This is a genomic window from Paractinoplanes brasiliensis, assembly GCF_004362215.1.
GTDB lineage: Bacteria > Actinomycetota > Actinomycetes > Mycobacteriales > Micromonosporaceae > Actinoplanes > Actinoplanes brasiliensis.
On the sequence record NZ_SNWR01000001.1, the window covers coordinates 6,002,243 to 6,059,913 of the forward strand.

Below are 57,671 nucleotides of genomic sequence, written 5' to 3' on the forward strand. Positions count from 1 at the left end.
CGCCTCGCGCGGCTCGCGCGCACCCACCAGGTGCTGGTGGTGACCCACCTGCCGCAGGTGGCCGCGTTCGCCGACCGCCACCTCGTGGTGGCCAAGGACACCGGCGGCGCGATCACCACCAGCGGGGTGCGGGTGGTCGAGGAGACCGAGCGTGCCCGGGAGCTCTCGCGCATGCTGGCGGGATTGCCCGATTCCGATCTCGGCATCGCCCACGCGGAGGAACTGCTGGCGGTGGCCGGGCGTGAGAAGAGGGCCTGAGCAGGCAATTCGGTCATGTCCCCATGACCGGCAGGAACGAGTGGGGCAAATGCCCCTTTAGTGGGTGAGATCGCGCATGTCGCGTGCCAGGCGCGTGATTCGGCATGTCAGGATGGCCGTGATGCGACTTCCCACCTTGCGCCGCGCGCGGAGCACCGATCCCGATGCCCTCGCCGGCACCGCCCGCCTCGACCGCCGGACCAAGCGTCTGACCGGCCGGCTGCGCCCCGGCGACATCGCCGTGATCGACCACGTCGACATCGACCGGGTGGCCGCCGACGCGCTGGTCGCCGTCGGGGTCGCCGCCGTGCTCAACGCGAAGCCGTCGATCTCGGGCCGTTACCCCAATCTCGGCCCCGAGGTGCTGATCAAGAACGGCGTCGTGCTGATCGACGACTTCGGCGAGGAGATCTTCGAGCGGCTGAGCGAGGGCGACTCGGTGGTCATCGAGGGCGACACCGTGCTGCTCGACGGCGAGGCGGTCGGCACCGGTGTCCGGCAGGACGCCGAGACCGTGGCCCGCTCGATGGCCGATGCCCGCGAGGGCCTGTCGGTGCAGCTCGAGGCGTTCGCCGCCAACACCATGGACTACTTGAAGCAGGAGCGTGAGCTGCTGCTCGACGGCGTCGGCGTGCCCGACGTGCGTACCCGGATCGCCGGCCGGCACGTGCTGATCGTCGTGCGGGGCTATGACTACAAGGACGATCTCGACGTCCTGCGGCCCTACATCCACGAGTACAAGCCCGTGCTGATCGGGGTCGACGGCGGCGCCGACGCGCTGGTCGAGTCCGGGTACACCCCCGACATGATCATCGGGGACATGGACTCGGTCACCGACGACGTGCTGCGCTGCGGGGCCGAGGTGGTCGTGCACGCCTATCCCGACGGCCGGGCCCCCGGTCTCGAACGGGTGCACAAGCTCGACGTGGCCGCGCTGACCTTCCCGGCCGCCGCCACCAGTGAAGACCTGGCGATGCTGCTGGCCGACGACAAGGGCGCCACCCTGATCGTGGCGGTGGGCACCCACGCCAACCTGGTCGAGTTCCTCGACAAGGGGCGCGGCGGCATGGCCTCGACGTTCCTGACCCGGCTCAAGGTCGGTGGCAAGCTGGTCGACGCCAAAGGGGTGAGCCGGCTCTACAAGCAGAACATCTCCGGCTCGGCCCTGCTGCTGCTCGTGCTCTCGGCGACCGCCGCGATGGCGTCGGCGGTGGCCGTCTCCACGGTCGGCAAGGCGTACCTGACCGTGGTTTCCGAGTGGTGGGACAATCTGGTCTTCCAGCTCGGCCATCTTTTCTGACTACGGGGCTTTCGTCGTGATCAACTTCCGGTACCACGTGGTGTCGCTCACCGCGGTCTTCCTGGCCCTGGCCATCGGCCTGGTCGTGGGCACCGCCGCGCTCAACGGTCCGTTGGCCGACAACCTCAAGAGCCAGATCACCGCCCTCAACAAGGACCTGTCCAACAAGCGCGACGAGATCAACCAGTACCGCGACGAGATCAACCGCAGCCAGGAGTTCGCCACCGAGATCGCGCCGACCGTGCTCAACGGCAAGCTGGCCGGTCGCAAGCTGGCCGTGCTGGCGCTGCCCGGCACCGACCAGTACGCCGACAAGGTGATCTCGATGCTGACCGTCGCAGGCGCCACGATCACGGCGAAGGTCACCGTGCAGGACAAGTTCTTCGACCCGGCCGTCGGGCTCGAACTGCTCGACCTGGCCAGCGAGACGTCGCAGCCGACGATCAGCACCAGCGAGCTGCCGGTCAACAGCGACGGCGTCGAGACGGCCAGCGCCCAGCTCGCCCTCGCGCTGCTGCAGCGGCCCACCCTGGCCGGCGCGCCCCCGGCCACCCAGCCCGCCCCCGGTGACGTGACGGCGGTGCTGACCGCGTACAGCAAGGCCAGCTACATCGAGGTCGACGACAAGGCCACCGGCGGCGCCGAGGCCACCGTGATGATCACCGGGGCGCCCGCCGTCGACAAGGACGCCGCGAAGAAGGCCCAGTCGCTGGTCACCATGGCCACCCAGTTCAGCAACGAACGCCGCCTGGTGATCGCCGGGGTCGGCGTGGGCGACGGCAACGTGATCTCGGCCGTGCGCGGCGACCCGACCCTGGTCAAAAAGATCTCCACGGTGGACAACGCCAGCACCGCCGACGGGCAGGTCGCGGCGGCCATGGCCACCGTCGAGCGGGTGGCCGACGACAAGACCGGCCACTACGGGCTGGCCGCCGGCGCGGCGTCGCTGGTGCCCAAGGCCGCCTCCTGACGCCGGGTCTCTAGACTTCCCAGCCATGGCTACCCTCCGCTCGTTCGGCACCGGCGCGGCCGTCGCCCGGGCCGCGCTCGCCTGGATCCGCCGCGACCAGCACGCGGGTGCGCTCGAGCGCACCAACTTCCACGGACGGACGGTCACCCTGGCCGGTGGGCCGGCGCTGGCCGCCGGCGCGACCACGGCCGCGGCGCTCGGCGCGGGCAGCGGCCGGCTCGCCGCGGCGGCGGTCACCGCCGGGGCGGTCTCGGGTGCGGTCGGGCTCTACGACGACATCGCCGGCAACCGCCCCGAGCAGAAGGCGGCCAAGGGCTTCGCCGGACACCTGGGCGCGCTGCGTGAGGGCCGGGTCACCAGCGGCCTGGTCAAGATCGCCGGGGTGGGCGCGGCGGGGCTGGTGGCGAGCGCGCTGATCGGCAGCGACCGGCCGGGCAGGGGCGGGCGGGCCGCCGACGTGCTGCTCGGCGCCGGCGTCATCGCGGGAATGGCCAACCTGGTCAACCTGCTCGACCTGCGCCCCGGGCGGGCCATCAAGGCCGGTGTGGTCGTCGGCGCGCCGCTGGCCCTGGGCCGCCGCGGCGGGGTCGCGGCGGGCACGCTGGGCGCCTCGGCGGCGCTGCTCCCCGACGACCTGGGCGAAGAGATCATGCTGGGCGACGCGGGCGCCAACGCGCTGGGCGCGCTGCTCGGCGTCGCGCTGGTGGCCCGCAGCGGCCCAGCCGGTCGGCTGGCCGCGCTGACCGTGCTGGGCGCGCTCACCGCGGCCAGCGAAAAGGTCAGCTTCACCCAGGTCATCCAGGACACGCCGTGGCTGCGCCGCCTCGACGAGCTGGGCCGCCGGGGGCCGTCGTGACCGGCCTGAAAGAAGCGGTCGCGGTTTGACCCGGGCTCCCGCGGCGAAGATCGCCGGGGCCGCGGCGCTGATCACCGTCCTGACGGTGCTGGCCCGCATCGCCGGGTTCGGGCGCACCTTCGTCTTCCTGCACACCGTCGGCGACGGCGGCCTGGGCGACATCTACAACGCCGCCAACACGATCCCCAACATCGTCTTCGAGCTGGTCGCCGGAGGAGCCCTGGCCGGCCTGGTGGTGCCGCTGCTGGCCGGGGCGGTCGCGGCCGGTGACCGCGAGCGGGTCAACGCCGTGTCGTCGGCCCTGCTCACCTGGGTGCTGGTGCTGCTCGTGCCGCTGGCTGTGCTGGTCGCGCTGCTGGCCGGCCCGATCGCTGGGCTGTTCGACGTGCCGGCCGCCCACCAGCAGACCGCCGCGAGCATGCTGCGCGTCTTCGCGCCTCAACTTCCCCTGTACGGGGTCGGGATCGTGCTCACCGGCGTGCTGCAGGCCCACCACCGGTTCGCCTGGCCGGTGATCGCCCCGCTGCTGTCCAGCGTGACCGTGATGGGCGCCTACCTGTCGTACGCGGCCGTCGACGGCGCCGGGACCGGGTTCACCGGCCTGACCCGCACAGGCGAGCTGCTGCTGTCGGTCGGCACCACCTGCGGCGTGGTCGTGCTCGCGCTGTGCCTGCTCATCCCGCTGCGCCGGCTGCGGCTGCGGCTGCGCCCGGCCCTGCGCTTCCCCGGCGACGCGGGCCGCCGCGCGGTCCGGCTGGGCTGGGCCGGCGCCGTCACCGTCGGCTCGCAGCAGCTGATGACGATCACGGCGATCGCCCTCGCCACCGGCGACAACGGCGACCTGACCCGCTACAACGCGGCGCAGACGGTCTTCCTGCTGCCGTGGGCGGTGCTGGCCGTGCCGGTGGCGACGGCCGTCTACCCGAGCCTGTCGGCCGCCGCCGCTCAGGGCGACGAACCGGCGTACCGCGAGGCGCTGTCGGCCACCGCCCGTACGGTGATGCTGCTGGCCGGCCTCGGTGCGGCCGCCCTGATCGCGGTGGCCGGGCCGGCCGCCGTCCTGCTCGACGCCGCCCCTGCCTCGTCCGGCATCGTCGGTTTCGCGCCCGGACTGCTCGGCTACGCGTTGTTCGCCCTGCTCTCGCGCGCCCTGTACGCCCGGGGCGCGACGGCCGCCGCGGCGTTCGCGGCCGCCGTGGGCTGGGTGGTCGCGGCCGGCTCGGCGTTGGCCCTGATGACGCTGGGTCCCCACCTGCTGGTGTTCGGGCTGGGCCTGGCCAACAGCATCGGCATGACGGTCATCGGGCTGCTGCTGGTGCTCGCCGTACGCCGGCACGCCGGGGCCGCCGCGCTGGGCGGGCTGGGCCGCACCACGCTGGTCACCGTGCTCGCCGGGGGCCTGGCAGCGTTCGCCGGGTGGGGCGTGGCAGCCGGGCTGGGGAACCTGCTGGGCCCGACCCCGCAGGTTGCCGGCAGCGTTGTGCAAGGCATATTGGGTGGGCTCGCCGTGCTCGTGGTCTTCGTGGGTGTGGTCTACCCACTGGCCCGGCACGACCTGGCGCCGCTGGCCCGCCGGCTGCGGCGCCGCTCGGCCTAGAAGGAGAATCTGTGGGCGACGACTGGCGTGGTTCGGTGGCTCTGGTGCTGGCCTCCAGCACCGGAGGGGTCGGCCAGCACGTCGCCTCACTGGCCCGCGGCCTGGTCGCGGCGGGCTGCGACGTGCTGGTGTGCGGCCCGTCGGCCACCGACGAGCTGTTCGGCTTCACCGCCGCCGGCGCGGCCTTCGCCGCCGTCGAGATCCCGGCCAGTCCCGGCCCGCAGGACGCCGGGGCGGTCCGCCAGCTGCGCAGCGCCCTGGCCGCCGCCCGGCCCGACGTCGTGCACGCCCACGGCTTCCGGGCCGGGTTCGTCGCCCAGCTCGCCCGCTCCGGGGCCCCGCTCGTGGTCACCTGGCACAACGCCGTGCTGTCCCGCAAGGGCCTGCGCGGGCAGGCCTCGGCCCTGGTCGAACGGGTCGTGGCCCGCAGCGCCACCCTCACCCTGGGCGCCTCCGAAGACCTGGTCGAACGGGCCACTGAGCTCGGCGCCCGCAACGCCCGGCTGGGGGCGGTCGCCGCGCCCACCCTGCCCTCGCCCCGGCGCACCCGCTCGGCTGTGCGCGCCGAGTTCCGGCTGCCGCCGCAGACCCCGCTGATCCTCTCAGTCGGCCGGCTGCACCCGCAGAAACGCTACGACCTGCTCATCGAGGCGTCGGCCCGTTGGCGCGAGCTCGACCCGGCCCCGGTGGTCGTCGTGGCCGGCTCCGGTCCCAGCTACATGGCGCTGGCCCAGCTCGCCTCGCGCAAACACGCGCCGTTCCACCTGCTCGGCCGCCGCAACGACGTGGCCGACCTGCTGCTCGGGGCCGACCTGGCCGTGATCACCAGCGACTGGGAGGCGCGGCAGCTGTTCGCCCAGGAGGCCCTGGAATCGGGCGTGCCGCTGATCAGCACGGCCGTGGGCGGGTTGCCCGGGCTGGTCGGCGACGCGGCCGTGCTGATCCCGCCGGACGACGTGGACGCGCTCGACAACGCCGTACGCGCGATGCTGGCCGACCCCGAGCTGCGGGCCGATTACGCCGCCCGGGGGCCCGAGCAGGCCGCCACCTGGCCGGGGGAGGCCGACACGGTGGCTGACGTCCGGGCCGCGTACGGCGAAGTGACAGGTTCTTGAGGTGAAAGCTCTCGACCGGTTGCGCCGCGTCCGCCCGCCGTCGGCTCCCGACGGTCCCCGGGCCGCGCGCTGGGTTCCCCATCTGATGGTGGTGCTGATCGCCGTCGCCGCCCTGGCCGGGCTGACCATCCGGCCGGTCAGCGACACCAACCCGGGCAGCGCCGACTACGTGATCCTGGCCGGGGCGGCCGGGCTGCGCTGGGACGACCTCGACCCGCAGCGCACGCCCACCCTCTGGCAGGAGGCGACCAAGGGCTCGATCGGCTGGCTGTCGGTGCGCTCGGCGATGCGGGTGACGTGCCCGTCCGACGGGTGGCTCACCCTCGGCGCGGGCAACTACGCGGCCTGGCCCCGGCACACCACCGGCCGCGTCTGCGAACCCGTCCAACCGGCGCTGACCCGGCCCGACGACATCGGCGCCAACCTCACCGAACAGCGCTCGGTGGTGCAGAACAATCAAGACCGGCTCCCGTACGGGGCGGTGCCCGGCGCCCTGGCCGAGTCGGTGCGCTGCACGTACGCCTTCGGGCCGGGCGCGGCCATGGCGGCGGCGCGCCCGTTCGGCCGCGTCGACAAATACCAGCCCGAGTTCCCGGCCGACAGCGACGGCCTGCTCTCCGACTGCAACCTGAGCATCGTGGACCTGGGCTCGGTCACCGGCAGCGGCGAGCAGCGCCGCCGGAAGGCTCAGGCGGCCGACGCCACGCTGGCCCGGGTGCTGGCCGCCCGCCCGCCGCGCTCGCTGCTGATCGTGGCGGGCGTCTCGGACACCGAACGCTCCAACCGGCTGCACGTGGCGATCGCCGAGGGGGAGGGCTGGAACGGCGGCCGGCTCACCTCGGCCGGCACCGGCCGCGACGGTTACCTGCAGCTGATCGACCTGGCCCCGACCGTGCTCACCGCGCTCGGCAAACCCCTGCCCGAGCGGCTGTTCGCCGGGCGCAGCGTCACCGTGGTCGAGGACCGCCCGGCCGACGTCGCCGACGCCATGCTGGGCGTGCACAACGCCGACCACCGCTCGACCGCCCAGACCGCGGTCGCCGAGATCTTCTTCACCGTCCTGGCCGGCCTGCAGATCCTGCTGTTCCTGCTGGCCGTGCCGGTGATGGTGCGCGCCCGCCGGCACGCCGGGCCCCGCGGCCCGGCCCTGCCGCCGCCGCGGATCGTGGCCGCGCTCGAGCTCGCGCTGATCGCCGCCTCGCTGGCCATCCCGGCCGCCCTGGTCGCCGACGCCACCCCGTGGTGGCGCAACGCCCACCCGGCGTGGGTGTTCGGCACGGTCACGGCGCTGTTCATCGCGATCGGCACCGCGCTCATCCGGTTCGCCCCCCGCTACCCCCGTACGCTGTGGCCGCTCGGCGCCGCGTCCGGCATCGCCGCCATGGTGGTCGGGCTGGACCTGCTCACCGGGGCCCAGTTGCAGCTCAACGGCGTGGCCGGCTATTCGGCGGTCTACGGCGCGCGTTACGCCGGCGTCGGCGGGGTCGGGCTCGGCGTCTTCGTGGCCGGTCTGCTGGTGCTGGCCGGCTCGCTGTCGCAGTGGATCGTCAAGCGCTGGCGCCCGGTTGTGGTGGTGTTCCTCGGCGGCATCGGCGTGGTCATGGTCGGCAGCCCCTACCTGGGCGCCGACCCGGTGGGGGCGGTCGCCCTGACCGCCGGGGTCTGCGTGGCCGCGGCCATCTCCACCGGGGGCTGGCTGACGTTCCCGCGGTTCGCGTGGGCCGCCGTCGCCGGTCTCGGCGTGACGATCGGGTTCGCGCTGCTCGACGTGCGCCGCCCGGCGCCCGAGCAGAGCATCCTCGGCCGGGTGCTGACCGAGCTGCTCAACGGCACAGCGGGCCCGGCCATGTCGCGCACCGCCGCCGCCAACGGCCAGGCCCTGCTGGACAGCCCGCTGACGCTGCTGGCCGTGGCTGGGGTCCTGATGCTGGCGTTCTGCCAGTTCTCGCCGTGGGGCGGGCTCAACCGGCTCTTCGGGCTGCACCCGGCGCTGCGGGCGGCCGGGGCCGGGGTGACCGTGACGACGCTGATCGCCGGGATGCTCAACGGCTCGGCGCTGAGCGTCGCCGGGGCGGCCGCGGCCACCGCGGTGCCGATCGCCGTGCTGACCGCGCTGCGGGTGCTGCTGCACGCGGCCGACCGCACCCGCCCCGAGGGCGAAACCGACGGTCCCGGTGGGCCTTTGCTGCGCGAAGATCCTGCTTTGACCACCCGGCAGCCCGGCTGACACGCGTCCCGAGCAGCCCGAACCCGGCACACCCGCGCGCAGGTGTTACGGTGGACTCCCGTGGATGGGGCTCTTCGAGACCCGGTTCGCACGTCGGTAAAAGGACGACCTCGGTAAACGGACGACCACGGGAGCAGGGCCTTGGCCTCTACAGCGCGCGAAACGCGGCACATTTTCGTCACCGGGGGCGTCGCCTCCTCGCTGGGCAAAGGCCTCACCGCCTCCAGCCTCGGCAACCTTCTGACCGCGCGCGGGCTCCGGGTCGTCATGCAGAAACTCGACCCGTACCTGAACGTCGACCCTGGAACGATGAACCCGTTCCAGCACGGTGAGGTCTTCGTCACCGAGGACGGCGCCGAGACCGACCTGGACGTCGGCCACTACGAGCGGTTCCTCGACCGGTCGCTGTCCGGCAAGGCCAACGTCACCACCGGCCAGGTCTACTCGGCGGTCATCGCCCGCGAGCGGCGCGGCGAGTACCTGGGCGACACCGTTCAGGTCATCCCGCACATCACCAACGAGATCAAGTCGCGGATCTTCGCGATGGCCGACCCCGACGAGTCCGGCCGCCGGCCCGACGTCGTCATCACCGAGGTCGGCGGCACCGTCGGCGACATGGAGTCGCTGCCCTTCCTCGAGGCGATCCGCCAGGTGCGCCACGAGGTCGGCCGCGACCACGTGTTCTACCTGCACGTCTCGCTGGTGCCCTACCTCGCGCCCTCCGGCGAGCTCAAGACCAAGCCGACCCAGCACTCGGTGGCGGCGCTGCGCAACATCGGCATCCAGCCCGACGCGCTGGTGTGCCGCAGCGACCGCGAGATCCCCGAGAAGCTCAAGCACAAGCTGGCGCTGTACTGCGACGTCGACCGTGAGGCCGTGGTCGCGGCGCCCGACGCGCCCAGCATCTACGACATCCCCAAGGTGCTGCACGACGAAGGGCTCGACGCGTACGTCGTACGGCGTCTGGGTCTGTCCTTCCGGGACGTGAACTGGACGCAGTGGGACGACCTGCTGCACCGGGTCCACCACCCCAAGCGCACGATCACCATCGCGCTGGTCGGCAAGTACGTCGACCTGCCCGATGCGTACCTGTCGGTCAGCGAGGCCATCCGTGCGGCCGGGTTCGCCAACAACGTCAAGGTGCAGCTGCGCTGGGTGCCCAGCGACGACTGCGAGACCACGGCGGGCGCGGCGGCGGCGCTCAAGGGCGTCGACGGCATCGTGATCCCCGGCGGGTTCGGCGTCCGCGGCATCGAAGGCAAGATCAACACTTCCCGGTACGCCCGGGAGAACCAGATCCCGATCCTCGGCATCTGCCTCGGCCTGCAATGCATGACCATCGACGCCGCCCGCCACCTGGCCGGGCTGGCCGGGGCCAACTCGCTGGAGTTCGACGAGCGTGCCCCGTACCCGGTGATCTCCACGATGGCCGACCAGGAGGACATCGTGGCAGGCAAGGGCGACATGGGCGGCACCATGCGGCTGGGCGCCTACCCGGCCGCGCTGACCGAGGGCTCGATCGTGGCCGAGGCGTACGGCTCGACCGACATCTCCGAGCGCCACCGCCACCGCTACGAGGTCAACAACGACTACCGGGACAAGCTGGCCGAGGCCGGGCTGGTCTTCTCGGGCACCTCGCCGGACGGGCGGCTCGTCGAGTTCATCGAGCTCGACCGGTCGGTGCACCCGTACTTCGTGGCGACCCAGGCCCACCCCGAGCTCAAAAGCCGGCCCACCCGCCCGCACCCGCTGTTCGACGGGCTGGCCAAGGCGGCCATCCAGTACGCGGCGGCCGACGAGCTGCCGGTGGACCCGTCGTGAGCTTCGAACACTCGGTCATGTCGCGCGTCGCCCGCTACGAAGGCCCGATCTTCAAGGTCTTCACCGACGAGGTGACGATGTCGTCGGGCAGTACCGCGCATCGCGACGTGGTGAAGAACAAGGGCGCGGTCGGGGTCGTCGCGCTCGACGAGGTCGGACGGGTCGTGCTGATCCGGCAGTACCGCCACGCGGTGGGGCAGCGGCTGTGGGAGTTGCCGGCCGGGTTGCGCGACGTCGAAGGTGAAGATCTGGCCCGTACGGCGGCACGCGAGCTCGCCGAGGAGGCGGATCTGGAGGCGGGGCAGTACCACCTGCTGATCGATTTGTTCACGTCGCCGGGATTTTCCGACGAGACGATCCGGATCTTTTTGGCCCGGGATTTGAGCTCGGTGCCGGACGAGTCGAGGTTCGAGCGTGCGGACGAGGAAGCCGACCTCGAAGTGGCGCGGATCGACCTCGACGAGGCCGTGGCGATGGTTTTCCGCGGGGAGATCACGAACGCCGCTGCCGTGGGTGGCCTGCTCGCCGCGGCTCGCGCCCGCGACGAGGGGTGGGCCACGCTGCGGCCCGCTTCCTGATCCAGCTGGCGGGTCTGCTTGCTGATCCGGCTGGCGCTTCTGCCTGCTGATTGGCCTCGGCGGTTCTGCCTGCTGATCCGGCTGAGCGCTTCTGCCTGCTGATCGGGCTCGGCGGTTCCGCACGATGATGCGGGGCCGCGGGGAGCCGCCTCGGGAATCCGCTTCCCGAGGCGGTGGAAACACGGACCGGCCGCCACCGGCCCGCGTTCATCGCCATTTATCGGCGCCACCCCCAGCCGGACGCCGATAAAGCCCCTCCCGGCCAGTGGTGTTTCCCTTCTGACGGGTCGCGTTTCCGTTGCGCCGCAACGGTTTCGACCCTCACCACTGTGGACTTACGCCGATCATGTTCCCGTGGGTTTCTGCTCCCGGCAATCTACCTTTCGGTGATGGCGGCGCCGTTTTTCAGACGGCTCGAATGCGCCTGGCGTCCGCCGTTTCCGGCCGTTCGGGGGAACCATTTCGCGCTGTTTCCCGCCGCCGATCGGGCGTTTCCCGTTCGCCCTCGCATCGCCCGCTCTCGCGCGTGCATCCCGCATCCCCCTGTCGCCTTCGGTTGTCGCCCACCCGGCGTGGCGACGCCATCGCCCCGATCCGACGGCCCGCTGGATCAGGAACCGGTACGCGGCGGTTGACGGGTCGACGATGGCCTTGGTCACGGTTCGGTGAGGCGCGTTCGGTTCCGGTGGGTCGGGGTGGGCTGTCGGACTCGTCCGGATCGGTGCATTGGGACTAATTTCCAAGATTTTCTAGCAGGGTTCTGACCTGCGGATATGCCGTTGTTACGGGGCGATTTCCGGGCCGGGGGGCGTGGGGCGGTTGAACCGGGCGGCCCTCGGGACCCGTACTGGCCCGCAGCACCGGTGACATCGACGTCCAAACGACGAGGAGTGGTCATGAGGTCCCGCAAGTACCGACGTCCCAGCGAGGGAAACCGGCGGAAGACGATCGGCGCGATCGCAGTGGCCGGCGTGGTCGTTGCCCTGGGCGTGACCGGCGTCCAACTGGCCTCGGCCAGCACCGAGACCAAAGCCGTGGACCTGGTGACCGTCGACGGCCAGCAGTTCGACGTGTCCAACTGCGCCGACGTGCAGGTCAACGCGGGCGCGGTCGTCTGCGACGGCGAAGAGCTGGCGCCGGTCGAGCAGCAGGCCCCCGGCGATGCGGCCGCAGCCTCGGCGGCGGCGCTGGAGGCGGCCTGCGACACGTTCGCGGCCGACGTGGCAGCGGTCGAGAACGGCGCGGGCGAGGAAGCCGGTGCGGGCGAGGAAGCCGGTGCTGGTGAGGAAGCGGGAGCCGGCGAGGAAGCGGCAGCCGGTTCCAAGGCGGCCAAGGCCAAGAACAAGGCGCTGGCCAAGAAGTACGTCAAGGCCCTGAAGGCGCGTGCCGCCGAGAAGGCGGGCGAGGCCGGTAAGGGCAAAGCCGGTGGGAAGGGCGAGGAGGCCGGTAAGGGCAAGGAAGCCGGCCAGGGTGAAGAGGCCGGTGCCGGCGAGGAAGCGGGCGAGGACGCCGGCGCTGGTGACGCCGCTGCCGACGCGGCTGCTCGGGCCGTGACTTCCGCCCAGCAGAGCTTCCTGCAGGCGTGCCTGGCTCTGGCCGACGCCAAGGCGGTCGTGGCCGGCGCCGGTGGCGACGCCGGTCAGGGTGAGGACGCGGGTGCCGGCGAGGACGCGGGTGCCGGTGAGGAAGCCGGTCAAGGCGAGGAAGCCGGCGCCGGCGAAGAGGCCGGGGCGGGCGACGAAGCAGGCGCGGGCAACGAGTCCGGCGCCGAGGGCGCGGCCACCAAGTCCAAGAAGTAGACGAGTCGCGGAAGCGGTCACCTCGTCCGGAAGGTAGGCGAGTCGCGGAAGCGGTCACCACGTCCGAGAGGTAGACGGGGCCGAGGGCGCGGTGACCACGTCCGACAAGTAGACGGCTCGGGGCCCAGGGCGGTCACCCCGTCCAGGAAACAGGCCCGGCAAAGACGGCGGCGGTGTGGGGACGATCCCGGCCCACACCGCCGCTTCTTTGTGTCCGCCGCAGTCTGTCCGTCCCGCACGGCGTCCTTCACACGGGGGAGTTGGTCGCTGCCGGGCTTCAGCGCGAGCGGCCCACTTCCGGGCCCGGTGCGGCGTGCCGGGAAGAGCGGCGTACCGGTCGGTGAGTTTGAGGAGACGGGACGCGGGTGACGGCGTGCGCCGGCACCCGCGTACGGGGTCAGGCCTTGGTGATTTTGACGTTGTCGACGGCCGCCTCCACGAGCGACGCCGTGGACAGGTCGGCGGCCTCCACGCTCAGGCGGATCGTCTGGCCGGCGAACGAGGACAGGTTGACCGAGCCGGTGGCCCAGGCGGCGGCCCGGTTGGAAGCGGCTCCGGCCTGGCTGAACACCGTGGTCGTGGTGCTGCCCGAGATCACCTGGATGCGGAAGTAGTCGGCGCTGGTCGCGTTGTTCAGGTGCGACAGATACCAGTTGAAGCTGAGCGTCAGCGTGCCCGTGGGCAGCGCGATCGTGGGGGAGACGATGGTCGTGGCGCCGCCGTCCACGTCGTTGGCCCCGGCGCTCGAGCCGGCGACGGCCCCGGTGACCAGGTCGTACGTGCCGCCGGCGGCGTCGCCGAGCTGGGTGGCGACGCCGGAGCTGGTGGCGGCCGGGTCGCCGCGCTCGAACCGGCCCGACGTGGCGGTGTCGGAGGCGCCCGCCGTCCAGCCGGTCGCGGTCTCGAAGTCGTCGGAGTAGACGGTCGTTCCGGGCGGCGTGGTGGTGCCGCCGTCGGCGAGCGTCCACACCGCGTACGCGATGGCGTCCGAGTTACGGTCCAGCGCGGTGTCGTTGATGTTCGCGGTGGTGTCGCACGACGCGTGGTAGCAGGGGTCGAACGTGGACGCGGTTCCACCCCACAGCTGCACCTGCGCGGCGGTCTTGCGGCCCTCGGCGCCGGTGAAGATGCCGCCTGCCGGGATGCCGTTGGCGATGAACGGGCCGTAGTCGCTGCGGCCGTCGAAGTCGGTTCCCCGGGTGGGCACGCCGATCGACGTGAAGTAGTCGGCCAGCGTCTGCTCGATCTGCGCGGAACCGGCCGGACCGGGGCCTGCGCCGGTGCCGTCGGAGTTGTCGCCGTCGTACAGGAAATAGCCGGGGTTGGGCGAACCGACCATGTCGAAGTTCAGGTACCCGGTGATTTCACGTTTCTGCGCGGTTGTCAGCGAATTCACGTACGCCGTCGAGCCGCGCAGGCCGAGTTCCTCGGCGCCCCACCAGCCGAAGCGCAGGTGCCGGTCGGGCTGGAAACCGGTGCGCGCGACGGCCAGGGCGACCTCGAGGTTGGCCATCGAGCCGGAGCCGTTGTCGTTGATGCCCGGCCCGGCCGTGACGCTGTCGAGGTGCGCGCCGATCATCAGGGTGTCCGAGGTGTCGCCGCCCGGCCAGTCCGCGATCAGGTTGTAGCCGGTCGCGCCGTTGTAGGTGAACGACTGCTGCCGCGTGGTGTAGCCGGCCGCGTCGAGCAGGTTCTTCACGTACGTGACCGAGGCCAGATAGCCGGGACGGCCGTGCGCGCGGTTGCCACCGTTGGCCGTGGCGATGCTCTGCAACTGCGTGAGGTGCGCCTTGACGTTGGCCGGCGGAATGTCGGGGGCGGCCACGGCAGCGAGAGCGGCGGGGGCGGTGCCGGCGGGCTGGGCTTGGGCCGGGGCGGTGGCCGGCCCCAACGCCAGAGCGGCGACGCCGAGGACAAGGGGTGCTCGCACGAAGGTCCTCCGTGGGCTCGGGGGAACCACCCCCGGACGCGGAGGCGGTGTGCCCGCGAGCATGTCAGCGCGGAGGACTCATGCACTCATCCCAATCAATACATATCAAGGAACGTTCAAGGCCGAACCGCGGATGTACGCCTCTTCGCCGCCACCAACCGTGGGGCATGGCTGGAACGTCAGGCCGGGGGTGTGACGGTTTTCGGGGTGGGGCCGAAGGGGCCGGTCAGAGCGGCCCACTGGAGCAACATGATGGTTTTGGCGTCGGCGATGCGGCCGTCGGCGATGGCGGTCAGGGCGTCGTCGAAGTCGAGTTCGACGGGTTCGATGTCCTCGCCCTCGGAGGCCACGCCCCCGCCGGGGCCGGTGCGGTCGGCGGCGGTGTAGGGCGCGGCGTAGAAGTGCAGGCGTTCGGTGACCGAGCCGGGGCTCATCCAGACGCCGAAGACGTGTTCGAGCTCGCCGACCGTGATGCCGAGTTCTTCCGAGGTCTCGCGGCGGATCGCGCCGGCCGGGTCGTCGTCGTCGAGCAGGCCGGCGGCGGTTTCGATCAGCATGCCGTCGGGGTGGCCGTTCACGTAGGCCGGGTAGCGGAACTGCCGGGTCAGCAGCACCGTGCGGCGGGACACGTCGTACAGCAGGATCGTCGCGCCGTCGCCGCGGTCGTACGTCTCGCGCTGCTCGGTGGTCCAGCGGCCGTCGCGGTGGCGGTAGTCGTACGTCGTACGGCGAAGGACGTGCCACGCCGTCGCGAGCAGCTCGACGTCGCGGATCACCACGTCGGGGTTGCCGGTGAGGTCGCGGCCGGCCTGGTCGAGGCGGGTGCGGCCGCGGTGGTCGGGCAGGTCGAGGCCGGGGGTGCCGAGGTCGGTCATGGCGCGTACGCTAACCCAGGAAACACGCAACAGTCGACAACAATGAGGAGAAACACGCAGTGCTGCCCGCCGAGCGTCGCGACTTCCTGCTCGAGCGGCTGCGGGCCGAGGGCAAGCTCGTGGTCACCGACATCGCCTTCGAGCTGGGCATCGCCGAGGACAACATCCGCCGTGACCTGCGCGATCTCGCCGCCGCCGGGCTGCTGCAGCGGGTGTACGGGGGAGCGTTGCCCCCGGCTCCGGCCGCCGCCGACTACGCGACACGTACGCAGGTCTCGCCCGACAGCAAGCGCCGGGTCGCCGCCGCGGCCGCCGCCCTGATCCGGCCGGGCGCGACGGTTCTGCTCGACGGGGGCACGACCGCGCTGGCCGTGGTCAACGCGCTGCCGCCCGAGCTGGAGGCCACGATCGTCACCCACAGCGTCACCGTCGCCGCCGCGCTGGTCGGCCATCCGAGCGCCGAGGTGATCGTGCTCGGCGGCCGGCTGTTCAAGCACTCGGCCGTGGCCTCGGGCGCGATCACGGCCGAGGCGGCCCGCACGGTGCACGCCGACCTGTTCCTGCTCGGTGTCACCGGGGTGCACCGCAAAGCGGGCCTGACCACCGGCGACCCCGACGAGGCGGCGATGAAACGCACGCTGGCGAGCCGGGCCGCCGAGACCTACGTGATGGCCAGCGCCGAAAAGATCAACACCGCTTCCCCGTACGTGGTGATGCCGCTGACCGAGGTGAGCGGCGTGATCACCGACGCGCCCGGCCTCGACGACCTCGGCGTCCCGATCATCCGCGCGCCCTGAGCCGTGCCCCGGCGCGGGCCGCACGACAGCGGTCGCGCGGCGCTCGGCCGGTCTACCGTTGGGGTCATGAAGCAGTTCCGTCGTGATGCCGGGCCGGGCGTCTCCGCGTACGGGCTGGAAGTGCTGCAGGCGGAGGTCGCGCGCCTCGCCGCGCTCATCGGGGCGGAGCAGCCGGCCGTGCTGGGTTTCGAGCCCGGCGACTCCCACCCGTACGTGGAGATCGACTCCGACGGCGTCTACCACTGGAAACGGGCGGCGCCCGAAACCGACCGCGCCACCCCCGCGCGCGACGACGTCCTGTACTGGTCGTTCGAAGCCGTGACGCGCGCGATCGCGGGGCACGACGACGATCGGCAGCTCGACCTGTTGCGCACGCTCGACCCGCGCTGGGCCGAGCGTCGCGCCCGCGAACAGGCCTGATCAGCTCAACCCGCGCTCGCGGGCCAGACGCTCCACCGCCTCCTTCGCCTCGGCCAGACCTGCCCCCGTACGCTCGCGGTAGATCTTGATCGCGTGGATCTTCTCGCCCTTCATGAGGTGGGACAGCACCTCCGGGTCGGCGGCGTCCACCGGCTCTTCGATGCCGAGGTGCTTCATGACCATGTCGAGTTTGCGTTCGACCGCCGCCAGCCGCGCAGCCTCGCGGCTCGTGCGCTGGGAACGGCTCGCGGTCGCGAACAGGGTCAGGCCCACGGTGGCGAGGGCGATCACGACGACGTAGACAACTTCCATACGATCATCGAATCAGCTGCCCGCCACCGGTGTCTTCAGGGATTCCACGCACGAGCGCAGCAGCCGGCGCATCTGGTCCTGTTCGGCGGCCGACATCCCGGCGAGCATGGTGTCCTCGACCGCCCGGACGGCCCCGCTGGCCGTGGCGAGCTGCCGGCGGCCCTTGGCGGTCAGCGTGGTCGGCAGCACCCGCCCCGAGGGAGCGCGCTCGGGCCTGGCGACCAGGCCGTCGCGTTCGAGCGCCTGCAGCAGCACGTTCATCGACTGCCGGGTGACGAACGTGCCGCGCGCCAGCTCGGAGTTTGACAACCCCGGCCGCTGGGAGAGCAGTTCCAGGCACGAGTAATGCGTGATCGTCATGCCGAGCGGGCGCAGCACCGCCTCCATCGCGGTGTGCAGGGCGCTCGCGGCCATCTTCAGCAGGTAACCCACCGACGTGTCCAGCTCGACTTGACTCATGTCAGCATACTGACATACTCTTGCTCATGTCAGTCAACTGACATATCGACACAGGGAGTCATCATGGCAGTCATCGGACCCGACTTCGTCTCGCTGCAGGTGCGCGACATCGAACGTTCCGCCGCCTTCTACGAGCAGCACCTCGGGTTGACGCGCCGGCCCGGCCCGCCGCACGCCGTCGTCTTCGACACCAAACCCATAGCGTTCGCCGTACGGTCCTACGTCGCCGGCCCGATCACGGAGCCCGGCCGCGGCGTCGCGTTGTGGCTGCACGCGCCCGACGCCCAGCAGATCCACGACGCGCTGGCCGCCGCGGGCGTGCCGATCGTCTCGGCGCCCGTCGACGGCCCGTTCGGCCGCACGTTCACGTTCGCCGACCCCGACGGCTACGAAGTGACACTGCATGACCGGGCCTGAGCGTTTCTGGGTCAGCACGGTCAGCCTCGACCACGTGGAAACGGCCGCCGCCGGCGGTTTCACGCAGGCCGACCACGGCGCGAACACCCGCCTGTCCCGACTGCGCCCCGGCGACTCCCTCGTCTTCTATTCGCCCCGCACGACGATGCTCGGCGGCGATCCCGTACGGCGGTTCACCGCCCTCGCCGTCGTCACGGGTTCGTCGCCGTACCGGGATCCGGTCAGCCACCATTGGCGCCTGAGCTGCACGTTCACGCCGTCCGCGCCGGTTGAGGTCAAGCCGCTGGCCGCCGAGCTGTCGTTCATCCCGGACGCCGCCCACTGGGGCCTGCCGTTTCGCCGCGGCCTGTTCCCCATCCCGGAGGCCGACTACCGCATCATCGCCGGCCACATGACCGGATCATTGAGGGCCACATGACCGGGCGTCCGCCGCACGGGTGAACCGCCCGGACGGCCAGGCGGTTCGGCGGATGATCGCGTCGGCGGTGCGCTCGGTGAGGCCCGGCGCGAAGAACGGGTAGTGGCCTGTCCCGGGCGCGATCTCCGGGCGGGCGCCGGGGATATGGGCCCGCAAGTGCCTCGCCGTGAGCCGGGGGCAGAGGGTCGTCGCTGTTCAGGACTCGCCAGGTTCCGACGTCGGCGTCCGTACGATGCTGTGGCGTCGTACGGGGTGCCTTCGCCGGCCGCCGCCGGGAAGCGGACATTCCAGACATTGAACGGGGTAGTCTTCGTCCGGGGCGGGTCCGGCGAGGGACGGACCGGCCTGGGACGTCACTCAGCGTTGAGAAAGGACGGTGTCGGCTCGATGAAGGTCGGCATTCCCAGCGAGGTCAAGAACAACGAATTCCGGGTGGCCATCACCCCTGCCGGGGTCTACGAGTTCCGCCGGGCCGGGCACGACGTGTTCGTGCAGGCGGGCGCGGGCGCCGGCTCGTCGATAACCGACGGTGACTACGTGGCCGCCGGCGCGACCATCCTGCCCGGCGCGGACGACGTCTGGGGCACGGCCGACCTGATCCTCAAGGTCAAGGAGCCGATCGCCCAGGAATACCCGCACATGCGGCCCGGCCAGGTGCTCTTCACCTATCTGCACCTCGCGGCGTCCAAGGAGTGCACCGACGCGCTGCTGGACCGCAAGGTCACCGGCATCGCGTACGAGACGGTCGAGCTGCCCGACCGCTCGCTGCCGCTGCTCGCCCCGATGAGCGAGGTCGCCGGCCGGCTCGCGCCGCAGGTGGGGGCATACCACATGATGCGTCCCGGCGGCGGGCGCGGCGTGCTCATGGGCGGTGTGCCGGGCGTCTACGCGGCCAAGGTCGTGGTCATCGGCGCCGGGGTGTCCGGCATGAACGCGGCCGCCATCGCGCTCGGCATGCAGGCCGAGATCCTGGTGCTCGACCGCAACATCGCCCGGCTGCGCGCCGCCGACGCCGACTACCGGGGACACCTGCAGACCGTGGCCTCCAACGCGTACGAGATCGAGAAGGCCGTGCTCGACGCCGACCTGGTCATCGGTGCGGTGCTGATCCCCGGCGCGAAGGCCCCCAACCTGGTCTCGAACGAGCTGGTGTCGCGGATGAAACCGGGCAGCGTGCTCGTCGACATCTCGATCGACCAGGGCGGCTGCTTCGAGGACTCGCGGCCCACCACCCACGCCGACCCCGTCTACAAGGTGCACAACTCGCTGTTCTACTGCGTCGCCAACATGCCGGGGGCGGTGCCGCACACGAGCACCTACGCGCTGACCAACGTCACCCTGCCGTACGCTCTGGAACTGGCCAACCGGGGCTGGCGCGACGCGCTCAAGGCCGACCGCGCGCTGGCCCTGGGCCTGAACACCCACGACGGGCACGTCACGTACGGGCCGGTCGCGGAGGCTCACGGCATGACGGCACTCGACCTGGCAGAGGCGCTGAGCTGACCCGGGGCGGAAACCGAGAGAACCGGGGAGACTGACGGTGCAGCGCGCGATCACGGCCTATCTCGACCACCTGACCGTCGAGCGTGGGCTGTCGCGCAACACGCTGACCTCGTACCGGCGTGATCTGGAGCGATACGCGCAGGCGCTCGCCGCGGAGGGGATCGACGATCTCGCCGCGGTGAGCTCCGGCCGGGTCACCGCGCACCTGGCCGGCCTGCGCGCCGACGGGTTGTCCGCCTCGACCGCGGCAAGAGCCATCAGCGCCGTACGGGGCCTGCACAAGTTCGCCGCCCGCGAAGGGCTCGTCGCCGCCGACGTGGCCGCCGAGGTGCGCCCGCCCGCCCCGGCCAAACGCCTGCCCAAGGCCCTCGACGTCGACCAGGTGACCCGGCTGCTCGACGTGCCCGCCGACTCCGCGCTGGGCCTGCGCGACAAGGCGCTGCTGGAGTTCCTGTACGGGACCGGCGCGCGCATCTCCGAGGCGGTCGGCGCGGCTGTGGACGATCTCGAGCTGGGTGACGAGCCCGCGGCGGTGCTGCACGGCAAGGGCGGCCGCACGCGGCTGGTGCCGATCGGCGGGTTCGCGAAGTCGGCGTTGGAGGCTTACCTCGTACGGGGAAGGCCTGGTCTTGCCTCGAACGGGACGGGAACTCCCGCTGTCTTCCTCAACGCGCGCGGCGGACGGTTGTCGCGGCAGAGCGCGTGGGCCATTCTGCGCCGTGCCGCCGAGGCCGCCGGGCTGCCGGTCGAGGGACCGCACGCGGTGAGCCCGCACACGTTGCGACACTCCTATGCGACCCACCTGCTCGACGGCGGGGCCGACGTCCGGGTCGTGCAGGAACTGCTCGGGCACGCGTCGGTCACCACGACGCAGGTGTACACGCTGGTCACCGTGGATCGACTTCGTGAGGTGTACGCGACCGCACACCCCCGGGCTCGTTAGAGACTGGGCACCCATAGATGGCGACACGCCGACAACTCACCCGGGGAACGACGGCGGTCGTGGCGTAGAGTCGGGCATCGGCTCCGGCTGCGCGAGTCGGAAGGGGGCGAGGGTCATGGCGGGCAACGCGGATCGGGCGGAGGCCTGGACCTCTGCGCTCCGGGAGCAGCAGGGTTCCATGGACCTGGGCGCTGACCTGGGACCGGCCGACCCGACGGCGTACACGATGCGCCGTCCCATCCCCGAGCCGATGCCGACCGACCGGCACGGACCGGCGCGCATCATCGCCCTGGCCAACCAGAAGGGCGGGGTCGGCAAGACCACCACCACGATCAACCTGGGCGCCGCCCTGGCCGAGTACGGCCGCAAGGTGCTGCTGGTCGACTTCGACCCTCAGGGCGCCTGCTCGGTCGGGCTGGGCGTCAACCCGCACAACCTCGACCTGAGCATCTACAACCTGCTCATGCAGGACGACGTCACCGCCGAGGACGTCATCATCAAGACCGACGTGGCCGGGCTGCACCTGCTGCCGGCCAACATCGACCTGTCAGCGGCCGAGATCCAGCTGGTCAACGAGGTCGCCCGCGAGATGGCCCTGGCCCGCGTGCTGCGCTCGGTCCGCAAGGAATACGACTTCATCCTGATCGACTGCCAGCCCTCGCTGGGCCTGCTGGCGATCAACGCCCTCACCATCGCGCACGGCGTGCTGATCCCGCTCGAGTGCGAGTTCTTCTCGCTTCGCGGTGTCGCCCTGCTGCTCGACACGATCGACAAGGTGCGCGAGCGGCTCAACTTCGACCTCGAGCTCGAGGGCATCCTCGCCACCATGTACGACTCGCGCACCACCCACTGCCGCCAGGTGCTGCAGCGTGTGGTCGAGGCGTTCGGCGACAAGGTCTACCAGACCGTCATCACCAAGACCGTCAAGTTCCCCGAGTCCACCGTGGCCGGCTCGCCGATCACGACCCTTGACCCGGCTTCCTCGGGCGCCCGCAACTACCGGCAGCTCGCCCGCGAGGTCATCGCCGCCAAGGCTGAGCGCGGCTGACAGCGCAATTCGCGCCTTAGGAGAACAGTGCTGTTCGCTCTTGGCGAGCCGGTGGCGTTCGTTGCGCTGGTGCTCTCGTTCCTGCTCGCGATCGTGCTGCGCGCCGTCGCCATCCGGGTGACCGCGCGTGCCGTCGGGCTGGCCGACCGCCGTGACTCGATCGCCCCGCGCCTGCGCGAAGACGTCGACCCGTTCGGCGGGGTCGCGGCCGCGATCGGCGGCATGGGCTGGGGCAAGATGCTCACCGTCGACGACGTGCCCCGCTACCAGGGCCGCGGAAAGGCCATCGCGGTGTTCGCGGCCGGGCCGATCGTCTGCATCGTCCTGTCGCAACTGCTTCTGCTCGGGTACGCGCTGACGTACCCGAACAATGTGCTGTCGATAATCGGACCGGCCGACGTACTGCTCGGCATCGGCCTGCCGACAGCGCATCAGGTGTGGCTGTCGATCGCGGTCGGGCTGCTCTGCTTCGGCATCCTTGCCCTGATCCCCGTCCCGCCACTGGACGGCTTCGGCATTCTCTACTCCGCCGTCACCAAGCCTGGCCAGGCACTTCAGTGGATGCGGCTGTGGTTCGAGGACAAGAACATCGGCGTCCTCGTGCTGCTGGTCCTGTGCATCTTCCCGCTCGGGATGCCGTTCCTGATGCAGATCCTGAACGCGCTGGGGCTGGTGTTCGTCCGCGTCTGGGGGTGACCCCTAAGCCCCGGATTCGTGCCGTCAGGGAGAAACCTGGAGGCGATCTGTGGCGCGGTAGGCGCACTCTGAACGCATCAGTTCATTCGCTTCGTTCGTTCCGCTACCGGAGATGATCGAGATGCGCAGCCAATTGCTCGCCGCCCGCGCCGCCGCCCTGTTCGCCAGCGACCTCCCGGCCGGGTCCCGGCCCAGCGCCACTGTCGTGGAAGCTGCCATCGCCCGGTCCGTTCGCAGCTGCGGCGGCACCCGGGGGTGTGCGGCCGCTCTCGCCGCCGCGTACGGCGACTACCCGGAGACCGCTGTGGCCCGCATGCGGTGGGCGCGCAGTGTGGTTCAGGGTGTTTATGAACCGTCGCTTTCGCCTTCGCCGGGCATGGCGCTGGCCGCTTGACTTGCCGGGGGTCACGCCCTGGCGGCGCGGCCCCCGGGCCGGTCGACGTGCGCCTCTCGGCGGCGTCTGGTGGTGAGCCGGGCGCTTCTGTGTCAGCAGCGGCTCTCGGTTTGCTGCGCTTTGGCGGTTTGCTGCGCTTTGCCGGTTCGGGGCGCTTTGCCGGCTCGGGACGCTTTGCCGGTCAGCGGCGCTTCTCCGGTCAGCGCGGAGTGATCACGGCGATCGGGAACTTCCGGTCGGTCTTGGTCTCGTAGTCGGCCGCGTCGGGCCAGTAGGCGCGCCAGATGCCGTAGAGCCGCTCCCAGTCGTCGTCGCGGCCCGCGCGTACGACCCGGTGGTCGGCCTTGAGCGTCTCGGCGCCCAGCTCGATGGTCACCGGCCCGTCGAGCGCCTCGAGGTTGGCGACCCACTGCGGCTCGGCCGGCGCGCCGCCCGCGCTGCCACAGAGCAGGTAGGAGTCGCCGTCGGGCGCCGCGACCAGCGGGTTGACCGTGACCTTGCCGGTCTTGCGGCCCGGCGTGTGCAGCAGCAGGGTGGTCTTGCCCTCCCAGTGGCCGCCGAGCACGCCGTTCTTGGCGCGGAAGTCGTCGATGACGGTGTCGTTGAACGAAGCCATGCGCCCAAGATTAGTTGACAACGAAAATTGTCCTCCATGGACTGTGCGCAGTGTCGCTGTGCCAACATCTCAGCATGGCGGACACCGGCAAGGTCGACTTCAAGAAGACGCTTGCGGTCTACCGCGCCCGCCGCGGGTTCCAGGTCGTGGACGTGCCCGACCTGCAATACCTGATGATCGACGGGCACGGGGATCCGAACACCGCGGTGTTCACCGAGGCCGTCGAGGCGCTCTACCCGCTGGCGTACAAGCTCAAATTCGCCAGCAAGAAGACCCTCGGACGCGATTACGTGGTCATGCCGCTCGAAGGCCTGTGGTGGGCCGGCGACATGGACGCCTTCACCGCCGCCCGCGACAAGTCGCGGTGGGACTGGACGCTGATGATCATGGTGCCCGACTGGATCACGCCGCGGATGTTCGCCGAGGTGGCGCCGGCCGGGTCACGGGTCCGCCTCGAGACGCTGGCCGAGGGCCGATGCGTGCAGACGTTGCACGTCGGCTCCTACGACGACGAAGCCGGGGTGCTCGCCGAGATGCACTCGAGCTTCATACCGTCGCGCGGCTTCACGATGGTGGGCAAGCACCACGAGATCTACCTCAGCGATCGCCGCAAAACCGAACCTTCCCGACTTCGTACGATCCTCCGGCAGCCCGTACGCGAATGATCGCCGGCCGGCGGCGGGGATCGTGCCGCTGGATGACCCGCGGCGTCCAGGGTGTTCCCGCCCTGGCGATGCTGACCTCGAGGACACAGCCCCCGGCCGTTCGGTGAGGACCGATATGTACCCGTTCGGGGGCAGTGACCGGACGGTGGGTCGGGCGTTGATCTTCAGAGGGATGGGAGTGACCTGTGAGGCGGGAGCAGGTTGTCGGAGCCGTGGTCTACGGTCAGTTCGTGCCTGAAGAGTCGACCCATCCGTCCGTGCCTGACGCGCCGCCCGTCCCGGTTCCGGGGGCGCCGGTTGCCGGCGGTGCGGCGCATGCCAACGACGCCGCAGTGCACGGCGGCTCGGGTGATGGCGGCTCGGGTGACGGCGGCTTCGGCGACGGCGGCTCGGGTGACGGCGGCGATGTGGCCGGGGCCGGCGTGGCGGTCGCTGCCGACGGGGTGACCGTTGACGCCGAGGGCAACCCGGTTGACGAGAGCAAGTTCCTCGTACGGCTGGACAACTTCACCGGGCCGTTCGATCTGCTGCTGCAACTGATCGGGAAGCACAAGCTCGACGTCACCGAGGTCGCGCTGCACCAGGTGACCGACGACTTCATCGCGTACATCCGGGCCATGGGCGACGACTGGGATCTCGGTGAGGCCAGCGAGTTCCTGCTGGTCGCGGCCACGCTGCTCGACCTCAAGGCGGCCCGCCTGCTGCCCGCGGCCGACGTCGAGGACGAGGAAGACCTGGCCCTGCTCGAGGCCCGTGACCTGCTCTTTGCGCGTCTGCTGCAGTACAAGGCGTACAAGGAGGCCGCGGCTCACATCATGGAGCTCGAGGTCAACGGCATGCGGCGCTGGCCTCGCATGGTGTCGATGGAACCGCGGTATGCCGAGGCGCTGCCCGACCTGGTGCTGGGCGTCGGGCCGGAGCGGCTGTTCAAGCTGGCCCTCAAGCAGTTCACCCCGAAACCGGGGCCGCCGCAGGTGTCGATCGCGCACATCCACCAGGTGCGGGTCAGTGTTCGTGAGCATGCGGCCCTGCTGCGCGACCGGTTGCGCCGTGCCGGGCAGGCGACGTTCACGCTGCTGGTTGCGGACTGTGACAACACGCTGGAGGTGGTGGCCCGCTTCCTGGCGTTGCTGGAGCTCTATCGCGAGGGGTTGATCGACTTCGAGCAACCGGTGTCGCTGGATGAGCTGACCGTGCGCTGGATCGGCGGGGACGCCCCGGACGCCGAGCTCGACATCGACGACTACGAGGGGACGAAGCCGGAGGTCGACACGGCGGCGTCCGAACCTGGGGAAGAAGGGGCCGCTGCCTCGGAGCCGGGCGCTGACGACCCCGTCGCCGCGGGTCGGGACGACTCCGCTGACGATCTCTACGAGGACGACGACGACGATTCGGACCTCGACGCGTTTGACGTGGCCCCGATCGAGGAGGAGCCGCCTGGCCTCGGTGCTCGCGGCGGGACGGCCGACGGAAGCCTGGATGACTCCGACGATGCCGGTGTGGCTGGCCGCGGCGGGATTGCGGACGACTCCGATGGCGTCGGCGCGGATGCTCACAGCGAGGCGGCTGACGATGTCGATGGCGGCGGCGAGGTGGCCGACGATCTGGACGGCGCCGGCGTCGGCGTGGGTGGCGGTGAGGCGGTTGTCGGTCTGGGCGGTGCGGGGGTGGACGGCGACGGCGGTGAGGCGGTTGTCGGTCTGGGCGGTGCGCGGGTGGACGGCGACGGCGGTGAGGCGGTTGTCGGCCTGGGCGGTGCGCGGGTGGACGGCGACGGCGGTGAGGCGGTTGTCGATCTGGGCGGCGCGGGCGTGGATGGCGAGCGGGGTGAGCAAGGCTCCGAGCTCAGCGCAGCCGAGCGGCGGGTCGATGAGGATGCAGCGCGGTCCGCGGGGGTTGAGAGCGTTGCGCCCGGCTTGAGTGGGGAAGCGCCAGAATCGGCTGTTCCGGGGCGGGAGCTGGGGTCTGACCGGCTTGACGAGCGTGATGATCTTGGTGGGGTAGACGACGACGCGGAGGAACGATCGTGAGCAGCGACGAGCGGCAGGACTCGCTGGCGGCGCAGGCGGCGGCCTGGGTGCCGCCGTGGGAACGTGCCCCGCGGCGCCCGGATCGGGAGTTCCAGGAGCGGGTCGAAGCCGAGGCGGGCGAGCAGGCGTCCGAACCCGAGGAGGGGGAGGAACTCAGTCAGGCGGGGCTTTCCGAGGACGACGACGACTTCGATCCTGCGTTCGAGGGGCCCAACCCCCGTACGCGGGAAGCCGAGGGGGACGAGTCGGCAGAAACGCCTGCGGTTGGGCTCGACGACGCTGCTGCAGTTTCGACCGTGGGGCAGTTGTCGGACCCGGGCGTTGAGGAACCGGCGTTGGGTGAGCTGGGGGATGAGTCGGCGGGCGTCGACGCGCCGAGCGAGCCTGGGGACGAGTCGGCGGGGGTCGACGCGCCGGCCGGGGTGCCGGGGCGGGAGGGCATCGAGACGCCTCCGGGGGCGGAGATGCCGTTGCCGGAGCCGATCGAGGAAGCGGCGGAGGCGGCCGACGCGGATGAGCCGGGTACGCCGGTGGACGCGCCGCTGCCTGCTGAGGGGGACGACGCGGCGGACGTGTTCGACTCGGCGGCCGATGACGACGTGAGCGATGACGGCGAGATGGATTTGCTGTTCGCCGACGAGGTGCCGCCGCCGAACAGCGCCGCTGACAATGTCGCGGGCAGGACAGGTCACGCGGCCGGCCGTGGGCAAAGCGAGCGGGCCGGGGGTGACCGTGCTGAGGGCGACCGGGCCGAGAGCGACCGCGCTGAGAGCGACCGGGCCGAGAGCGACCGCGCTGAGAGCGACCGCGCTGAGAGCGACCGCGCTGAGAGCGACCGCGCTGAGAGCGACCGCGCTGAGAGCGACCGCGCTGAGAGCGACCGCGCTGAGAGCGACCGCGCTGAGAGCGACCGTGCTGGGAGCGAGCGGGCCGAGGGCGACCGTGCTGGGAGCGAGCGGGCCGAGGGCGACCGTGCTGAGAGCGACCGGGCCGGGGGTGACCGTGCTGAGAGCGACCGGGCCGAGGGAGCCGACGCTCGGGGCGACCGGCTCGAGGGCGCCGGAGGTGAGGGCGGCGCGGACGAGGCTGCGGTTGTTGACGCGGCCGCGGCGGGGGCCAGGGCGGCTGCTGAGGGCGAGGGCGAGCCGGTCAAGAGGTCCAAGGGGGCGAAGGCCCGGGCGGTGCCGGGGCAGAAGCGGCGTGCCGGGGAGCCCCTCGGGACGGGGGATGAGTCGTCACCGCGTACGGGGAACGCTGACGTTGATCTTCCGGGGTTGACCGACGACGCGGAGCTGGCGGGGGCTCTGGAGGCGATCATGCTGGTCGTCGACGAGCCGGTCGGGGAGTTGCAGCTGGCGCAGATCCTGGAGCAGCCGACCGAGCGGATCGCGGCGATGTTGGACAACCTGTCGGCGCGGTACACGGCGGCGGGGCACGGGTTCGACCTTCGGCGGGTCGCGGGCGGGTGGCGTCTGTACACGCGGCCGGAATACGCGGCGTACGTGGAAAGGTTTGTCCTCGACGGGCAGTCTGTGCGGCTGACCCAGGCGGCACTGGAGACACTGGCTGTGGTCGCCTACAAACAGCCGGTGACGCGTTCGCGGATCAGCGCCATCCGCGGTGTGAACTGCGACGGGGTCATGCGTACGCTTGCTACTCGCGGCCTGATCGAGGAATGCGGCACCGAGAGCGAAACCGGGGCACACCTGTATCGCACGACGGGGCTGTTCCTCGAGAAGCTCGGCCTCAACTCGGTCGACCAGCTGCCGCCGCTCGCCCCATTTTTGCCCGACGACGTGGAAGAAGTGCTCGATGCCACAGGCTGACACCGCCGAACGCCTCCAGAAAGTCCTGGCGGCGGCCGGTGTTGGATCCCGGCGCGCCTGCGAAGACCTGATCTTCCGCCGGCGCGTCACGGTCAACGGCAAGGTCGCCAAGCTCGGTGACAAGGTCGATCCCGACACCGCGGAGATCCTCGTCGACGGGCAGCGGGTGATCACCAACAAGAAGCTCGTCTACCTGGCGCTGAACAAGCCGCGCGGCGTCGTCTCCTCGCTCGACGACGAGAAGGGCCGCACCGAGCTGGCGGATTTCGTCGGCCAGTTCGACGTGCGGCTGCACCACGTGGGCCGGCTCGACGCCGACTCCGAGGGCCTGCTGCTGATCACCAACGACGGCGAGCTCACCAACAAGCTCACCCACCCGCGGTACGAGATCCAGAAGACGTACGTGGCCGAGGTCGTCAACGGCCCGCTGCCGCGCAATGTCGGCCGGCAACTGCTCGCCGGTGTCGAACTCGAGGACGGCCCGGCCAAGGCCGACGGGTTCAAGCTGCTGGGCGCGCTCGGCAAGACCGCGCAGGTCGAGATCGTGCTGCACGAGGGCCGCAAGCACATCGTGCGCCGCATGATGGAGGAGGTCGGGCACCCGGTGACCCGCCTGATCCGTACGGCGGTCGGCCCGGTGCGCCTCGGCGACCTTCGTCCGGGCGGGTTCCGGCACCTGTCCCAGGCGGAGGTCGCGGCGCTGTTCAAGGCGGCCGGCAGCTGACGTTCGCGGCATTGATGCCGGGGCATGCGATCTGTCTCCAGTGGAAAGGACGGATCGCATGGTCACCAATTCCCCGGCAGCTGTTCGGGGTGTTCCAGGCATCGGTGCTGCACAACATCGTGCATCTGCTGTTCGGCATCGTGGGTCTGGCGCTGGCCCGTACGGTGTCCGGCGCGCGCGCCTACCTGATCGGTGGCGGTGCCGTTTACCTGGTGCTCTGGCTCTACGGCCTGGTTGTGGCACAGGACTCAAGCGCCAACTTCGTGCCGGTGAACACCGCCGACGACTGGCTGCACCTCGGGCTGGGCGTCGGGATGATCGCTCTCGGGTTCCTGCTGTCGCGCCGGGACCGGGCTGCCGTCACTGGCCGGTGAGCAGCAACAGGCCCAGGGCTTCCACGCCCCGGGCCTGATTGTGTCCAGCTCACTCGGGCCGGTAGCCGGGTGAGTCGCCGGCCACGTCACGGGTGTTGTAGCCGGCGCGGTGGACCTCTGAGGGCTGCGAGCCCTCGTCACGATTGCCGCGCTTGTCCTCCGGCGCGAGATCGCCCTGGTCGTCCACAGGCTGCTCGATCGAGTGGCCGGGCGGCCGCAGGGATGCCGCGTACGCGGTGGTGCCGTCGGGTTCATCAGTCATCCCGTACGGGTTCCCGGGGCTTTGCCGGGCAAACAGGCATGCTCGTCCGTTCGCCGGGAAAGCGGACGTCGTGAACGCTGTCGCCGCTTCGAGTGAATGGATCGCGCCGGACGGGGTGCGGCAGCCGGGCGGGGAGGTGCACGCCTGGCGCCAGGGCACCAACCAGACGGTGTGCGGGCTGCAGCTGAGCCGCACCCGGTTGCGGCGGTTCCCGCATGTGCCGTTCGACTTCCGCGCCACCGACATGGTCACCCCGGAAGATCAGGTACGGCACATCTGCCCGCGCTGCGTGGCGGCCACTTCGAAGCGCGGGCAGTCGAAGAGCTGGACCCGGGTGTCGCCCAGACCGTGATCACCAGCTTGCCGACGGTGTGCTCCCGGGGAAAGCCGGTGAGAGCCTGAACGGCCTGCTACGGGATCGGCGGGTTGGCGAGGGTGCAGCTTTCGGGTCGGCTACGGCCGGAGGGTGCCCGGCCGCTGCCGCATCCCGCGCCCGGTGCCGGGTCCGCGGCTGAATCCGAACTTGAGTTGCCACGGGACGACTCCTGCGTAACCACCGGGAACATCCCGTGGTCGCGCTACGGCCTTTCGTGGCGATCAGCTTGCGTTGCGCCTCGGGTTGATGATGGTGCTTCTGCTGCGCCCGACGTGGCGTACGGGAAAGGGGGTTTTTACTCGATGCTGCTCAGCGCCTTGATCACCGGGGCGTAGAGGCGGGTTTTGATGGTTTCGAGTGTGGGGCCGGCCTTGGCGATGTGGGTGGCGGCCAGCTCGATGGCGGCGCTCAGCAGCTCGGACTCGGGGAGGGCCCGGTCGACGATCTGGCGTTCGGCTGCCTCGGCGCCGCCGAAGCGACGGGCCAGGATCATGGCCTCGTGCGCGGCCTGCGGGGTCAGGCGCGACTGGATGAGAGCGGACATTCCGGGGGTGAACGGGATGTTGATGTCGGCTTCGGGCAAGCACCAGAAGCCGCGGTCGGCGCGCATGAGGCGCACGTCGTGGGCGAGCGAGAGCATGGCGCCGGCGGCGAACGTGTGGCCCTGCAGGGCGGCGACCGTGACGAGTGGCAAGGTCAACACGCGGGTGAGCAGGGCCTGGACGCGTACGCCGTAGTCGGTGAACCGCTCGGGATGCTCCATCAGCCACTCGAGGTCGAGGCCGTTGGACCAGAACTTGCCGGTGGCCTTTGTGACGAGAGCGCGAGGTTCGTCGTTTTTCTCGACCTCGTCGAGAAGGGACTCGAGCTCGGTCAACCAGTCGGGGTGGAACCGGTTCTCGCTGTCGCCGAGATCGAGGACGTAGACCGCATCGTGGCGTTCGAGTGCAGGCATGGCAGCTCCTCCGAGGTTACTAGCCGGTAACATACCCTAGTTCGTCGCTCCGCGGCAGGGCGGGCACAATGGGAGGGTTGGTCGGGCAGGCAAACCTTGGAGGAACGGTGGCGGAAGAAGCACGGCCGGAAAAGTGCGTGGTCGCGGTCGACGGCCCCTCCGGTTCCGGCAAGTCCACCGTTTCCCGGCGGCTGGCCACCAGGGTCGACGGCGTCTACCTCGACACCGGCGCCATGTACCGGGCCGTGACCTGGGCCGTTCTGCAGGCCGGCGTCGACCTCAACGACCCGGACGCCATCGCGAAGATCGCGCTCGAGACCGAGCTGTCGATCGGCACCGACCCGGCGGCGCCGCACTTCGCGGCCAACGGCACCAACGTCGACGAGCCCATCCGCGGCGTCGAGGTCACCCAGGCCGTGTCGGCCGTCGCCGCCGTGCCCGCCGTCCGCAAGCACCTCGTGGCCCTACAGCAGGCGATCATCGCCGGGCAGCCGCGCATCATCGTCGAGGGCCGCGACATCGCCACCGTCGTCGCCCCCGACGCCGACCTCAAGGTCTACCTGACCGCCTCCTCGGCCGCGCGCGCTCAGCGCCGCAGCGCCGAGGACGCCTCCGACGTGAAGGCGACCGAGGCCGACCTGGCCCGGCGCGACAAGCTCGACTCGACGCGTAAGGCCGACCCGCTGAAGCTCGCCGACGACGCCATCGAGGTCGACACGACCGGCATCGGCATCGACGAGGTCGTCACCTACGTTTTGAATCTTTTGAACAGCAAGGTGAAGTCGTGAGTGAAGTCCCTTCGGCCGTTCTGTCCGAGGACTCCGATGCCGGCCCGGCCCCCGTCGTAGCCGTCGTCGGCCGCCCCAACGTGGGCAAATCCACCCTGGTCAACCGCATCATCGGCCGCCGTCAGGCCGTCGTGGAGGATGTCCCCGGCGTCACCCGCGACCGGGTGCCGTACGACGCGCAGTGGAACGGTCGCCGCTTCACGGTGGTCGACACCGGCGGCTGGGAACCCGACGCTCGCGACAGGGCGGCGGCGATTGCCGCTCAGGCTGAGATCGCTGTGCAGACCGCTGACGTGGTCGTGTTCGTCGTCGACGTGTCCGTGGGCGCGACCGATGTCGACGAGGCCGCGGTGAAGATGCTGCGCCGGTCGCACAAACCGGTCATTCTGGTCGCGAACAAGGCTGACAACAACGCGCTCGAGCTTGAGGCTGTTTCGCTGTGGTCGTTGGGGCTGGGGGAACCGCACCCGATCTCGGCTCTGCACGGCCGGGGTTCCGGTGACCTGCTGGACGACATCCTCGACGCGCTTCCCGAACCTCCCCCGATCGTGGAGGGCGGGCCTCGCGGGCCGCGGCGGGTTGCGCTGGTCGGGCGGCCCAACGTGGGCAAGTCGTCGCTGCTCAACCGGGTGTCCAAGGAGGAGCGGGCGGTCGTCGACTCCGTTGCGGGCACGACCGTTGACCCTGTCGACAGCCTCGTGGAGATGGACGGGGAGCTGTGGCAGTTCGTCGACACCGCCGGGCTTCGCAAGAGGGTCAATCAGGCTTCCGGTACGGAGTACTACGCGTCCCTGCGTACGGCGGGTGCTGTCGAAGCGGCCGAGGTTGCGGTAGTGCTGCTGGACTCCGCCGAACCCATCTCCGAGCAGGACCAGCGGGTGCTGACCCAGGTCGTCGAGGCCGGCAAGGCGCTGGTGATCGCCTTCAACAAGTGGGACCTGGTGGATGCGGATCGCCGGTTCTACCTCGACAAGGAGATCGACCGCGAACTCAAGCGGATCCCGTGGGCAGTGCGAGTCAACATCTCGGCGAAAACGGGGCGGGCTGTCGACAAGCTGGCTCCTGCCCTTCGCCGCGCTCTGGCTTCCTGGGAGCAGCGGGTTCCCACCGGTGCCCTCAACCAGTGGCTGACCGCTTTGACCCAGGCCACCCCCCATCCCGTACGGGGTGGACGTGCGCCCCGCATCTTGTTCGCCACTCAGGCCGGCGTGGCGCCGCCTCGGTTCGTGCTCTTCACTACCGGGCCGCTGGACGCCGGCTACCAGCGGTTTGTCGAGCGCAAGCTGCGCGAGGAGTTCGGTTTCGAGGGGTCACCGATCGAGGTGTCCGTGAAGCCGCGCAAGAAGACGGGGCCGGGGGGTCGGGGCAAGGCCCACGGGTAGGGCTTGCTAAGCTTTCAGAGTTGCCGCGCGGTGCTCAGCCGGGCGGCGGCGGGCTGTAGCGCAGCTTGGTAGCGCACTTGACTGGGGGTCAAGGGGTCGCAGGTTCAAATCCTGTCAGCCCGACGTTGTGAAAGGCCAGCTCAGCTGGCCTTTTTCATTTCCCGCCGTGAATGCCTCCGGATCTTCGCGACACGCATTTTTGCCCGAACGCGCGTACGGTTTACCGAATCGTCGTTGATCGCGTCCCTCCTGCCGGCCTATGGGGGAGTGCAGCGTCCGGTCTCCACGTGAGCGCGTGCATCCCGGCAGTGGCGTTGACCAGGCATTCCCTCCCGTGATCCGTCGGCAACCGGTGTGTGGCTGCGACCTCCGGTATCACTGTCATTCGATGTCCACTCAGGATGATCAGGACACATCAATGACACGAACGCGCGTACGGTGATCTTGGCCTGGCTGCCCGGGTGCAGTCCGTAGCCAGTGGGCACGAATGCCTGCCTGTTGCCTACCAGTGGGCTGCGTTCAGGCCACCGGCATCTGTCTCGGTCCTCGTGTCGGCGGCTCGAACCGCGCCCCGGCATGGTGCAGATCGCCCGTGCGGTTGTCCTGACCATGACTTCATGATCCTGTGCGGTGGCGGGCCTCGGAAGTGGTCTGCGGTGGTCTCCGGTGGTCCCGGGACCCTCGCCGTTGCGGCGGCTGAACGCCATCCAGCCGTTGGCGATGCTGGCGTTGGTGCTGTGGGGCGTGAACCAGGTGGCGGGTGGCGGGAGGGCGAGCCGGACCGGCGCCCGAAAGGCGCCGGCTACAAAAGGGCGATGTCAAGGCCGGTGGTCCCGTCGTCTGTCGCTGGGATGGCGGCATCCGACCAACGGGCGCCGTTACGTCCTCACGCCTACGCTGATCATCCGCGACAGCGTCGCGCCGCAGCCATCACCGGAGAACTCGTAGCCAAGTCAAAATTACCCAGGCGACCTGGTCGACCGACACATCCACCCCGGACCGACGCAATGCTGCTTCGAGGCGGTATGGATGCACTTTCCAGCGTCCGAGCCGCCTCGTCCGCCTCCTCGCGGATTCGATGATCGCGGCCGTGACTTCCGAGGAGGGCGGCTCGGCCATCGCGTCGGCCAACTCCCGCATGGTCGGCAGCGGCAGGCCGAGGTGTACCAGTTTTCCGGTCTCGTCGTCGTAAACCATGCGCACCCCCTTTCTCGACGCTAGGAACCGCCGTGGGTGCGGGTCTACGACGGATGCCCGGTCCTGGTTCTGCCAGGTTCTGGCGTACCCGTGCCACCGCCGCGCCCGGAAGCCTGTGCGGGATGATCCTTGGGGTCGGAGACGCGGCCATGGTCCGACGCTGCGGGAGAAAGGATCAGGCCACGGCACGTGTTGCGGTCGTCGATCCCCTGCCGATCTACCGGGAGGGCGTCGTTACCGTGCTCGCCGCGGCCGGCCACCGCACAGAGACACCGGAAGACGTCGTCGAGTGGGCAGCCCAGCCCGCGTCCGCCCTAGTGCTGTTGACAATGGCCGGCGCGCCGCAATGGCGGCTTCTCGCCCGCATGCGTGAGGTCCGGAGCGTGCCGCCTATCGTGGCCTTGATGGATGCAGCCTCCCCATGGGAGGGCGTTCGCGCCGTCCGGGCCGGCGCGCGCTCCGTCCTGCCACGCGACGTCGCACCGGACTCACTTCGGCTCACCGTGGAGGCCACCATGAACGGTCAGTCGGTGCTTCCGGCCGCGGTGGCCGGGCTCCTTGCCGCCGGTCCCGTGGCGGAGGCGGAAACCTTCCCACACGACCGAATCGGCTGGCTTAGCCAGTTGGCGGCGGGGGTGACCGTGGCCCACCTGGCCGCTGAGGCAGGCTATTCGGAGCGAGCAATGTTCCGGCTGCTGACCAGGCTGTACCGGGAAATGGGTGTGAACAACCGCATGGAGGCCATCATGCGGGCCCGCGACCGCGGCTGGATTTAGGGATCTTCCAGGGCCCGGATCGCCGGCTCGAGCAGACCCGGGTGGCCATCCGGCGGTTCAAGCGTCTTGAGCAGGAAAACCAATCGGGTGACCAGGCCGGGGGCGTGCGGACGCCGCGGCAAGTCTCTCATCCGGAACGATCGGACGGCCGCCTCGACGTCGCCGCGGCCTTCGACCGCCAGACCGCACTGCGCTAAGCCACGCATGTGCCGGGCGCCGAAGTCGCCCGGTCCGCTTTCGATACGCAGGCCGCCGATTGTGTCGCGTATCCCTATGTCGAGCGCGATGCGTGCCTCGGCCTCCTCCAGCAGCTTGTCGAAATGCCGGCCAGCCGCACGGCGATCGCCGGTCAGCCGGGCGGTCAGCGCCAGGAGCCCATGCACGATGAGATGCCGGCCCTTCCCCCGGTAGCGGTCGGCCCGCACAATCTCCTGGGCCGCTTCCGGAAAGCGTCCGGCTCGCAGGTAGGCAACGCACAAGGTTGTGCGTGCCTGAAGCAGGACCGCGCGGTCGTGCACCCGATGCGCGAGCTCAGCCGCGTCGCGGGCCGCCGCCACCACCTCCACAACCTTCCCGTCGGCGAGCCTCTCGACGAGACGCAAATCGGCCAGCCCATCCAAGTACACGGCACGGTGCCAGTCCTCGCCGCCCTTGGCCAGCAGACGCGCCTTCTCCAGCCACTGGTGGGCCTTCCCCAGGTCCTCCTGTTCAGCGTGCCAGCGCGACAGGCGCGCCGCCAGACCGACCGCGGTCGTCCGACCATCCGCATCCGCGCTCGTCTCGCCGAAGTCCGCGGAGGACGAGATTTCGTACGCCTCGGTGGCCCGATCGATCGCGTCGGTGAACTCACCCCGGCGCCGATGACAGTCGGCCAGTCCGGTCAGGGAGGCCGACATCGCCTCCGGATTGCGAGCCTCTTTCGCTTTCTCAAGGGCGTACTCGAAATTGCTCTGTGCAAGGTCGACGTCGTTGGCAGCCCATTGCATCGCGGCAAGGTCGGCGTGCAGCGCAGCCGCGACTTTCGGAGCGGCGTCCGGTCCGGCGAGCTTCAGCGCCCGCCCGTAGGCGATGCCTGCGAGATCAAGCTTGCCAAGGGCGACGTAGATGCCGCCGAGTGCCGTCTCGTTGGATGACGTTAGCTTTGGATCTCTAATCCCCGCGCGAACTCGTTCTCGCTGGCGCCGCAGCCGGGTCGAGCAGTTCCACTTTTTCAACCAGCCATCGTCAAGCTCGGTAATCAGCTCGAGGGCGGACGGGTACTCCTCCGCATCAAGCAGACATTCGAGCTCGGCGAGGTGATAACGAAGATCTTCGACCGAGCGCGGATCCTCGGCCCGGTAGGCCTCGAGGACCTCGGCAGCGTCGAAGTAGAGCTGTGAACGGTCCGGTTCCGGGATCAGTTCGACGATGGTGTCGGCGTCCGCGGGCGAGAGCCAGTACAGCCTTCCCTGCCGACGAACGAGGTGCCGGTCAACGAGGTTCTTCAGTACCTGCCGCGATCGGGGCACGAGCTCCATAACCGCCTCGACGGGCACCGGGGTGCGGCACACGGCTAGCGCCTGCAGGACGCCGCGCGAGATCGGTGGCAACCGCCGCCGAGCATTCGTACGCAATCCTGGCGCTCCCTGGAGCAGCAGCTCGATCAGGTGGGCGGCCGGGCGGTGCCGGTGGTCTCGCAGACTCGCGATGAGCTCTGGCAGGGTCATGACACCTGCCTCGCAGACAGCCGCACACACGAGGACGCCGATGTGAGCGTTGCCTTCCGCGTAGTCACGAAGGTTCCGCAGCTCAGCGTCCGACACGTTGAGGTAGCGACCAATGCGCGGGTCGACCTCCCGAAGCAGGTCGAGGAAATCAAACTGTGCGAGGGCGGGCACCACGACCGGGTCGTCGGGCCACGAGGGCACCGCCGAAAGCACGGCGCCGTGCCGCGTTTCCAGCACCACTGACACGCGGTGGCCCGGCTCGGCGTCGAGCATGTCGAAGGCGTCGGCCAGGTTCGGGTCATCGACTTGATGGGTGTGGTCGTCGAGCAGGTTCTCCGCGTTCTCAACGGTCACGACGACCGGCGTGTCCTTCAACCGGTCGAGCGCGGACTCGAGCAGCACCAGCTCGGATCCGCGTCTGGCCGGCTCCTCACCGCCGCTGATCAGCTCGACGAGCGTGCGGAGATCCAGGCGCCGATCCGCGGTGGCTCGCAGCCGGTGCACCCGCGGCGGGTGCTCGTTCCCGCTCTTCGCACTGAGACTCCCGATGACGACATCGATCAACTTGGTCTTGCCGACGCCCCGCTCGCCCTCGACGGACACGACGCCGTACGGCCCGTACGTCAGGCGGTCGGCCAGCGCTTCGCGCTCGTGGAACCGATCGATGATCTGGAGCCCGGTCGACGGCGTCCCCGGGACCGAACCCTTCCGCTCGTTCTGGATCTCGGTGAAGCTCTTCGCCGCGGCCATTGCAAGGTCGTAGCACCAGCGCCGAGCCTCTTCCGGATCATTGGTGCGAGGGTCCCGACCTACATGGCGCAGGGCGACTCCGACCAACGCCAGCAGGCATTGCTCACGCCAGTGCCCGGCGAACCCCTTGCGTTTGGGGAAACTGGCGGCACAGGCACTGTGGACCGCCCGGCTGAGATCGGCGAAGTCTCGCACATTGCCGGACAGGCCGTCCTGATCCGGGTCGACGATGGCCTTGATGATCTCTGCACGCTCACACGGCCGCCCGTCGAAGTCGTCAAGCGCCATCGCGACCAGCAGATGCATCGGGTCGCGAGCCAGCACGGCCTTGTCGTTGAAGTGGTCGTAGTCGATGAGCTGGAAGTCAGCCGACTTCACTGACGGCACGGCCGGGATGAGGATGTTGCGCGTGTTGAGGTCACCGTGGGCGTGACCGACGAACAGCCCCGGAATGAGCCGGCGACCGGCGTCGCCGGCCAGCAAAGACACCGGTCCGGCATCGAGCCCGTCGTCGACCTTACGGATCCATCGCAGCGCCCGACTCCGTCGGTGTCCGACGATGCCGCCGACCACGGACCGCACCGAGCGCGCTTCGGGCTGGGGCTCACCCTCGTTCCACTCGCCGACCACGGATTTCACTATCTTGTGATAGTCAATCGAGCGTCCCTTTTTCCGCAGGTCCTTGAGGGACCACAGCGCTTCAAGGTTGTCCCCGGCTACACGCATGAACACAGCACGCCAGCCGCCACCCAGGTCGATCGCCCCTTTCTCGACCTTGGTCAGATGCTGCCGGACGAAATCGTTGCGCACAGTAAGCGCACGGCGCAACTGCGTCGCCTGCCGCTCGGTGCAGAACTTGAGGATGCGGTGATCAACGTTCGGATCCCGCCGGATGACGCTGGCCACCGGACTGCCGCTACGCCCGGCATCGAACCATCGCTGGTGCTCCAGGCTGTACTCGGACCCTCTCTCCAGCTCCCTCTGCAGGGCGTCGATGAGGTCACGATGATCCCTGCCGGAGCCCTGCAACCATTGCTGTAGATCGATGAGTTGCCCCATGAGCGACAATGTAGACGGCAATAAATATCAACTGAATCGGCCAAACGACGGGAGGATTTCATGTGGGTCGGCGCCTGGCGGCCTCGCGGACTGGTGGCTCTGGCCGGTTCGCTCTTTTTGCTCGCGGTTGGCGCGGCAGTTGCCGGGATCGTCCTTCTGCGCAGCGCGCCGTCGTCGACCAGCACGTCGTTCGAGATCGCCAAGTGGCTGCTTCAGCTCGGCACCGTGCTCGCGGGCACCGGTTTCATCACCGCCGTCCTGCGGCAAGCCGAGGTGACGCGGGCCAAGCGTGAGGCGTGGACGACAATGCTCCAGGACATGGCGGTGGGCCAGGACGCCGTCGAGGGCGCGACCATGCGGCTGATCTCGGACGCCACCGCGGAGACGTACGCCGATCTGATCGAGAAATGCCGTGAGATGCGTACGCTGCTGCGGCGCATCATGGCCCTGCCGGAGGCCTACCAGCACCAGTCCGAGTTGCGTCGACAGATCCACCGCATGCGCCTCTATCTCAAACCATTGATACTGGAATACGAACGACATTACCTTCGGGTGGTTCGCCAGGCCCGGCTGGACGGGATGATCATCGAGGCGCGCTATCAGGAAGCCGCCAAGGACTCGCGGCAGCGGAACCTGCCGACCTTGCCGACGCCGCTGGCGCAGCCGATGGGCGTCGGGCGTCTCCTGAGCGACGGCCAGGAGTTCCCGGCCCTGGCGATCCTGCGCCGGGACTTCAACCAGGACGAGATCGAGTTCTTCCCGGAAAGCGAAATCGACGAGGCTTACGAGAACGTGAAGGCGCTCCTCCGCAAGCAGATCGGCCTAAAAGGGAGACGCCCGGTGCCCAGCTTCGATGACTCGCGTGGCGGCCGTGCTTTGCCGGCCCAGACGCCTTGATCGCTTGCTGACGATCGCTGGCGTGGTCTGACCATGGTGAGAGACCGCCTGCCCCGGTGCTGGACGTGGTCTTCCGCGGTTCTCCGGTCGTTTGGTGTAGAGGCTATGCCGAGGTCAGCTTGGTGCCGTGATCCGGGTTAACGCAGTAGAGAGTTGGTACGCCCAGGGCACGTTCGCGGGAATGCGTAGCCGCGGCGACGTTGGCTGTCGTCAGGCGGGCGGTGTGCAACAGGTGGTAGCGCAGCCGTTTCGGTTCGGCGGTGGACAGTCCGCCGTCGAGGGCGTGGATCTCCGGCAAGCGATGAGGTCGGCGGCGATCGCGGTGGGGACAGGCATTGAACCTTTTCAACCTGGCGGCGGGCCAGAGGTTGCGCGCCGTCGACCGGCGCCGGGTGGTGCTGCCCTGGCCACGTTGAAAAACGTTCATTAGCGGACCAACTTGTGCGCGTGATCGGAATTCGCAATGCTTCGAACGATCTGATCGAGGGCGGGGTGGTCCGCGGCCTGCGAGCGATTTGAATGTTGCATACTGAAGTGCTGAATCCCCAGCATGGGCTTTGAGTGAGGGCGATTGGAAGGCGCGAACGCGAGCGGTGAGCAGGAGGCCATCCGTGGATACGGGTATCAATATGATCATGTGGCCGCCGTAGCCTATGACCTGTATCGAGAGGGCCTCGAGTTTGAGCTGCGGCTTGTCGACCCTGAAGCTGGGGCGGTCGACGACTGCGTCATTGTCCAGCCGGGCATTGCGCCAGAGGTCCACGGATATCAGTACAAGTCCGCCAGCGGGAATCTGACCCTGGGCTCCCTGCTCGCCGGGCGCAAGACCAAGGGTGGGAAGCCGAAGCCGTCGCTTTTGGTCGATCTTCTTGACGGCTGGCGGAAGCTGAGCGCCCGCTACCGCGGTCACAAGGTGGTCGTCCATCTCGTGTCGCCGGAAGCGCTCTCCCGACATGATCGTCCGTACGCGGCGGCATTGAAATCGACCGCGGCAACCGAGACCAGCGCACCTGCTCCACAGCACACTGCCGCGTTTGCCGCCTCGGTCTTGCAGCCGATCCTCTCCGGAGTGAGCGTCCGCGAGACGGACCAGCGGTGGAAGCCTGTCCTGGAGTGGATTCGCCAGCAGACGGGGATGCAACACGACGAGATCGAACCGTTCCTGGCGTCGTTGCACATCGATGCCGGAACCGCCGCTGCCATGCCAGCCCGTCCGGATCGGCTGCCGGCTGACCAACGCCTGGATGATGTCGCTCATCTGGCGGCGGTGCTGTACCGACGCGTTCAGGACAGCGACCCAGGCCGGGCCGTTGTCCTCAGCCCTGTCGATGTGGCTGCGCTGGCCGGATTCGGCTATCGAGGCAGGTCTCGGCACGTTCACAGGTTTCCTGTCGAGCTTGACCGATACACACCCCTGGTCAGTGCCGAAGAGTCGCTCACCGCGATGCTTGATTCAGCCCAACGTGGATATCTCTGCGTGCTGGGCCCGCCAGGAAGCGGAAAGTCGACCCTGATCGCCCATGCCACACCGGCACTCGCCGATCGTGTAATCACCTACCTGGCTTTCCTCCCTGGCGACGCGGCCGCAGCCGGTCGTGCATCGGCTACCGACTTTCTTCACGACGTTGTCGTCCAGCTAGAAAGGTCGCAGCTGCACGTTCGAGACAGTTTGCCCGAGCGTGACGTGCCGGAGCTACGTCTGAGGTTTCGGGACCTGCTGACCGCTGCTGGTAAAGATTTTCTCGACACCGGCCGTCGTACGTTTCTGATAGTCGACGGTCTGGACCACGTCGCCCGTTCTGGGGTTACCGATCCACTGATCGCAGAACTGCCGGAGCCGGCCTCAGTCCCGGGCGGCGTGATCATCCTGCTCGGTTCCCAAAGTCTTGCCCCAGTGAATGCCCGCATTGCAAATCACGCGAGGGAACTTCTCGTGGAGGGCATCAGCCGCACGATCGACCTCACGATTCACCGTTTGACATCCACGGCGGTGGAGCGAGCGTGCCGTCGTCTCAGTACGGAGTTCCCCGCGCTGATGCTGACGAACAGTCAGGTCGGCCGGGTCGTGCAGCTCGTAGGCGGACATCCTTTGGCCTTGGCATATGTGACGAACGCCCTCATCGACCTCGCAGATGAACAAGGGGCTGCGGACTCATCCGTAGGCGCCGCCGACGAGACGATCCCGGAGGCTGCCGTCGATGAAGCCTTGGACCGATGTGTTCGATACTCCGGAAGCGTGGCTGACGACTACGCCGCCTACCTGGCAGACGTGCCGGACCGCGACGCCTTGTATGAGCTCCTCGGAGACCTAGCCCGGCTTCGTTCTCCTATCAATATGCAATGGGTTCAGATCTGGGCCGATCAGTCAGCGCTAAGAGGGCTGCGCCGCATCAGACACCTGTTCCGCATCCTCGGTCCCAAGTCGTGGATGTTCTTTCACGACTCGTTCCGGCAGTTCGTGATCGAGTCGACCAGCGTCGACGTTCTGGGCGACCCCGATCCCGACTCAAACACTGCACGCCATGCCGCCCTGGCAGACAGATGCGCGACCGCCGAGGAGGGGTCACGAGAGAGGGGCGAGGAGTTCTTCCATGCCTCGCAGTCCGGCCAGAGCCAACGTGCACTTTTACTGGCAACCCCTCAGCAGCTGCGCTCGCGATTCCTGGCCGGCACCTCACCAGTCGTCCTAACCGAAGACATACACGTCGCCATGCGCCTCGCGGCGCAGGAAAACGACGGGAGTTCGCTTGTCGGACTCATCCTGATCCACGCAGAGCTCCAGTCCCGAGAGCAGGTACTTGGGGAAGTCGACCTGACCGGAATGTGGATCGACGCCGAAAATCCGGATGCCGCTCTTGCATATGCGCTTCCCGACGGTGCCCTGCGTATTTCCACCCGACACGCGCTCAAGGCTGCTGTCCGGCTCGATGAACTCGGCCATCCAGCGGCTCGCTTGCTGTTCGACGCGGCAGACATCCGCGAACTCAATGCGCTCGGAAGCCATGAGTACTGGGAGACGTTGCAGGTGTGGGCAGCCGGAACGGCTCGCTTTCGCCCTCTATCCGTAATACAAACCATCCTGCGTCGAATGTCTGAGAGCAATGTGCCTCGCCGGACGCGCAACCTGGAACACCCGGCACTCGACGCTTATGTTCTCGGAGACCGCGCAGTGCATTTCGCCGGATATGCTATCAATGAATTGCTGCGAATCGGAAGAATGGCTAACGCAGCAGACCTGACGGCGACCTTGCGAGCGGCGCTGCCCAGCACGCGCGCGGCCATATCATCTGAGGATGGCCATTCCGGGAACAGCCTCGTCGAATCGGCGTATCAAGCAGTCGCGGACGCGAGTCTTCAAATTGCCGCAGCGCGAGTCAAGGCCGGTTGCTTGGAAGAAGCATTCGAATCGCTTCGCGGTCTCTCTTCTCCGGCAGGAAAGGACGACGCCGAACCGGCAATCCTTGATGGTGCGAATCGCGCGACTCGCACTGACGCTATACGACTTGCGCTGCAGATCGCGGTTAGAAGCATAGGTGCGGCGTCCCCTGGCCTACCGGCTGCCGGAGAAGGTGGCGCGGTTGAGTCCGATGTTGAGGCCCCAAAAATGCTCAGCGCATCGGCGTTCGGCCTTGCCAACGACTTGCTTCGCAGAGCGGGCAACCTTGCGGAAATCACCAGCAGTGACCTGTCGGCTACGGCCGATCTGAGCGACGTGCTCATCACGGCGTTGATCGAACGCGCCAATCACATAGTCTCGGCAGGTCAGACGGCCCGTCTTAGCGGCGACGCCATAACGGTCGATCTGCTGACGGCTGCGGCGCCAGCGCTTAGCGGCCTATCGGCAGGCGCCGGCGCCGACCCTGGAGCACCCGCAAATCGCGATCGAAGAATGTTCGGCTACATCGAGCAACTGAACAAGACGATCACGAATCTCGCAGTGCTTAACGCGGCTGCGGTTCTGGGCGATCTATCTGCTCCGACAATGCGGGGCTTGGCCACCCGTGTGATTGGCAGCGTTCCCAGAATTCCTGAAGGGCTTTCGGTCAGGGACCGGACCGCCGGGACGAACAGTGCTCTCCTTCGCATCCTCGCAGACGTGGCTGCCAGCCACTCGCAGGAACTTCTTCGCTATGTCGGGGCGGCGGTCGTCGAGTGGGATCAAGGTTCGCTAATGTGGGGTGACGTGCCAGGTAGCAGCCCAGACGACGACTTTGGTGCCCGTCAGCGGCAGATGCTGGGCCTTCACATCCTAAAACTGGGTGTGCGAGTCGAATGGCTCGCGGATGCGGTCGCCGGCGTCGATCGTGAGATTGAGCAAGCGGCCGGCGCATACGAGCGTCTCGACCTACTCGTCACACAAGCCGCAGCACACCTGCAAATGGGCGACACTACCGTGGGGCAGGAGCTGCTCGGCCGCGTCATGCCGGAGTCGTTCAGTCCGTACTGGCGAAAGGACGTTCAACTCGAAGTCTGGATCCAGTGGCTTGTCCGCGCGACACATGGCAACCCTGAGGAATTGCTGCGCGAGGCCGAGCAACTCGCGCCGTTGATCGCCGCGCTGACCGAGGCAACTGACGGCAGTGCTGAAGCTGCCGCCGAGTGCCTCCTGCGTTCAGTCGCCGAAGTTGCCCCTCTTCAGGCAGTGCGCCTAGCTGCGTGGCAACTGGCAGAAGGCTCTTTGGCGCTCGCTGCCGCCCACGACGCATTGGTGGCAGGACTCGCGACAAAGCTACTGAAGGCGGTGGGCGACGATCCACGGGACTCCGCTGCAGTCCAGGTAGCCAAATTGATCTGTGCTGTGGTCGCGGCTCTGCTTGGGCCAATATGCCCGACCGTTCCCACAGCGGCGCTCGAGTCGTTGCGAAGCCTCGTCGAACAGATGCCGTCCACAGTTGCGGCCGCAATGACCGCACAGCTCTCCCGCGCAGTCGACGTACACGTCCCCGCAGGAGTTCGGCAGCACTGGCGCGACCTACTCGTGCTACCTGCGACTCCCTCTAGCCAGCAAGACGAGGTAGACGAGAAAGGCAGCCGGAAGCCTCAGCGGCCGTATCCCGCATCCCGAGACTGGGGCGTGAGCGACTACGGGCGCTTTAACCACCTCGACGGATCAGCGCGAACATCGGACTCCGTCGCAGAGGAAATCTCTGATCTCGACTCCGCTCTGGCATGGCGGTCCTTGCAAGCCGACCCTGGAACCTTCTCATGGACGCCCGTGCTTCGCCGTGTCATCCGCACGGCAGACGGCAGACAGCTTGAACAACTCGTCCGAGCTTTCAGCGGTGTCTACGATGAGGCGAATCTTCTCGTGGCCGTGGCAGATCAGATGCTGGCAAACGGAGATCAGGACGGGGCGGCGATCATCGCCCGCGCTGCCCTTGACAAAACAGAACTGGCCTGGTGGGACCGCCATCACCGAGACGGCGTCCGCAGGAAAGCCTGGAGCGTCCTTGCGGCCTGCGAGGGTCAGAATACCCGCGATGAGGCAATGCAGGATCTCGTCCAGCTGCTCGTGTCAGCTGACTATTGGCCGGGCAACCTGATGTTGCAACTGGACGAGATCCTCACCGTCATAGCCCCAAGCATTCCCGCAGAAACTGTCTGGGCTCAGGTGCGTCAACAACTCATCGCCATGGGCGCCGGCATCGTGACGGCTTATAATCCCCTGCTCGACGGACCGGTCCATGCTGGCTGGTGGGCCGGGCAACGCTCTTCCCGAGAGACCAAGAATACGCCCTACTCGGCGTCACAGCGTTCGACGTTTGACGATGGTCAGGAAACGCCCTCAAGTTCCATCCGCCGAGCGCTGCTCGACCTGATCTATCTCGACTTGGACCACCCCGCGTGGACCGTTCGCGAAGGGGCATGCGCAGCCCTCTCCTGGGCACTCACGCAGACGGGCTTCTTGGCCGAAAACGCCGGAATGCGGGCTGCTTTGCTACTGGCAAGCCCAAGTCCTCGGCCACAGCTCGCCTCTTCTACATTGATGCCCGAGACAGCAATCACCAATACCACGCGGCCTATCGCCCTGAGCGCAGAAGAAGACAGGCAAGACGATGCCGCAGTAGCTGGCGACCCCGTACGCGAAATGGCCGCACGCGCGGTCGCAGCAGCCGGCCGCCGCGACCGCGCGACGCTGCCCGCGCTGGCGCCTCGGAACCCGTCGTGGATCGTCGAGGACTGCTTGCGACAGGCATCCCTCGTCCAGGACGACGTCGGAATGCCGGCGACGCCGCTTCCAGCGGTCTACCAATTGGCCGTTCCGCGAACCTCCCGACCACCGCGCAGCCTCGTCTACGAGTTCGGTCCGTATGCAACTAGGGCCCTCAAATTGGCTGATCATGCAGGTGTGGATTCTGCGATTCTGCTTCGCAGACTCGCTAGTCTGGCCAGTCAAGCGATGCAGCACCTACCCGACGAACAGGCGCTCCAACAAGCTGCCAAGGGAGCATCATTCCGGGGAATGGTGGTGCCGCCTCGGGCACAGGCGGTACGCGCAGCCTTCGGCCGGATCGTAGCCGAGTTGATCGCGGCGCAATGCTTCAATCCAAACGACTCCGAAGTGGCGGCTTTTCTGCACCTGTCTGACATCGATCTGGTGTCCCAACCATTCGTCGCCACACCGCCCTGGGTACCTATTCCCCGCGTCGATGACTGGCCCCGCGAGGAAGAATGGCTCGCCGACACCGAAACTCGGCTCGAGCATTACACAGCCCGTCTGGCCGAAGTTGAGGCCGAAGGCCAGGGCGGCAGCCCCGTCGACCCACTCATTCTGAACTCCAGCCTTCTCAATATCGAGGCGAGCGTCTACATCGAATCGGGCGCCACCATCATCGGAGCCGACTACCGCTTCGTCGCGGGCCAGCGCGGCGACCGGAGAGAGCGGTACCTTCTGTCAACCACGCTCGGTCGCTACGAAGGAACCTCACCTCGCTCGAACTCTGATCTTGTTCTACTTCCCGAGGTGGCGCCGACGGTAGAAATGCACCACGTGAAGGATTGGCGACTTGCGGACGGCGCGGACGCGCATTCTACCGCTGGCAGTCCCACGTCAATGGTTAGCCTGGTCGGAGATCCTCTACTGGTTTGGACGACGTCCACCATTCTGCACAATAACGCCGCCACCTGGGTCTGCCTCAATCCCGGCATCGCTCTCGCGAACGGCTGGCGACCTCACCCCCAACAGCCCCTCTGCTGGCAAGACTCCGACGGAGCCATCACCGCGGCAACCGTCCTGTGGCGACGATCGACACTCAACACCAGCTATGGCCACGAAGGAACCATCGGCGAAGGCAGCGCTGTCATACTGACGGCCAAAGGCAAGACGGCGCTGGAGGGCTTCGCCCCATTGGTCCGGGTCCACGAGCTAGTTCGCTATACCACCGATGCGAATGACGATTCGCCGCAAGGAGAACCTCGCGTCGCCACGGCTTCGGTGACTCCCTGAGCGGCATTCAGGGCCCACTGCTGAGCGCTACTGCGCGAAACGTCAGCCGGAGCTACTTGGTGCTCGGTGGGGTTCTTGCATCAAGTTCGATGTCGATGGTGACCGCAATGGCTAACACCTGGGTGCGTAGGCGGCGTGACTGAGCGTGCCCAGCGCGGAGAAGGCCGAGGCAGCGGGTTATCGCTTCGAAGGCCGCACGATGATCTTTTGCCGCGAGATAGGCTTGGGCGAGTTGGAAGTCGACGACTAGCAGGTCGTTACTATCTGGCCCATAGACCTCGATCTCGAGCTCGCGAGCGAGGCTCAGGTAGGAGGCGGCCTGACCGAACCGGTGCTCGGTCAGGTGCACCATGCCGAGGTTGAAGTAGCCGCTGGCGAGGTTTACACGGTAGGGATCACCGCTGGAGCGGAGGATAGCGACGGCGGCTTCCAGGTCCATCTGCGCTTGCGTGAGATTGCCGGCTTCTAGGGCCAATCGACCGCGTACTTGCAGGAAGCTGCCACGTGCTGGCGACTTGTCGCCTCGCGGTGATGCGAGGTCTGAGCCGCGGTCGATGAGTGCCCGCGCCTCGTCTGGATGGCCGAGGTCGAGCAGCGCGTTCACCAGAGCAAGGATGGTTTCCGTGGTGTAGACCCCGTGCATTCCTTGGATCGCCTCATAGGCGGCGCGCAGGTGGGGAAGCGCCTCTTCCAGGCGCCCCGATTCACGCAGGATGATTCCGGCCTGCTTGTGCAGGGCGGCGAAATGGTCGCGTCGCTGGTCCTCGTCGGGGACATTGGGTGTCAGTTCCAGTGCTGCGATTACCCCTGCAAGGGCCTCGCTGTTGAAACCGAGTCCGTGGTTGATGTCGGCGAGCAGCGACAATCTGAGGATCCGATCGCGGAGCCCGAGGTCCTGCTCAGCATCCGCTTGCGCGACCGCCTCGAAAGCCGCCCGTGCCTCGGGATAACGTGCGGCGTATGCGTAGGTCTGGGCTCGGGAGAGCAGCGCGTTGCGCTGGCCGGCGGAATTAGTGGTGTAAAGCCGTGTCCATGTGTCGATTGTGGCTAAGGCTTCATCCACAAGGCCGGCCGAGCGCTGGGCGGTCGCCAGATGGCGGAGCGCGGCGCTCAGGGTGTCGGCACCCAGGGCAATACTTTGGCCGAGTCGGACGCAGCGTGTCAGGTAGGCGATGGCAACGTTTAGATCGCCGGTATGCAGCTGCCACAGGCCTAGCCAGCTCAACGCGGCGGCGAGTATGTATGGATCTGATTCCGTGGCGGTGGCGTATTCGACGGCTGCGGCGATGTGAGCACCGAAGACAGCTGACCGGCTGGCGGTCAGGGCTTCGTCCTGGTCAGTTCGTGCACCGTGTAGGAGCAACACAAGGCACGCCCGGCCCCACGCGGCTCGCTCCTCGGCGGGGATCTCGTCCTTGACGATCGTCTGGACGAGCGGATGGACGGTCAAGGCCTCGTTGTCCCGTACTACCAAGCTGAACTGGTGTAGGGCGGCGATCGCTTGGTCTCGGACCAGGACGTCAGTGAGGCCAATGAGTGCGATTTCTGCCGAGGACGGTTCACCATCCTCGGACCGGACGAGCACCTGCTGTTCGAAGACGCTCTCTGGCAGGGGCTCAGGGGCGGCGCAGGCCATCACTGCCGCAAGCGGAATAGCCGCGGGCTCAGCCTCGACGGCGGCCCGGTATGACTCGCGGATGGCCACAGCGGTGGTCGTTGAGTGGTCCGATGCCCGGCCTCGGTCAAGCAGCGGTGCAGGGGCGGCACACATTCTGTCCAGGTAACCAGATGCCGAGATTCGCTGGTTGCGGCAGTAACTGGCCGCCTGCACCAGGCCAAGGGGGTGACCGCCGAGCGCTTCGGCTACGCGGGTCAGGGTATCGGGGCTCTCCCGGGTCAGGATCGAGTGCAGGTAGGCAACGCTGTCGTCTGTTCCCAGCCGGTCGACTGGCAGGTGGACGAATGCGTCATCGAGGTGGGTTGGCGTGGCGGTGACGATGAACCGCGTGCGCGACCGCCGGGGTATCAACCCTTCCGTGATGGCAGGATCGGTAACCCCATCGATGATCAGGAGCAGCTGTGGATCTTCGGGCAGAATGAGCACCTGACCCGCTGGAGGTGGCCCAAGGATGGCCTCGGCCTCGGGTATCCGAGGAGCGCTCGGGACAAGGTCACGCAGTCCCCTCGCCAGAGCGGCACGGGAGTCGGCCGGCACCAGCCGCGACCTGCCTATTGCGGCTCGATCGGCGGCGTACTGGCGGGCAAGGGCGGACTTTCCAATGCCCGGCAACCCCGACAGCACAACAGGCGCGACCTCGTGGTCGCCGCCAAGGTCCAGGAACGTGTCCAATAGCGTCATCTCAGGCTTTCGGCCCACAAAGAGCGGGTCCGCGGTCGGCGCGACCAACCGTGCCACAGTCGTGCCGATCTTCGTGACCAGCCGACGGAGCTCTTCGATCGCCACATAGTGCTGGTCAAGACGTGGCCCAGCCCGAGCGGCCACATCGCGCATCAGACCTACCATGCGCTCGACCCGAGTCGCGGCGGACTCCGGGCGCTGTGTCGATGCTGCTGCAATCCGCCCGGCAATCGCGTGGAACGCATCCTCCGCGCGCATAGGATCCAGACCGAGATCGGCCATAATCGCTTGGAGTTCGAGAATCGCGACCGCTTCGATAGTGCTTCGATCTGGCAACGGGTCCCGGCGAAGCCGAAGGTGATCAAGGAAGCGGTCGGCCTCATCGACGTCGATTTCTAGATCCCGGGCCAGCTTCTCTACATCCCGATGAGCAGCCTCGGGGTGGGTCGCGTCGATGACGTACGGCCGCGCGGTTTGGCTGAACCCGCAGTTCGACTCAAACACGTAGTCCCCAGACTCGGCCATCGCATTCCAGACGACGTGCAAGTCGCGAAAGACGTTCTCTTTCTTCAGGTCGGCGTAGCTCCAGGAATTCTGGCCGGGATCGCGGTGCTTGACCGAAACCAGTTCCCAAGATCCGTCACTGGTCAGCAGTACGTAGTCGGTGGTCCACTCGACCACAACGCCCACGACCGGTGATGCGGGTGCGAGGTTGCGGACGCATCGCAGCGCGACACATGCGTCCTGGTACTCGAACCGGCCGCGAGTCTGTGGCGCAGTGTTGCGGGCATCGCGGAACAGGCCGGCACCCGGTCCGGAAATCTCGCTCACAGAGGCATGATAGGTACATTGACCGACATCGGAGCCCGCACGGCCGGCTGAGGTGAACAGATCACGTGCCCAAGAGCAGGAAACGACCCGCCAAGAAGCGACGCGCCCTGGTGCCGACCACGATCCGTACACCGACCGATCCACGCCACGTCGTCTCGGATCGGGCCACGGCTACCTCGGTGGACTTGGCCGAGGAGATTCGGCGAGCCACTGCTGACACCGTTGCCCATGGCAGGCTCCTGCTGACCAGGGACCCGACGTTGGCGACCCTGACCCACCGACGCGAGGCAAAGGGTGATGGCAGAGAGACTGAACCCGGTGAATGGTGGCCGGTGGCCTTGGTCGAACCCGTCAACTACCGACTGCTGCAGTTCGACGATCTCGTGTACCCCCTCTCCACGGCGATCGCCGGCAAGCTCGGGCTTGCACAGGCTCAAGTAGGAGAGACGCCACCCGCTGCTGCCAACTGGGAATTCCATGACGGACCTCGCTGCGAACTAGTAGATCCGACGGGAACCGTGCTGGCCCGATTTCGGCATGCTATCGATCCGCAATGGCGCGCCGCCGCGGAAACATCCGGAACCGTCCTAGTCCTGTACGGCGGTCAGCTCGGTGTTCGGACCCCGTACGGCGTGACTGCCGCCGAGTATGACGACCGGGCGCGCGACGCGGAACTGCAAGCAGCGCTCGCGGGTGGAGAGTTGCTGACTGGAGCCGTCACCTACGTGCAGAACTGAAGATCGCGTAGTGGACGGCGAACCGTTAGGCCGTGGGCTTTCCGAACGGTTTGCCGAGGGCGATGCGCCGGAAGGCGTCGATCTCGCGGATGTGGGCGTCGTGGACGTACGGCACGAGTGCTGTCTCCGAGGCGTGCAGGCAGGCGGGGTAGCCGACCTCGTGCAGCGGGTGCCCGGCCGGCGGGGCGGGGCTTAGCGGGTCCCAGCCGATCAGTGCGCAGATTTCTTCGGCGGTGCGGCGGGCGTGGGGGCGGGCGAGCGCCCAGAGTGGTTCGGCGTACATCGACCGGAGACTCCAGAGGTCGCTGCGGTCCGGCGCCTCGGGCGCGGGTGTGCCGGGTAGTTCGACGGTGGCGAGTCTGTCGAGCCGGTTTCGCAGGCTGTCCCTGCGGCCGGCGATCGGGGCGTTGTCGGCGAGGGCGTTCTCGGCCAGGCTGGCCGCGGCGCCGTTGTCGTCCGGGACGCCCAAGCCGGCGGCCTTGACCGCGGCGGTGACGTGGTCGTCGAAGTCGCGCCAGAACTCGAAGGAGCCGACCCCGCAGGGCCACCAGTCGAAGTAGCTGTCTCTGTCGGTGATCGGTGTGCGGTCGGTGAACAGGGCGGCGATCTGCGGGAATCCGGTGGAGGTGAACCAGTCGGCCAGTTCGACGCGGCCGAGCCAGTCGGCTAGCCGCCACCAGGCGTCGCGTTTGACCCGGGAACTGGCGGCCGGTACGGCCAGCTGCAGGACCAGCGGCCGAAGGCCGTCGGCGACCGCGTCGTACAGGTCGATGCCCCAGGCCTCGAGGACGGGGGAGTGGTGGAAGTCGTCGGCGTGAAGTCCGACGGGGAGGCTTAGTGCTTCGGCGTACGCGGTGGTGAAGGGGTGCGAGTCTCGGGTGTCCTGGTCGGAGTCGTCGAGTACGACTAGGCGGCCGGTGAGGGTGCGGTGGATCGGGACGTTGAGTTTGCCGGACTTCGCCCAGTTGTAGGCGGTGCGCCGGGGGATGCCGTTGCGGTCGGCCCATTGGGACAGCGGTATCGGGGTCATGAGCCGACGATGGCACAGTTGGCACAATGCCATCCACGAAAGCTGTGCCAATTGTGCCATCCACTCGAACTCGCATAACGGCTATAGCGGGACATCGCTGTCAGTGAAATGGAGTCGGCTGGGCCTCATTGCCGCCCGAGCAGGGGCGATGCGGACCGCGTCGAACCCGGGTAAGTCTTCGTTTGGGCCGAGACCTGCACCGGCCGATCCTCGAGTGCCCCTGTCCGCTCGCGCTCCGTCGCTTCCTGATCGAGTGATATCGACGCGTGCGGGTTGCCTCTCCCCGGTCGGCTCGTTGGTCAAGGTGAAGGTTCCTCTCATCTGGGAGCCATGACAGGAGCGGAGGTGCGGACAATGTCCGATACCGATGCGATCGTTCAGGATCCGGTGACCGGGTTGTTCGGGTTCCGGCTGGAGATGGGCCGTGACCACGGCGGGAGCCGGATGCAGGCGCGGCGGTCCGGCTTCGCCACGCCGAAGGCGGCGCAGACCGAGTACGGCCGGCTGTGCCGGCAGCGGGACGCGCTGCATCCGAAACCGCGGCTGAGTGACAGCGTGCAGAGCATCTGCGAGGGCTGGGTGCTGGCCAGGGAGCAGGAGCTCGAGCCCAACACGGTGTATCAGTACCGGTGGTTGTTCGACCTGATCTACCCGCATGTGGGCAACGTGCGGGCTTCCCGGCTCAGCGCACGGATGGTCGAGCGTGCCTATCGCGAGCTGGAAGGCTGTGGCTACTCCCGCACCACCCTGCGAACGTTGAATCTGGTGCTGGCGAAGGCGTTCGTCGAGCAGACTGGCCGGACCCTCGGGGTGCGGAAGCCGCGTGAGAGCGACGATGAGCGGCCGGTGTGGTCGCTGGCCGAAGCGCAGCGGTTCGGCGACTTTGTGGCTGGAGATCGTCTGTATCCGATGTGGCGGCTGCTGCTGGTGTCTGGCTTGCGGCGAGGGGAGCTGTGCGGTCTGCGATGCGATGACCTGGAACCGATCCAGGGCACGTTGACGGTGCGTCGGCAACTGGTGGTTGAGGACCCGGGGAGCCGGCTTCGGGTGAAGCCGCCGAAGTCGCATAACGGGGTGCGCACGCTGGTGCTCGACCCGCTCACCCTCGACCTGCTGACGACGGCCGCGACGGGGCCAATGTCGCGGTACCTATTCACCGGCCGCACGGGCCGGCCGATGCGGCCGGACAATCTGACCGACCGGTTCAACCAGCTGGCCGTCGCGGCGCAGGTCCGGCCGATCGGCCCGCATCAGATTCGGCATTTGATCGCGTCGAGTCTGCTCGACGCGGGCTATGGCGTTCATGAGGTCGCGGAGCGGCTCGGTCATGATCCGGCCACGTTGATGCGTTACTACACGAGGGTTAACGCGGCCAGGCGCCTGCAGGCCACGGATCGGATAGCGGAATTGATGACGTTGCCCGAAGGCCAGACAGGGTCGCCGCGGAATCGGCCGGACCAGGCATCGCCGGCCGTCGTCCCTGAGGTCCGTAGGGCCTGCCAAGCCACACGTACCCGGAGGCATGAAAAGCGGCTATCAGAGTCCAAGCGATCGCCGATGCGATAAAAGATGCCAGCTTTCCCGCTTCAGTAAAGAAGCTGCGGAGAATGGTCGACTATTTGTTGAGGACTCGGCGAGAATCGGCAGAATAGGGTTGAACCAGACCGGCGGGTGCGTATGGCGAGTCAAGGGATCGCTTCGATCTCGGGTTAGCACGCCGCTCGTTATCCCGAATCGGCTGCCGCGGTGTCGCTGGAACCCATGTCGGACGCCCGAGAGAACTCGTCTGAGGGAACCCGGGCGACGAAACCGCAGGTAGGGTGGTTGTGATGGGATCAGCGGGAGGTGGTTGGTGGCGACACCTTTACTCGGGCTGGTATGCTTTTTGGTGACCTGGTAAAACGTTTGTGAGCACGTCGCTGGGCCTTTCATGTCTGGGGGTCAAGGGGTCGCAGGTTCAAATCCTGTCAGCCCGACAAACTATAGGCGGTGACCTGCGGAAACGCAGGTCACCGTTTTTGTTGGATCAGGGTCGCCCACCGAAAACCCACCATTTTGGGGTGCGATGGCGACCCGGACGTCGTCGCTTCCGCCCCTATCTTCAGTGCAGGGCGATTCCTGCTTAACGGGAAGCGGTGGCGCGGGCCAAGCGTGTGACGCTGACCAGGTACTAGTGTCCTGCGCCGGGAATTCGTTGAAGATATGAGGCGAGGCGTTCGAGGATTTCGTCGGCGGTTTTGGTCCAGGTGAACGGTTTGGGGTCGGCGTTCCACTGATCGATCCAGGAGCGGATGTCTTTCTCCAGTGCTGGGATCGATCGGTGGGCGCCGCGGCGGATCTTCTGGTCGGTGAGCAGGCCGAACCAGCGCTCCACTTGGTTGAGCCAGCTGGAGTAGGTCGGGGTGAAATGCATGTGGAAGCGAGGATGCGCGGTCAGCCACTGCCGGACGGTGGGGTGTTTGTGGGTGCCGTAGTTGTCGCAGATCAGGTGCACGTCGAGGTCGGCGGGTATTTCGTGGTCGAGTTTGGTGAGGAACTTCTTGAACTCGATCGCCCGGTGCCGGCGGTGGATCGAGCCGATCACCGTGCCGGTGGCCACGTCCAGGGCGGCGAACAGCGTGGTGATGCCGTGCCGGACGTAGTCGTGGGTGCGCCGTTCGGGCATGCCCGGCATCATCGGTAAGACCGGCGCCGACCTGTCGAGGGCCTGGATCTGCGACTTCTCGTCGACCGCCAGCACCAGGGCCTTCTCCGGCGGGTCCAGGTACAGACCGACCACGTCACGGACCTTGTCAATGAACTGCGGATCGTTGGACAGTTTGAACGTGTCGACCAGGTGCGGCTGGAGCCGGAACGCCTTCCACACCCGCCCGACCGTCGACTTCGACAACCCGGACTGCTTGGCCATCGACGCCCGCGACCAGTGCGTCGCGTTGGCCGGGGTGGCTTCCAGCGTCTTGACGATCACGTCTTCGACCTGTTCGTCGGTGATCTTCCGGGGCGCGCCGGGGCGTTGCTCGTCAGCCAGCCCGTCCAACCGGCGTTCCAGGAACCGCTTGCGCCACTTGGTCACCGTCTGCGGCCAGATCCCCAACTGCGCCGCCACGTCCTGATTCGAGCGCAGACCCTCATCCTGCGCGCAGCCCAACACGATCCGGCACCGCACGGCGAGGGCCTGCGACGACTTCGCCCGACGCGACCACCGCACCAGCGTTGCCCGCTCCTCGTCGGTCAACACCAACGGCGCCTTCGGACGTCCACGACCAGCCATGCACACCACAGTACATTAATTCATCGAATTAACGGCGCGGCACACTAGCTTTGGTGTTTAGTCCGGGCGTCGCGCTCGTAGCAGAGGTCCGACAGGACTTGCCCTAAGCCGTGCGGTCTCAGGGAGCTGCCGAGTGCTCTTCCTGCGACCGGTCGTTAGTTCGAGCCGGCGCGGCGAAGCAGCGGCCGAGGTCGGGTTGCTCTTCGGTAAGCCGAGATCGGCCCGGCCCGTGGTCTGAGGTGTCAGAAGACGGCCCCGGCCCCGGGCGGGATCGAGACGGCGCGGATCGGCCGGTGAGGCCTGGCCGACCGGCGAGTCGAATAGCGTGACCGACTGTAGTCGATCGTGCGAGCCAGCTTGGCCGCGAGTCCTGGAACTACACGGTCCATCCTGGATCAGTCCTGGAAACCGCATGAAACAACCCAATCACCCCGAAACGACCGACTAGTTCATCGCTGAGCCCTTAACGGCGACTGTCAGCCCTGCGGCCTGAAGGTGCACACCCGGCCCTTACCGGCGTTCTTCGCGGTGTACATCGCTTTGTCCGATTCCCGCATCAGGTCCGACAACGTCGGACGGGCAAAGAAAGGCACCGGCAAGAAAAAGAATCATGGATACAACCACAAGAACCACGTCAGCAAAAACACCTACGTCAGCACCAGCGAGGCCAAGGGTACGGCGACGGTCGTCCCAGATGAGTACAGCCAGCCCCGGCTGGTCTGTTTCTCCGGCTTCTTCTGCATCGAAGCTACCCAGATCACCAACGTTGATGCCTACGTCGCATCCTACAACGCTGCAGTGGCTCAACTCAGTGAAGGAACCGCTGGTCAAACACTCGAGGACTACCAATACGCCGGAGCGATGCTGTCCGCCTGCATGGCCGGCGAATGGGAGCTCACCAACTGCGGCAGCCCTATGTACAACATCCTCAGGGACAACGCCGACCAAAGTGCCATCGCAGCTGCGGACAGGAGTAATCACGACGTAGTAAATTCCGTCATAGCCGCCTCCCTCGCAACGCTCGAATACGTTGCAGGAAAACCTCGATGCGTCCTGCGCGGTGGCGGAGTACGCAAAAGCTTCTCTGGCGATACTCCTGTCCTGATGGCGGACGGTAGCCATAAACTGATCAAGAACGTGCGCGCGGGTGACCTCGTCCTCGCCACTGACCCGCAAACAGGCGAACAGGGCCCTCGCGAGGTCACCGCCACCTGGGTACACCCAGACGACTTGTTCACTCTTACCATCGGCGACTCCAGAAAGATCACTACCACTGAGGATCATCTTTTCTGGAACGTTACCGACCAGCGCTGGGAACGTGCAGATGACCTCGATCGCGGCGACATACTGCTCAGCCCAGACGGATCGGGAACAGCCGTTACGGCCTTTTCCGACCACGCGCGTCACGTAGCGAGTGCATACACACTGACAATCGACGGCATCCACACGTACTATGTTGTAGCCAGCGGCACAGCGGTCCTGGTGCACAACGCTCCTCGACCTGACCCGTTCGGGTTGCCAAGTGCCCCTGGCGTCTACATCATCACCCTAGACACTGGCGAAAAATATGTCGGGCAAGGTAAGAACATAGCGGAGCGCTGGCGGCAGCACTTTTCGCCAAGAGGCACCTTGAAAAAGGCTGGATTTACGCGCGATAATGTGACAAACGTCGAATATCGGCTGCCCGCTCAAGGCGTGAGCCTTAACCAGCTCGAAAGTGAGGTATTCGACGAATTCGGTGGCAAATCGAAACTTCCCTACAACACTAATAACCCCACGATGTACAAGATCTATGGGAGTGGTCCCGGCGGGGGAAAATATGCCGGCGGTACCTGTGGCTGAGGTGAACGTAAAATGGTAATCAGGCCATCGGATGAGTGGCGCGAAGGCGTTGCAGAGGAAGCGGCGCTCGTCAAAGCAGGTTCCCTAGAGCAAGAGGATGCCGTGCTTGGAAAGTTGCACCCGCCGGATCTGCTGGTGCGGTTCGACGAGATTTTCGACTCGTTCGAGAGGGATGTGGCGGGACTGCGCAATCCAAGCGATGAGGAAGTCCTCATCGTCGTCCAAAAAGCTGTCTTTGCTCTCAACGCACTTAACGATGACTACGAATCAGATGCAATCGCCACAGAAGAGCGCACCGTACTCTGTCAATATATAGACCGAGCCCTAACCGAAGCGGGGCTCGACCTAGACGCTTTGTCGGCTCGCCGCGAAATCCCCCGCGAGGACATAACCGACGAATGGCGGACATGGTAGAAGGCGATGTTCGTACAGGGGGATTGCGTAGTCGGTTAAAGGGGTGCTTGAACTGGGATTTTTGGGCGGGAACCGGCGGGATTCGGGACGTCATCGGCCGGCCCGATGGCGTCGGCCGGGACTTCGGCGAACTCGGCGGATCGGGCGCGGAACGGAAGTAGCGTGCCGTCGACGTCGAGAAACAGGATCGGGTCACGCGTCGGGCGGGCCATCATCGGCAGAATCTACCTGCAGCCGTTGCCGAAGCTGCCGTGCTTCACGGCCACGGTAGACGCGCAGGACACTGGCGAGGGTGTCGCGCACATGCGGGTCGGGATGCTCGGCCAAGTGGGCCAGTTCCCAGGCGCCGCCGCGTCGGGCACGGCCGAGTTCGCTGAGCACGTCGATGATCTCATCGGCGGTTGCCGCGTCCCGCAGGTTTGCCATCAGCTCGTGCTTCGGCCGTGGTGGTCCGTCGTACGGGAACCAGCGGCGCAGCCCAGCTCCTTTGTACTCGCCCCGTTGCGCGCAACAGCCGCAGGGCCGACGGCCGTGAGCCTGTGGCAGATACCGCCAGCCGGCCCCCTGCGGCACATCGCGGACCCGCCGCACTTCACCGGGGGTAACCGCCCGAGGCACGAACAC

The 57,671-nt window shown here is 68.0% G+C and carries 45 protein-coding genes, 2 tRNA genes and 3 pseudogenes (2 of these 50 running past the window's edge); 36 read left to right on the forward strand and 14 right to left on the reverse strand.

What is annotated here, in order from left to right; all coding sequences use genetic code 11:
* From recN to C8E87_RS27305, 10 genes are all read left to right on the forward strand, one after another.
* Positions 1-258 carry the 3' portion of a DNA repair protein RecN gene (gene recN, locus C8E87_RS27260; protein WP_133875730.1) on the forward strand. The gene continues 1,473 nt to the left of window position 1, outside the view, so 258 of the gene's 1,731 nt are visible here — the last part of the coding sequence; its start codon lies beyond the left edge, outside the window; it ends in the stop codon at positions 256-258.
* A gap of 121 nt (positions 259-379) precedes the next feature.
* Positions 380-1,558 carry a putative cytokinetic ring protein SteA gene (gene steA, locus C8E87_RS27265; protein WP_133875731.1) on the forward strand — a complete coding sequence of 393 codons (1,179 nt, stop codon included), beginning with the start codon at positions 380-382 and terminating at the stop codon, positions 1,556-1,558.
* A gap of 16 nt (positions 1,559-1,574) precedes the next feature.
* Positions 1,575-2,528, forward strand: a complete 954-nt coding sequence (locus C8E87_RS27270; RefSeq protein WP_133875732.1) for a copper transporter — start codon at positions 1,575-1,577, stop codon at positions 2,526-2,528.
* Between the two features lie 25 nt (positions 2,529-2,553).
* The gene (locus C8E87_RS27275) at positions 2,554-3,384 is read left to right on the forward strand and encodes a hypothetical protein (RefSeq protein ID WP_133875733.1); all 831 of its coding nucleotides are present in this window, start codon (positions 2,554-2,556) and stop codon (positions 3,382-3,384) included.
* 25 nt (positions 3,385-3,409) lie between these two features.
* A complete protein-coding gene (gene murJ, locus C8E87_RS27280) occupies positions 3,410-4,981 on the forward strand; it encodes a murein biosynthesis integral membrane protein MurJ (RefSeq protein WP_133875734.1) in 1,572 nt (523 codons plus the stop codon).
* Between the two features lie 11 nt (positions 4,982-4,992).
* Positions 4,993-6,096, forward strand: a complete 1,104-nt coding sequence (locus tag C8E87_RS27285) for a glycosyltransferase family 4 protein (RefSeq protein WP_133875735.1) — start codon at positions 4,993-4,995, stop codon at positions 6,094-6,096.
* Position 6,097: 1 nt separating this feature from the next.
* Positions 6,098-8,323, forward strand: coding sequence for a hypothetical protein (locus C8E87_RS27290; protein WP_239080356.1), 2,226 nt, complete (start codon positions 6,098-6,100; stop codon positions 8,321-8,323).
* A 141-nt stretch (positions 8,324-8,464) separates the two neighbouring features.
* Positions 8,465-10,144, forward strand: a complete 1,680-nt coding sequence (gene pyrG, locus C8E87_RS27295; protein ID WP_133875736.1) for a CTP synthase — start codon at positions 8,465-8,467, stop codon at positions 10,142-10,144.
* 17 nt (positions 10,145-10,161) lie between these two features.
* Positions 10,162-10,722, forward strand: a complete 561-nt coding sequence (locus C8E87_RS27300; RefSeq protein ID WP_133877110.1) for an NUDIX domain-containing protein — start codon at positions 10,162-10,164, stop codon at positions 10,720-10,722.
* Positions 10,723-11,618: 896 nt separating this feature from the next.
* Positions 11,619-12,521, forward strand: a complete 903-nt coding sequence (locus C8E87_RS27305; RefSeq protein ID WP_239080355.1) for a hypothetical protein — start codon at positions 11,619-11,621, stop codon at positions 12,519-12,521.
* Positions 12,522-12,918: 397 nt separating this feature from the next.
* Here the strand turns inward: C8E87_RS27305 and C8E87_RS27310 are convergent, their stop codons facing one another.
* Positions 12,919-14,451, reverse strand: a complete 1,533-nt coding sequence (locus C8E87_RS27310) for a M28 family metallopeptidase (RefSeq protein ID WP_438866153.1) — start codon at positions 14,449-14,451, stop codon at positions 12,919-12,921.
* Positions 14,452-14,630: 179 nt separating this feature from the next.
* The gene (locus C8E87_RS27315; protein WP_133875739.1) at positions 14,631-15,326 is read right to left on the reverse strand and encodes an NUDIX domain-containing protein; all 696 of its coding nucleotides are present in this window, start codon (positions 15,324-15,326) and stop codon (positions 14,631-14,633) included.
* Positions 15,327-15,385: 59 nt separating this feature from the next.
* On the opposite strand from C8E87_RS27315, the gene C8E87_RS27320 reads away from it, so the two are divergent.
* Together C8E87_RS27320 and C8E87_RS27325 are read left to right on the forward strand one after the other, a co-directional pair.
* A complete protein-coding gene (locus C8E87_RS27320) occupies positions 15,386-16,123 on the forward strand; it encodes a DeoR/GlpR family DNA-binding transcription regulator (RefSeq protein ID WP_133875740.1) in 738 nt (245 codons plus the stop codon).
* Between the two features lie 66 nt (positions 16,124-16,189).
* Complete coding sequence (locus C8E87_RS27325; protein ID WP_133875741.1) at positions 16,190-16,543, forward strand: hypothetical protein; 354 nt, start codon at positions 16,190-16,192, stop codon at positions 16,541-16,543.
* On the opposite strand, the gene C8E87_RS27330 is transcribed toward C8E87_RS27325, so the two are convergent.
* Positions 16,544-16,855: a ribosomal protein L7/L12 gene (locus C8E87_RS27330; RefSeq protein ID WP_133875742.1), complete on the reverse strand. Its 312-nt coding sequence runs from the start codon at positions 16,853-16,855 to the stop codon at positions 16,544-16,546.
* Between the two features lie 12 nt (positions 16,856-16,867).
* Entirely contained in the window at positions 16,868-17,314 is a 447-nt protein-coding gene (locus C8E87_RS27335; RefSeq protein ID WP_133875743.1) for a MarR family winged helix-turn-helix transcriptional regulator, read from the reverse strand.
* A 63-nt stretch (positions 17,315-17,377) separates the two neighbouring features.
* On the opposite strand from C8E87_RS27335, the gene C8E87_RS27340 reads away from it, so the two are divergent.
* The 7 genes from C8E87_RS27340 (at position 17,378) to C8E87_RS27375 (ending at position 22,733) form a co-directional block, all read left to right on the forward strand.
* Entirely contained in the window at positions 17,378-17,731 is a 354-nt protein-coding gene (locus C8E87_RS27340; protein WP_133875744.1) for a VOC family protein, read from the forward strand.
* Entirely contained in the window at positions 17,718-18,149 is a 432-nt protein-coding gene (locus tag C8E87_RS27345; RefSeq protein ID WP_133875745.1) for an EVE domain-containing protein, read from the forward strand. The genes C8E87_RS27340 and C8E87_RS27345 overlap by 14 nt, the downstream gene beginning before the upstream one ends.
* Before the next feature lie 387 nt (positions 18,150-18,536).
* A complete protein-coding gene (gene ald / locus C8E87_RS27355; RefSeq protein WP_133875746.1) occupies positions 18,537-19,652 on the forward strand; it encodes an alanine dehydrogenase in 1,116 nt (371 codons plus the stop codon).
* A 37-nt stretch (positions 19,653-19,689) separates the two neighbouring features.
* Positions 19,690-20,595 carry a site-specific tyrosine recombinase XerD gene (locus C8E87_RS27360; RefSeq protein ID WP_239080354.1) on the forward strand — a complete coding sequence of 302 codons (906 nt, stop codon included), beginning with the start codon at positions 19,690-19,692 and terminating at the stop codon, positions 20,593-20,595.
* Positions 20,596-20,710: 115 nt separating this feature from the next.
* Positions 20,711-21,643: a ParA family protein gene (locus tag C8E87_RS27365; protein ID WP_133875748.1), complete on the forward strand. Its 933-nt coding sequence runs from the start codon at positions 20,711-20,713 to the stop codon at positions 21,641-21,643.
* A gap of 27 nt (positions 21,644-21,670) precedes the next feature.
* A complete protein-coding gene (locus C8E87_RS27370) occupies positions 21,671-22,339 on the forward strand; it encodes a M50 family metallopeptidase (protein ID WP_133875749.1) in 669 nt (222 codons plus the stop codon).
* Positions 22,340-22,451: 112 nt separating this feature from the next.
* Positions 22,452-22,733 carry a hypothetical protein gene (locus C8E87_RS27375; RefSeq protein ID WP_239080353.1) on the forward strand — a complete coding sequence of 94 codons (282 nt, stop codon included), beginning with the start codon at positions 22,452-22,454 and terminating at the stop codon, positions 22,731-22,733.
* Positions 22,734-22,932: 199 nt separating this feature from the next.
* Here C8E87_RS27375 and C8E87_RS27380 read toward each other — a convergent pair whose 3' ends face one another.
* Entirely contained in the window at positions 22,933-23,349 is a 417-nt protein-coding gene (locus C8E87_RS27380; RefSeq protein WP_133875750.1) for a nitroreductase/quinone reductase family protein, read from the reverse strand.
* Between the two features lie 74 nt (positions 23,350-23,423).
* Between C8E87_RS27380 and C8E87_RS27385 the strand changes: the two genes are divergently transcribed.
* The 5 genes and pseudogenes from C8E87_RS27385 to C8E87_RS27405 form a co-directional block, all read left to right on the forward strand.
* Positions 23,424-24,014, forward strand: a complete 591-nt coding sequence (locus C8E87_RS27385) for a GyrI-like domain-containing protein (protein WP_133875751.1) — start codon at positions 23,424-23,426, stop codon at positions 24,012-24,014.
* A 422-nt stretch (positions 24,015-24,436) separates the two neighbouring features.
* Positions 24,437-25,372: pseudogene (locus C8E87_RS27390) on the forward strand (segregation and condensation protein A); the annotation flags it as partial.
* Between the two features lie 1,949 nt (positions 25,373-27,321).
* Positions 27,322-27,870: pseudogene (gene scpB / locus C8E87_RS27395) on the forward strand (SMC-Scp complex subunit ScpB); the annotation flags it as partial.
* Entirely contained in the window at positions 27,857-28,594 is a 738-nt protein-coding gene (locus tag C8E87_RS27400) for a pseudouridine synthase (RefSeq protein ID WP_133875752.1), read from the forward strand. The pseudogene scpB and the gene C8E87_RS27400, both read left to right, overlap by 14 nt.
* A 77-nt stretch (positions 28,595-28,671) precedes the next feature.
* Positions 28,672-28,968: pseudogene (locus C8E87_RS27405) on the forward strand (DUF4383 domain-containing protein); the annotation flags it as partial.
* Positions 28,969-29,017: 49 nt separating this feature from the next.
* Here C8E87_RS27405 and C8E87_RS27410 read toward each other — a convergent pair.
* Positions 29,018-29,230: a hypothetical protein gene (locus C8E87_RS27410; protein WP_133875754.1), complete on the reverse strand. Its 213-nt coding sequence runs from the start codon at positions 29,228-29,230 to the stop codon at positions 29,018-29,020.
* Positions 29,231-29,300: 70 nt separating this feature from the next.
* Between C8E87_RS27410 and C8E87_RS27415 the strand changes: the two genes are divergently transcribed.
* Positions 29,301-29,582: a hypothetical protein gene (locus tag C8E87_RS27415; RefSeq protein ID WP_133875755.1), complete on the forward strand. Its 282-nt coding sequence runs from the start codon at positions 29,301-29,303 to the stop codon at positions 29,580-29,582.
* Between the two features lie 319 nt (positions 29,583-29,901).
* On the opposite strand, the gene C8E87_RS27420 is transcribed toward C8E87_RS27415, so the two are convergent.
* Complete coding sequence (locus tag C8E87_RS27420) at positions 29,902-30,561, reverse strand: enoyl-CoA hydratase/isomerase family protein (protein WP_133875756.1); 660 nt, start codon at positions 30,559-30,561, stop codon at positions 29,902-29,904.
* A 107-nt stretch (positions 30,562-30,668) separates the two neighbouring features.
* Here C8E87_RS27420 and cmk point away from each other — a divergent pair, with 107 nt between their 5' ends.
* The 3 genes from cmk to C8E87_RS27435 all read left to right on the forward strand — a co-directional run bounded on the left by cmk (position 30,669) and on the right by C8E87_RS27435 (position 32,854).
* Positions 30,669-31,349 (forward strand): (d)CMP kinase, encoded by a 681-nt coding sequence (gene cmk / locus C8E87_RS27425; protein WP_239080344.1) that lies wholly within the window; start codon positions 30,669-30,671, stop codon positions 31,347-31,349.
* Complete coding sequence (gene der, locus C8E87_RS27430; protein WP_239080343.1) at positions 31,346-32,731, forward strand: ribosome biogenesis GTPase Der; 1,386 nt, start codon at positions 31,346-31,348, stop codon at positions 32,729-32,731. The genes cmk and der overlap by 4 nt, the downstream gene beginning before the upstream one ends.
* A gap of 49 nt (positions 32,732-32,780) precedes the next feature.
* Positions 32,781-32,854: transfer RNA gene (locus tag C8E87_RS27435), tRNA-Pro, on the forward strand.
* 807 nt (positions 32,855-33,661) lie between these two features.
* Here the strand turns inward: C8E87_RS27435 and C8E87_RS27440 are convergent.
* The gene (locus tag C8E87_RS27440; protein ID WP_133875758.1) at positions 33,662-33,928 is read right to left on the reverse strand and encodes a hypothetical protein; all 267 of its coding nucleotides are present in this window, start codon (positions 33,926-33,928) and stop codon (positions 33,662-33,664) included.
* A gap of 122 nt (positions 33,929-34,050) precedes the next feature.
* Between C8E87_RS27440 and C8E87_RS27445 the strand changes: the two genes are divergently transcribed.
* Positions 34,051-34,704: a DNA-binding transcriptional response regulator gene (locus C8E87_RS27445; RefSeq protein ID WP_203720740.1), complete on the forward strand. Its 654-nt coding sequence runs from the start codon at positions 34,051-34,053 to the stop codon at positions 34,702-34,704.
* On the opposite strand, the gene C8E87_RS27450 is transcribed toward C8E87_RS27445, so the two are convergent.
* Positions 34,701-38,219 carry a tetratricopeptide repeat protein gene (locus tag C8E87_RS27450; protein WP_133875759.1) on the reverse strand — a complete coding sequence of 1,173 codons (3,519 nt, stop codon included), beginning with the start codon at positions 38,217-38,219 and terminating at the stop codon, positions 34,701-34,703. The two genes, C8E87_RS27445 and C8E87_RS27450, sit on opposite strands and share 4 nt — an antisense overlap.
* Before the next feature lie 60 nt (positions 38,220-38,279).
* Between C8E87_RS27450 and C8E87_RS27455 the strand changes: the two genes are divergently transcribed.
* Positions 38,280-39,116, forward strand: a complete 837-nt coding sequence (locus tag C8E87_RS27455; protein ID WP_133875760.1) for a hypothetical protein — start codon at positions 38,280-38,282, stop codon at positions 39,114-39,116.
* Positions 39,117-39,219: 103 nt separating this feature from the next.
* On the opposite strand, the gene C8E87_RS27460 is transcribed toward C8E87_RS27455, so the two are convergent.
* A complete protein-coding gene (locus C8E87_RS27460) occupies positions 39,220-39,414 on the reverse strand; it encodes a hypothetical protein (protein ID WP_133875761.1) in 195 nt (64 codons plus the stop codon).
* A 273-nt stretch (positions 39,415-39,687) separates the two neighbouring features.
* Here C8E87_RS27460 and C8E87_RS27465 point away from each other — a divergent pair, with 273 nt between their 5' ends.
* On the forward strand, positions 39,688-46,563 hold the full coding sequence (locus C8E87_RS27465; RefSeq protein WP_133875762.1) for an ATP-binding protein: 6,876 nt from the start codon (positions 39,688-39,690) through the stop codon (positions 46,561-46,563).
* A gap of 52 nt (positions 46,564-46,615) precedes the next feature.
* Here C8E87_RS27465 and C8E87_RS27470 read toward each other — a convergent pair whose 3' ends face one another.
* Positions 46,616-49,753, reverse strand: a complete 3,138-nt coding sequence (locus tag C8E87_RS27470; protein WP_133875763.1) for a tetratricopeptide repeat protein — start codon at positions 49,751-49,753, stop codon at positions 46,616-46,618.
* Between the two features lie 65 nt (positions 49,754-49,818).
* Here C8E87_RS27470 and C8E87_RS27475 point away from each other — a divergent pair, with 65 nt between their 5' ends.
* Entirely contained in the window at positions 49,819-50,490 is a 672-nt protein-coding gene (locus tag C8E87_RS27475) for a hypothetical protein (protein WP_133875764.1), read from the forward strand.
* Between the two features lie 25 nt (positions 50,491-50,515).
* Here the strand turns inward: C8E87_RS27475 and C8E87_RS27480 are convergent, their stop codons facing one another.
* Positions 50,516-51,520 (reverse strand): hypothetical protein, encoded by a 1,005-nt coding sequence (locus C8E87_RS27480; RefSeq protein WP_133875765.1) that lies wholly within the window; start codon positions 51,518-51,520, stop codon positions 50,516-50,518.
* A 354-nt stretch (positions 51,521-51,874) separates the two neighbouring features.
* On the opposite strand from C8E87_RS27480, the gene C8E87_RS27485 reads away from it, so the two are divergent.
* Both C8E87_RS27485 and C8E87_RS43840 read left to right on the forward strand, forming a co-directional pair.
* On the forward strand, positions 51,875-53,086 hold the full coding sequence (locus C8E87_RS27485; protein WP_133875766.1) for a tyrosine-type recombinase/integrase: 1,212 nt from the start codon (positions 51,875-51,877) through the stop codon (positions 53,084-53,086).
* Positions 53,087-53,389: 303 nt separating this feature from the next.
* A tRNA-OTHER gene (locus C8E87_RS43840) sits at positions 53,390-53,496 on the forward strand.
* Between the two features lie 194 nt (positions 53,497-53,690).
* Here C8E87_RS43840 and C8E87_RS27490 read toward each other — a convergent pair.
* Positions 53,691-54,791, reverse strand: coding sequence for an IS630 family transposase (locus tag C8E87_RS27490; RefSeq protein WP_133875767.1), 1,101 nt, complete (start codon positions 54,789-54,791; stop codon positions 53,691-53,693).
* 528 nt (positions 54,792-55,319) lie between these two features.
* On the opposite strand from C8E87_RS27490, the gene C8E87_RS27495 reads away from it, so the two are divergent.
* Together C8E87_RS27495 and C8E87_RS27500 are read left to right on the forward strand one after the other, a co-directional pair.
* Complete coding sequence (locus C8E87_RS27495; protein WP_133875768.1) at positions 55,320-56,633, forward strand: polymorphic toxin-type HINT domain-containing protein; 1,314 nt, start codon at positions 55,320-55,322, stop codon at positions 56,631-56,633.
* Positions 56,634-56,645: 12 nt separating this feature from the next.
* Entirely contained in the window at positions 56,646-57,047 is a 402-nt protein-coding gene (locus C8E87_RS27500) for a hypothetical protein (RefSeq protein WP_133875769.1), read from the forward strand.
* A 192-nt stretch (positions 57,048-57,239) separates the two neighbouring features.
* Here the strand turns inward: C8E87_RS27500 and C8E87_RS43845 are convergent, their stop codons facing one another.
* Positions 57,240-57,671, reverse strand: the 3' portion of a protein-coding gene (locus C8E87_RS43845) for a HEAT repeat domain-containing protein (RefSeq protein ID WP_166661249.1). The gene runs 315 nt beyond the window's last position; only the last 432 of its 747 coding nucleotides appear in the window; its start codon lies beyond the right edge, outside the window; it ends in the stop codon at positions 57,240-57,242.

Bases quoted from the DNA above. Each gene is read 5' to 3' on its own strand.
- C8E87_RS27455 (WP_133875760.1), top strand. From the start codon at position 38,280: ATGTGGGTCGGCGCCTGGCGGCCTCGCGGACTGGTGGCTCTGGCCGGT.
- C8E87_RS27365 (WP_133875748.1), top strand. From the start codon at position 20,711: ATGGCGGGCAACGCGGATCGGGCGGAGGCCTGGACCTCTGCGCTCCGG.
- C8E87_RS27330 (WP_133875742.1), bottom strand. From the start codon at position 16,855: ATGGAAGTTGTCTACGTCGTCGTGATCGCCCTCGCCACCGTGGGCCTG.
- C8E87_RS27375 (WP_239080353.1), top strand. From the start codon at position 22,452: ATGATCGAGATGCGCAGCCAATTGCTCGCCGCCCGCGCCGCCGCCCTG.
- C8E87_RS27445 (WP_203720740.1), top strand. From the start codon at position 34,051: ATGATCCTTGGGGTCGGAGACGCGGCCATGGTCCGACGCTGCGGGAGA.
- ald (WP_133875746.1), top strand. From the start codon at position 18,537: ATGAAGGTCGGCATTCCCAGCGAGGTCAAGAACAACGAATTCCGGGTG.
- C8E87_RS27480 (WP_133875765.1), bottom strand. From the start codon at position 51,520: ATGACCCCGATACCGCTGTCCCAATGGGCCGACCGCAACGGCATCCCC.
- C8E87_RS27490 (WP_133875767.1), bottom strand. From the start codon at position 54,791: ATGGCTGGTCGTGGACGTCCGAAGGCGCCGTTGGTGTTGACCGACGAG.
- C8E87_RS27340 (WP_133875744.1), top strand. From the start codon at position 17,378: ATGGCAGTCATCGGACCCGACTTCGTCTCGCTGCAGGTGCGCGACATC.
- steA (WP_133875731.1), top strand. From the start codon at position 380: ATGCGACTTCCCACCTTGCGCCGCGCGCGGAGCACCGATCCCGATGCC.
- C8E87_RS27450 (WP_133875759.1), bottom strand. From the start codon at position 38,219: ATGGGGCAACTCATCGATCTACAGCAATGGTTGCAGGGCTCCGGCAGG.
- C8E87_RS27300 (WP_133877110.1), top strand. From the start codon at position 10,162: ATGTCGCGCGTCGCCCGCTACGAAGGCCCGATCTTCAAGGTCTTCACC.
- C8E87_RS27315 (WP_133875739.1), bottom strand. From the start codon at position 15,326: ATGACCGACCTCGGCACCCCCGGCCTCGACCTGCCCGACCACCGCGGC.
- C8E87_RS27410 (WP_133875754.1), bottom strand. From the start codon at position 29,230: ATGACTGATGAACCCGACGGCACCACCGCGTACGCGGCATCCCTGCGG.
- C8E87_RS27420 (WP_133875756.1), bottom strand. From the start codon at position 30,561: ATGCCTGCACTCGAACGCCACGATGCGGTCTACGTCCTCGATCTCGGC.
- C8E87_RS27485 (WP_133875766.1), top strand. From the start codon at position 51,875: ATGTCCGATACCGATGCGATCGTTCAGGATCCGGTGACCGGGTTGTTC.
- C8E87_RS27385 (WP_133875751.1), top strand. From the start codon at position 23,424: ATGGCGGACACCGGCAAGGTCGACTTCAAGAAGACGCTTGCGGTCTAC.
- C8E87_RS27305 (WP_239080355.1), top strand. From the start codon at position 11,619: ATGAGGTCCCGCAAGTACCGACGTCCCAGCGAGGGAAACCGGCGGAAG.
- C8E87_RS27380 (WP_133875750.1), bottom strand. From the start codon at position 23,349: ATGGCTTCGTTCAACGACACCGTCATCGACGACTTCCGCGCCAAGAAC.
- C8E87_RS27345 (WP_133875745.1), top strand. From the start codon at position 17,718: ATGACCGGGCCTGAGCGTTTCTGGGTCAGCACGGTCAGCCTCGACCAC.
- C8E87_RS27440 (WP_133875758.1), bottom strand. From the start codon at position 33,928: ATGGTTTACGACGACGAGACCGGAAAACTGGTACACCTCGGCCTGCCG.
- C8E87_RS27275 (WP_133875733.1), top strand. From the start codon at position 2,554: ATGGCTACCCTCCGCTCGTTCGGCACCGGCGCGGCCGTCGCCCGGGCC.
- C8E87_RS27335 (WP_133875743.1), bottom strand. From the start codon at position 17,314: ATGAGTCAAGTCGAGCTGGACACGTCGGTGGGTTACCTGCTGAAGATG.
- C8E87_RS27500 (WP_133875769.1), top strand. From the start codon at position 56,646: ATGGTAATCAGGCCATCGGATGAGTGGCGCGAAGGCGTTGCAGAGGAA.
- C8E87_RS27325 (WP_133875741.1), top strand. From the start codon at position 16,190: ATGAAGCAGTTCCGTCGTGATGCCGGGCCGGGCGTCTCCGCGTACGGG.
- C8E87_RS27400 (WP_133875752.1), top strand. From the start codon at position 27,857: ATGCCACAGGCTGACACCGCCGAACGCCTCCAGAAAGTCCTGGCGGCG.